51 protein-coding genes and 1 pseudogene (1 of these 52 running past the window's edge) are annotated in these 56,321 nt (G+C 67.3%); 31 read left to right on the top strand and 21 right to left on the bottom strand.

Features of this window, described 5'->3' with window-relative positions; all coding sequences use genetic code 11:
* From xylG to xylA, 3 genes are all read right to left on the bottom strand, one after another.
* Positions 1-1,447, bottom strand: the 5' portion of a protein-coding gene (gene xylG, locus FSV73_RS22040; RefSeq protein WP_145011493.1) for a D-xylose ABC transporter ATP-binding protein. Its footprint begins 110 nt before the window's first position; the window shows 1,447 of its 1,557 coding nt (coding positions 1-1,447); it begins with the start codon at positions 1,445-1,447; its stop codon lies off the left edge, out of view.
* Between the two features lie 63 nt (positions 1,448-1,510).
* Positions 1,511-2,512 carry a D-xylose ABC transporter substrate-binding protein gene (xylF, locus tag FSV73_RS22035; RefSeq protein ID WP_145011490.1) on the bottom strand — a complete coding sequence of 334 codons (1,002 nt, stop codon included), beginning with the start codon at positions 2,510-2,512 and terminating at the stop codon, positions 1,511-1,513.
* A gap of 117 nt (positions 2,513-2,629) precedes the next feature.
* The gene (xylA, locus tag FSV73_RS22030) at positions 2,630-3,946 is read right to left on the bottom strand and encodes a xylose isomerase (protein WP_145011487.1); all 1,317 of its coding nucleotides are present in this window, start codon (positions 3,944-3,946) and stop codon (positions 2,630-2,632) included.
* A gap of 185 nt (positions 3,947-4,131) precedes the next feature.
* Here xylA and FSV73_RS22025 point away from each other — a divergent pair, with 185 nt between their 5' ends.
* Complete coding sequence (locus FSV73_RS22025) at positions 4,132-5,385, top strand: XylR family transcriptional regulator (protein WP_145011484.1); 1,254 nt, start codon at positions 4,132-4,134, stop codon at positions 5,383-5,385.
* Here the strand turns inward: FSV73_RS22025 and FSV73_RS22020 are convergent.
* Positions 5,367-5,897: a Dps family protein gene (locus FSV73_RS22020; RefSeq protein WP_017639603.1), complete on the bottom strand. Its 531-nt coding sequence runs from the start codon at positions 5,895-5,897 to the stop codon at positions 5,367-5,369. The genes FSV73_RS22025 and FSV73_RS22020 overlap by 19 nt on opposite strands.
* A 374-nt stretch (positions 5,898-6,271) precedes the next feature.
* Between FSV73_RS22020 and FSV73_RS22015 the strand changes: the two genes are divergently transcribed.
* The 3 genes from FSV73_RS22015 to FSV73_RS22005 are packed head-to-tail and all read left to right on the top strand — an operon-like array spanning position 6,272 to position 8,369.
* The gene (locus FSV73_RS22015) at positions 6,272-6,985 is read left to right on the top strand and encodes a hypothetical protein (protein WP_260856142.1); all 714 of its coding nucleotides are present in this window, start codon (positions 6,272-6,274) and stop codon (positions 6,983-6,985) included.
* Positions 6,982-7,395: a phage holin family protein gene (locus FSV73_RS22010; RefSeq protein WP_145011481.1), complete on the top strand. Its 414-nt coding sequence runs from the start codon at positions 6,982-6,984 to the stop codon at positions 7,393-7,395. Before FSV73_RS22015 ends, FSV73_RS22010 begins: the two co-directional genes overlap by 4 nt.
* Complete coding sequence (locus tag FSV73_RS22005) at positions 7,392-8,369, top strand: DUF3618 domain-containing protein (RefSeq protein ID WP_145011478.1); 978 nt, start codon at positions 7,392-7,394, stop codon at positions 8,367-8,369. The genes FSV73_RS22010 and FSV73_RS22005 overlap by 4 nt, the downstream gene beginning before the upstream one ends.
* A 71-nt stretch (positions 8,370-8,440) precedes the next feature.
* Here the strand turns inward: FSV73_RS22005 and FSV73_RS25645 are convergent, their stop codons facing one another.
* Complete coding sequence (locus tag FSV73_RS25645) at positions 8,441-8,593, bottom strand: hypothetical protein (protein ID WP_186309316.1); 153 nt, start codon at positions 8,591-8,593, stop codon at positions 8,441-8,443.
* 68 nt (positions 8,594-8,661) lie between these two features.
* Complete coding sequence (locus tag FSV73_RS22000) at positions 8,662-9,642, bottom strand: aldo/keto reductase (RefSeq protein WP_145011475.1); 981 nt, start codon at positions 9,640-9,642, stop codon at positions 8,662-8,664.
* 256 nt (positions 9,643-9,898) lie between these two features.
* On the opposite strand from FSV73_RS22000, the gene FSV73_RS21990 reads away from it, so the two are divergent.
* The 5 genes from FSV73_RS21990 (at position 9,899) to FSV73_RS21970 (ending at position 15,897) form a co-directional block, all read left to right on the top strand.
* Positions 9,899-10,813 carry a LysR family transcriptional regulator gene (locus tag FSV73_RS21990; RefSeq protein WP_145011469.1) on the top strand — a complete coding sequence of 305 codons (915 nt, stop codon included), beginning with the start codon at positions 9,899-9,901 and terminating at the stop codon, positions 10,811-10,813.
* A gap of 73 nt (positions 10,814-10,886) precedes the next feature.
* On the top strand, positions 10,887-12,620 hold the full coding sequence (locus FSV73_RS21985; protein WP_145011466.1) for an OPT/YSL family transporter: 1,734 nt from the start codon (positions 10,887-10,889) through the stop codon (positions 12,618-12,620).
* A gap of 218 nt (positions 12,621-12,838) precedes the next feature.
* Positions 12,839-14,119 carry an MFS transporter gene (locus FSV73_RS21980; RefSeq protein ID WP_145011463.1) on the top strand — a complete coding sequence of 427 codons (1,281 nt, stop codon included), beginning with the start codon at positions 12,839-12,841 and terminating at the stop codon, positions 14,117-14,119.
* A gap of 136 nt (positions 14,120-14,255) precedes the next feature.
* Positions 14,256-15,314, top strand: coding sequence for a haloacid dehalogenase-like hydrolase (locus FSV73_RS21975; protein ID WP_145011460.1), 1,059 nt, complete (start codon positions 14,256-14,258; stop codon positions 15,312-15,314).
* A gap of 58 nt (positions 15,315-15,372) precedes the next feature.
* Positions 15,373-15,897, top strand: a complete 525-nt coding sequence (locus FSV73_RS21970; protein WP_027597442.1) for a glycine cleavage system protein R — start codon at positions 15,373-15,375, stop codon at positions 15,895-15,897.
* 3 nt (positions 15,898-15,900) lie between these two features.
* Here the strand turns inward: FSV73_RS21970 and FSV73_RS21965 are convergent, their stop codons facing one another.
* The 3 genes from FSV73_RS21965 to FSV73_RS21955 all read right to left on the bottom strand — a co-directional run bounded on the left by FSV73_RS21965 (position 15,901) and on the right by FSV73_RS21955 (position 19,037).
* Positions 15,901-16,386 carry a UPF0158 family protein gene (locus tag FSV73_RS21965; protein ID WP_145011457.1) on the bottom strand — a complete coding sequence of 162 codons (486 nt, stop codon included), beginning with the start codon at positions 16,384-16,386 and terminating at the stop codon, positions 15,901-15,903.
* Between the two features lie 82 nt (positions 16,387-16,468).
* Positions 16,469-17,854, bottom strand: coding sequence for a sugar porter family MFS transporter (locus tag FSV73_RS21960; protein ID WP_145011454.1), 1,386 nt, complete (start codon positions 17,852-17,854; stop codon positions 16,469-16,471).
* A 199-nt stretch (positions 17,855-18,053) separates the two neighbouring features.
* A complete protein-coding gene (locus tag FSV73_RS21955; RefSeq protein WP_145011451.1) occupies positions 18,054-19,037 on the bottom strand; it encodes a LysR family transcriptional regulator in 984 nt (327 codons plus the stop codon).
* Between the two features lie 92 nt (positions 19,038-19,129).
* Here FSV73_RS21955 and FSV73_RS21950 point away from each other — a divergent pair, with 92 nt between their 5' ends.
* From FSV73_RS21950 to FSV73_RS26245, 6 genes and pseudogenes are all read left to right on the top strand, one after another.
* On the top strand, positions 19,130-19,768 hold the full coding sequence (locus tag FSV73_RS21950) for an alanyl-tRNA editing protein (RefSeq protein WP_145011449.1): 639 nt from the start codon (positions 19,130-19,132) through the stop codon (positions 19,766-19,768).
* 34 nt (positions 19,769-19,802) lie between these two features.
* Positions 19,803-20,573 carry a 2OG-Fe(II) oxygenase gene (locus tag FSV73_RS21945; protein WP_145011446.1) on the top strand — a complete coding sequence of 257 codons (771 nt, stop codon included), beginning with the start codon at positions 19,803-19,805 and terminating at the stop codon, positions 20,571-20,573.
* 1 nt (position 20,574) lies between these two features.
* Positions 20,575-21,216: a LysE family translocator gene (locus tag FSV73_RS21940; RefSeq protein WP_145011443.1), complete on the top strand. Its 642-nt coding sequence runs from the start codon at positions 20,575-20,577 to the stop codon at positions 21,214-21,216.
* Between the two features lie 34 nt (positions 21,217-21,250).
* The gene (locus tag FSV73_RS21935; RefSeq protein ID WP_145011440.1) at positions 21,251-21,580 is read left to right on the top strand and encodes an Arc family DNA-binding protein; all 330 of its coding nucleotides are present in this window, start codon (positions 21,251-21,253) and stop codon (positions 21,578-21,580) included.
* 102 nt (positions 21,581-21,682) lie between these two features.
* Positions 21,683-22,945, top strand: a pseudogene (locus FSV73_RS26250) (HAMP domain-containing methyl-accepting chemotaxis protein); the annotation flags it as partial.
* Positions 22,931-23,644, top strand: a complete 714-nt coding sequence (locus FSV73_RS26245) for a methyl-accepting chemotaxis protein (protein WP_437179305.1) — start codon at positions 22,931-22,933, stop codon at positions 23,642-23,644. The pseudogene FSV73_RS26250 and the gene FSV73_RS26245, both read left to right, overlap by 15 nt.
* Positions 23,645-23,688: 44 nt before the next feature.
* On the opposite strand, the gene FSV73_RS21925 is transcribed toward FSV73_RS26245, so the two are convergent.
* A complete protein-coding gene (locus FSV73_RS21925) occupies positions 23,689-24,273 on the bottom strand; it encodes a flavin reductase family protein (protein ID WP_145011433.1) in 585 nt (194 codons plus the stop codon).
* 331 nt (positions 24,274-24,604) lie between these two features.
* Between FSV73_RS21925 and FSV73_RS21920 the strand changes: the two genes are divergently transcribed.
* Positions 24,605-25,297, top strand: a complete 693-nt coding sequence (locus FSV73_RS21920; protein ID WP_145011430.1) for a hypothetical protein — start codon at positions 24,605-24,607, stop codon at positions 25,295-25,297.
* Between the two features lie 61 nt (positions 25,298-25,358).
* On the top strand, positions 25,359-27,371 hold the full coding sequence (gene rep, locus FSV73_RS21915; RefSeq protein WP_145011427.1) for a DNA helicase Rep: 2,013 nt from the start codon (positions 25,359-25,361) through the stop codon (positions 27,369-27,371).
* Positions 27,372-28,086: 715 nt separating this feature from the next.
* Here rep and FSV73_RS21910 read toward each other — a convergent pair.
* Positions 28,087-30,633, bottom strand: a complete 2,547-nt coding sequence (locus FSV73_RS21910) for a cellulase family glycosylhydrolase (protein WP_313955127.1) — start codon at positions 30,631-30,633, stop codon at positions 28,087-28,089.
* Between the two features lie 333 nt (positions 30,634-30,966).
* Positions 30,967-31,944: an arabinogalactan endo-1,4-beta-galactosidase gene (locus FSV73_RS21905; protein ID WP_260856141.1), complete on the bottom strand. Its 978-nt coding sequence runs from the start codon at positions 31,942-31,944 to the stop codon at positions 30,967-30,969.
* Between the two features lie 148 nt (positions 31,945-32,092).
* Between FSV73_RS21905 and FSV73_RS21900 the strand changes: the two genes are divergently transcribed.
* Entirely contained in the window at positions 32,093-32,644 is a 552-nt protein-coding gene (locus FSV73_RS21900; RefSeq protein ID WP_145011421.1) for a DinB family protein, read from the top strand.
* 593 nt (positions 32,645-33,237) lie between these two features.
* Here the strand turns inward: FSV73_RS21900 and FSV73_RS21895 are convergent.
* From FSV73_RS21895 to dadA, 4 genes are all read right to left on the bottom strand, one after another.
* Complete coding sequence (locus FSV73_RS21895; RefSeq protein ID WP_145011418.1) at positions 33,238-33,792, bottom strand: cupin domain-containing protein; 555 nt, start codon at positions 33,790-33,792, stop codon at positions 33,238-33,240.
* 180 nt (positions 33,793-33,972) lie between these two features.
* Complete coding sequence (gene alr / locus FSV73_RS21890) at positions 33,973-35,043, bottom strand: alanine racemase (protein WP_145011415.1); 1,071 nt, start codon at positions 35,041-35,043, stop codon at positions 33,973-33,975.
* 86 nt (positions 35,044-35,129) lie between these two features.
* A complete protein-coding gene (locus tag FSV73_RS21885; protein WP_027597427.1) occupies positions 35,130-35,486 on the bottom strand; it encodes a RidA family protein in 357 nt (118 codons plus the stop codon).
* Positions 35,461-36,759 carry a D-amino acid dehydrogenase gene (gene dadA / locus FSV73_RS21880; protein ID WP_145011412.1) on the bottom strand — a complete coding sequence of 433 codons (1,299 nt, stop codon included), beginning with the start codon at positions 36,757-36,759 and terminating at the stop codon, positions 35,461-35,463. The genes FSV73_RS21885 and dadA overlap by 26 nt, the downstream gene beginning before the upstream one ends.
* Before the next feature lie 157 nt (positions 36,760-36,916).
* Between dadA and FSV73_RS21875 the strand changes: the two genes are divergently transcribed.
* From FSV73_RS21875 to FSV73_RS21830, 10 genes are all read left to right on the top strand, one after another.
* On the top strand, positions 36,917-37,405 hold the full coding sequence (locus tag FSV73_RS21875; protein WP_058785672.1) for an Lrp/AsnC ligand binding domain-containing protein: 489 nt from the start codon (positions 36,917-36,919) through the stop codon (positions 37,403-37,405).
* Between the two features lie 59 nt (positions 37,406-37,464).
* Positions 37,465-38,745, top strand: coding sequence for an NAD(P)/FAD-dependent oxidoreductase (locus FSV73_RS21870; RefSeq protein ID WP_145011409.1), 1,281 nt, complete (start codon positions 37,465-37,467; stop codon positions 38,743-38,745).
* Positions 38,742-40,292, top strand: a complete 1,551-nt coding sequence (locus FSV73_RS21865) for a phospholipase D family protein (protein ID WP_145011406.1) — start codon at positions 38,742-38,744, stop codon at positions 40,290-40,292. Before FSV73_RS21870 ends, FSV73_RS21865 begins: the two co-directional genes overlap by 4 nt.
* A gap of 720 nt (positions 40,293-41,012) precedes the next feature.
* A complete protein-coding gene (gene bioB / locus FSV73_RS21860; protein WP_007159868.1) occupies positions 41,013-42,062 on the top strand; it encodes a biotin synthase BioB in 1,050 nt (349 codons plus the stop codon).
* Positions 42,063-42,211: 149 nt separating this feature from the next.
* The gene (gene bioF / locus FSV73_RS21855) at positions 42,212-43,387 is read left to right on the top strand and encodes an 8-amino-7-oxononanoate synthase (RefSeq protein ID WP_145011403.1); all 1,176 of its coding nucleotides are present in this window, start codon (positions 42,212-42,214) and stop codon (positions 43,385-43,387) included.
* 7 nt (positions 43,388-43,394) lie between these two features.
* Positions 43,395-44,120 (top strand): alpha/beta fold hydrolase, encoded by a 726-nt coding sequence (locus FSV73_RS21850; RefSeq protein WP_145011400.1) that lies wholly within the window; start codon positions 43,395-43,397, stop codon positions 44,118-44,120.
* Complete coding sequence (gene bioC, locus FSV73_RS21845; RefSeq protein ID WP_145011397.1) at positions 44,101-44,898, top strand: malonyl-ACP O-methyltransferase BioC; 798 nt, start codon at positions 44,101-44,103, stop codon at positions 44,896-44,898. Before FSV73_RS21850 ends, bioC begins: the two co-directional genes overlap by 20 nt.
* A gap of 5 nt (positions 44,899-44,903) precedes the next feature.
* On the top strand, positions 44,904-45,575 hold the full coding sequence (gene bioD, locus FSV73_RS21840) for a dethiobiotin synthase (RefSeq protein ID WP_145011395.1): 672 nt from the start codon (positions 44,904-44,906) through the stop codon (positions 45,573-45,575).
* Positions 45,576-45,651: 76 nt separating this feature from the next.
* A complete protein-coding gene (locus FSV73_RS21835; protein WP_145011393.1) occupies positions 45,652-46,758 on the top strand; it encodes a curlin in 1,107 nt (368 codons plus the stop codon).
* Positions 46,759-46,848: 90 nt separating this feature from the next.
* The gene (locus FSV73_RS21830; protein WP_145011391.1) at positions 46,849-47,115 is read left to right on the top strand and encodes a hypothetical protein; all 267 of its coding nucleotides are present in this window, start codon (positions 46,849-46,851) and stop codon (positions 47,113-47,115) included.
* A 46-nt stretch (positions 47,116-47,161) separates the two neighbouring features.
* On the opposite strand, the gene FSV73_RS21825 is transcribed toward FSV73_RS21830, so the two are convergent.
* The gene (locus FSV73_RS21825) at positions 47,162-49,219 is read right to left on the bottom strand and encodes a methyl-accepting chemotaxis protein (protein ID WP_145011389.1); all 2,058 of its coding nucleotides are present in this window, start codon (positions 49,217-49,219) and stop codon (positions 47,162-47,164) included.
* A 181-nt stretch (positions 49,220-49,400) separates the two neighbouring features.
* Between FSV73_RS21825 and FSV73_RS21820 the strand changes: the two genes are divergently transcribed.
* Both FSV73_RS21820 and FSV73_RS21815 read left to right on the top strand, forming a co-directional pair.
* Positions 49,401-49,973, top strand: a complete 573-nt coding sequence (locus tag FSV73_RS21820) for a xanthine phosphoribosyltransferase (RefSeq protein WP_145011387.1) — start codon at positions 49,401-49,403, stop codon at positions 49,971-49,973.
* 3 nt (positions 49,974-49,976) lie between these two features.
* Entirely contained in the window at positions 49,977-50,381 is a 405-nt protein-coding gene (locus FSV73_RS21815) for a YkgJ family cysteine cluster protein (RefSeq protein ID WP_027600650.1), read from the top strand.
* Between the two features lie 656 nt (positions 50,382-51,037).
* Here the strand turns inward: FSV73_RS21815 and FSV73_RS21810 are convergent.
* On the bottom strand, positions 51,038-51,352 hold the full coding sequence (locus FSV73_RS21810) for a YkgJ family cysteine cluster protein (protein ID WP_145011681.1): 315 nt from the start codon (positions 51,350-51,352) through the stop codon (positions 51,038-51,040).
* Positions 51,353-51,481: 129 nt separating this feature from the next.
* On the opposite strand from FSV73_RS21810, the gene FSV73_RS21805 reads away from it, so the two are divergent.
* Positions 51,482-53,191 (top strand): peptidoglycan D,D-transpeptidase FtsI family protein, encoded by a 1,710-nt coding sequence (locus FSV73_RS21805; RefSeq protein ID WP_145011385.1) that lies wholly within the window; start codon positions 51,482-51,484, stop codon positions 53,189-53,191.
* 61 nt (positions 53,192-53,252) lie between these two features.
* Here FSV73_RS21805 and FSV73_RS21800 read toward each other — a convergent pair whose 3' ends face one another.
* The 3 genes from FSV73_RS21800 to FSV73_RS21790 form a co-directional block, all read right to left on the bottom strand.
* Entirely contained in the window at positions 53,253-53,705 is a 453-nt protein-coding gene (locus FSV73_RS21800; RefSeq protein WP_145011384.1) for a thioesterase domain-containing protein, read from the bottom strand.
* Positions 53,706-53,766: 61 nt separating this feature from the next.
* Positions 53,767-55,161, bottom strand: a complete 1,395-nt coding sequence (locus FSV73_RS21795) for an ATP-binding protein (RefSeq protein ID WP_186309312.1) — start codon at positions 55,159-55,161, stop codon at positions 53,767-53,769.
* Entirely contained in the window at positions 55,158-55,835 is a 678-nt protein-coding gene (locus FSV73_RS21790) for a response regulator transcription factor (protein ID WP_007159882.1), read from the bottom strand. The genes FSV73_RS21795 and FSV73_RS21790 overlap by 4 nt, the downstream gene beginning before the upstream one ends.
* Between the last annotated feature and the right edge of the window lie 486 nt (positions 55,836-56,321).

Here is a 56,321-nt window from a genome sequence, read left to right as displayed (position 1 = left end):
CTTCGCCGAGCACCAGTACCCGGTCGGAGACGCCGAGCACCTCGGCCAGCTCCGAGGAGACCATGACGATGGCCACGCCCTCGGCGGCCAGCAGGCCGATCAGCCGGTAGATCTCGAACTTGGCGCCGACGTCGACGCCGCGGGTGGGCTCGTCGAGGATCAGCACCTTGGGCCGCGCCAGCAGCATCTTGGAGAGCACCGCCTTCTGCTGGTTACCCCCGGAGAGACCGGTGATGGGCAGGAAGGGGCTGCTGGTCTTGAGCTGCAGCCGGGCGATCTCGGTGTCGATGCAGGACAGTTCCGCCTCGCTGTCGATGCGACTCAGGTGGGCGAATCGGTCCAGCACCGTGAGGGTGATGTTCGACCCCACCCCCAGGTCGGGCACGATGCCCTGCCGCTTGCGATCCTCCGGTACCAGGCACAGCCCGGCACGGATGGACTTCAGCGGGGTACGGGTGTCGATGCGCTGGCCGTTGAGCCAGACCTCGCCCTCGTAGCGGCCGTCGTAGGCGCCGAAGATGGCCGAGACCAGTTCGGTGCGTCCGGCGCCCACCAGCCCGGCGATGCCGAGGATCTCGCCGCGGCGCACGGCGAAGGAGACATCGTCGACGCGCTTGCGCTGGGGATTGTCGACATCCAGGCAGGTGAAGTGGCGCGCCTCGAAGATCACCTCGCCGATCTCATGGGGGATCTGCGGATAGAGGTTGGTCATGGCGCGGCCGACCATCTGGGTGATGATGCGGTCGATGTCCATCTCGGCCATGGGCGTGGTGGCGATGTGCTTGCCGTCGCGGATCACCGTGATGGTGTCACAGATGGCCGCCACCTCGTCGAGCTTGTGCGAGATGTAGACGCAGGCGACGCCTTGCGCCTTGAGGTCGCGGATGATGTCCAGCAGCACGGCGATCTCGGAGGTGGTCAGCGCCGAGGTCGGTTCGTCGAGGATCAACAGCCGGGCGTTCTTGTTCAGCGCCTTGGCGATCTCCACCAGTTGCTGCAGGCCGCCGCCGTATTGGGATACCGGCAGGGCCACGTTCATGTCGGGCACCTTGAGCCGGCGCATCAGCTCCGCCGAGCGCTGCAGCATGGTGGGGTAGTCCAGCCGGCCACCGAAGCGACGCGGCTCGTGGCCCATGAAGATGTTCTCGGCCACCGACAGATCGGGGACCAGGGTCAGTTCCTGGTGGATGATGACGATGCCGGCCGCCTCGGACTCGGCGATGGACTGGGCCTCCAGGGGGCGCCCGTCCCAGCGGATCTCGCCTTCCCAGGTACCGTGGGGATAGACCGCCGAGAGCACCTTCATCAGGGTGGACTTGCCGGCGCCGTTCTCGCCGCACAGTCCGACGCATTCGCCCGGACGCACCTGCAGATCGATGCCATCCAGCGCCCGCACCCCGCCAAAGCTCTTGGCGATGCCGTGCATTTCCAGCAGATAGTCGGCCATGGCCGCTCCTCGCCCAGAAGCCGCCCGACGCCAGGCGTCAGGCGGTCAGCCGGTGGCCAGTGGTTATTTGCCGTCGATCTGGGCCTGGGTGTAGAAGCCGTCTTTGACCAGCAGCTCGACGTTGGCCTTGGTCAGCTCGGTCGGCGTCAGCAGCAGGGTATCGACCTTCTTGGTGCCGTTGTCATAGGCGGAGTTGAAGCCCGGCTTCTCGCCGCGCACCAGCTGCACCGACAACTTGGCCGCCTCGGAGGCGATCAGCTTGAGCGGCTTGTAGACGGTCATGGTCTGGGTGCCGGCGATCACCCGCTTGATGGCGGCGAGGTCGGCGTCCTGGCCGGACACGGCGACCTTGCCGGCCAGCTTCTGCGCCGCCAGGGCCTGGATGGCGCCGCCGGCGGTGGCGTCGTTGGAAGCGACGATGCCATCGATCTTGTTGTCGTTGGCGGTCAGGGCGTTCTCGACGATGGCTAGGGCCTCGGTCGGGTTCCACTCCTTGACCCACTGCTGGCCGACGATCTTGACGTCGCCCTTGTCGATGGCCGGCTGCAGGACCTTCATCTGGCCCTGGCGGAGGATCTTGGCATTGTTGTCGGTGGGGGCGCCGCCGAGCAGGAAGAAGTTACCGGTGGGCTTGGCCTTGAGCACGCCGCCGGCCTGCATTTCGCCGACCTTCTCGTTATCGAAGGAGATGTAGGCGTCGATGTCGGCATTGAGGATCAGGCGGTCGTAGGAGATCACCTTGACCCCGGCCTTCTTGGCCTCGGCCACCACGTTGTTCAGCACCGTGGCGTTGAAGGGCACGATGACGATGGCATCCACCCCACGGGAGATCAGGTTCTCGATCTGCGACAGCTGGCGCTGCTCGTTGGCGTCGGCGGATTGCACATAGACCTTGGCGCCGAGTTGCTCGGCGGCGGCGACGAAGTAGTCGCGGTCACGGGCCCAGCGCTCCAGGCGCAGGTCGTCGATGGAGAAACCGATCTTGGGATGCTGGGCGTCGGCCTGGGCGAAACCGGTGGTGCAGAGGGCGAGCAGCCCCGCGAGCAGGGTGGTCTTGAATGTCATGGTGGCGTCCTTCGTTATTGTTGTTGTGGAGCGATGGAACGGCTCTGAGTGTAACGATTCAGCAGGGTTGTACAAGCGGGCCAGAGCGGCTTTTTTGTGCTGGCCCGCTCAATGGCCTCAGCGGTACAGATAGCGATTGACGATGCCTTCGAGCAACTCCTGGCGACCACTCACCGGCTGGGGCGCCAGGCCCTGGCTGAAGGTGTGCTCGGCGAGTTGTTCGAGGCTCAACTGGCCACCCAGGATGCGCTGACCGAGAGACTGGTCCCAGCCGGCATAGCGCTCGGCCTTGAACTGGCCCAGGGGATCGTCCTGCAACAGCGCCGCGGCGCGTTCCAGCGACAGCGCCAGGGTGTCCATGGCCGCCACGTGGCCGTGGAACAGGTCCACCTCGTCCAGACTCTGGCGGCGCACCTTGGCGTCGAAGTTGAAGCCGCCGCGGGTGAAGCCGCCGCCCTTGAGGATCTCGTAGATCGCCAGGGTCAGTTCTTCCACGCTGTTGGGGAACTGGTCGGTGTCCCAGCCGTTCTGCGGATCGCCGCGGTTGGCGTCGATGCTGCCGAACACGCCCAGGGCCACGGCGCTGGCGATCTCGTGCTGGAAGCTGTGGCCGGCCAAGGTGGCATGGTTGGCCTCGATGTTGACCTTGATCTCCTTTTCCAGCCCGAACTGCTGCAGGAAGCCGAAGACGGTGGCCACGTCGTAGTCGTACTGGTGCTTGGTCGGCTCCTGGGGCTTGGGCTCGATCAGCAGGTCGCCCTGGAAGCCGAGGCGGTGCTTGTGCTCCACCACCATCCGCATGAAGCGACCGAGTTGCTCGCGCTCGCGCGCAAGATCGGTATTGAGCAGGGTCTCGTAGCCTTCACGACCACCCCAGAGCACGTAGTTCTCGCCGCCCAGGCGGTGGGTGGCGTTCATCGCCGTGCAGACCTGGGTGGCGGCGCAGGCGAAGACCTCGGGATCGGGGTTGCTGGCGGCGCCGGCGGCATAGCGCGGGTGGCTGAAGCAGTTGGCGGTGCCCCATAGCAGCTTGACGCCCGTCTCGCTCTGGTGGCGTTCCAGCTCGTCGACCAGGCGGGCGAAGTTCTCGCGGTACTCGGCGAAGCTGGCACCCTCGGGGGCGACGTCGGTGTCATGGAAGCAATAGTAGTCGACGCCCAGCTTGCTGAAGAATTCAAAGGCCGCCGCGGCCTTGGCCCGGGCCTGCTCCATCGGCGAGCCGGCGGCCTGCCAGGGCCGCTGGAAGGTGCCCTGGCCGAAGACATCGCTGCCTGGCCAGACGAAGGTGTGCCAGTAGCAGACGGCCATGCGCAGATGTTCGCGCATGGGCTTGCCCAGTACCAGGCGGTCGGCCTCGTAGTGGCGGAAGGCGAGCGGGGAATCGCTGTCGGGACCGGCGTAGCGGACCTTGTCGACATTCGGGAAGTGAGCCATCGCGTTGTCCTTGTTCTTATCGTTCGCACCCGGCACGGCGTGCCGGCTTGCCCTGATGGTAACGCCGCCACCCGGGCTGCCTATTGTGAAAATCACCAGGGCCGAGTGCGATTTTGCCGCTTGAGAGGCCGGCGCCGGGGTCGTAGTCTGGACGCCCGCCCCGCGCGTCCCGCCGGAAGCCCGCCATGCCCAGCCAGCCGCCCGTCCATCGCGTCGCCCTGCTGTTCAACGGCAGCAAGATCTATGACCGCGGCATCCTCGCGGGCATCGGCAACTACCTGAGCGGTACCCGGGCGCGCTGGGACCTGTTCCTCGAAGAGGACTTCCTCTGCCGGCTGAAGGGCATCGAGCGCTGGCAGGGTGACGGCATCATCGCCGACTTCGACGACCCGGCGGTGAGCGCCGCCCTGGCCCACAGCGCCCTGCCAGTGGTGGCCGTCGGCGGTTCCTATGCGACCCCGACCGACTATCCGCCCGGCATCCCCTATGTCGCCACCGACAATGCCGCCCTGGTGCGGCTGGCCTACGACCACCTGATCGAGTCGGGGCTGACCCGCTTCGCCTGCTTCAGCCTGCCGGCCGCCGACACCAATCGCTGGGCCAGCGAACGCGAGGCCGCCTTCGCCGCCCTGCTGCGCCGCGACGGCCTGCCGGTGGAGATTTATCGCGGCCTGGAGACCAGCGCGCCACTATGGGACACCGCCGTGGACCAGCTGATCGCCTGGTTGCAGGCACTGCCCAAGCCGGTGGGTATCCTCGCCGTCACCGACGCCCGGGCCCGACAACTCCTGCAGGCCTGCCTCACCGCCGGCATCCCGGTGCCGGAGCAGGTGGCGCTGGTGGGCATCGACAACGACCCCCTGGCACGGACCCTGACCCGGGTGCCCCTGACCTCGGTGATCCAGGGGACCGAAGCCATCGGCCGCGAGGCGGCGCGGCTGCTGCATCAGCGGCTGCATGGGGTGGAACTGGGCGCGCCGCGGGTGCTGATCCCGCCGGAGGGCATCAACGTCCAGGCCTCCAGCCGCCACCAGGCGGTCCGTCACCCCCAGGTGATGCGCGCCCTGCACTTCATCCGCCAGTACGCCTGCCAGGGCATCAAGACCGCCCAGGTGGCCAGCTACGTGGGGATCTCCCGCTCGGCGCTGGAACTGTCCTTTCGCCGCGAGCTGGGCCGCAGCCTGCACGACGAGATCCTCGGCTTCAAACTGGCCGCGGCGGCCAAGGCCCTGCAGGAAGGTGCGCCCAGCCTGGCGGACGTCGCCCGGCGTTGCGGCTTCACCTCGGCGCAGTACCTGCACGCCGTGTTCCGCCGGGAATTCGGCTGTACGCCGCGGCAATACCAGCTAAATCCCAGGCCGCTGGCGAGCGTCCATGAAAAAGCCCGTCCGGAGACGGGCTTTCAGGCAACGACCGCGGCTTATTTGCCGACGGTCTGACCCAGGAACCAGGCACGCTCTTCGGCCTGGTCGATCCACTCTTCCAGCAGGCTGGTGGTGGAGACGTCGTTGGCGTCGTCGGTCAGAGTGTGGGTGGTGCGCATGTAGGCGGCCAGCGACTGGTTGTCGTCATGCAGCTCGGTCAGCATCTGGTCGGCCGACAGGTCGGTGGCATCGCTGCTGGCCAGGCGCTTGAGCTGCACCATCTGCTCCAGGGAGCGTACGGTAGGCTGGCCGATCTTGCGGGCGCGCTCGGCGATCAGGTCGGTGATGCCATACAGCTGGGTGGCTTGTTCTTCCAGCAGCAGGTGATAGTCGCGGAAGTGCGAGCCCTTCATGTGCCAGTGGTAGTTCTTAGTCTTGATGTACAGCGCGAAGACGTCGGACAGCAGCACGGCCAGGGCTTCGCCCACCGCCTGCTGGTTCTGCAGGGTGGCGTCTTCGCCCTGGTGGGCCTTCTGCTTGACGCTGGAAACGGTCTTGAGTTCTTGCTTGGCATTGGCAACGGCCATGAGAGATCTCCTGTCATCGGACGTAAGGGAAAGGGAGGTTCGCCAGGGAGCAGCGAACGTCAACGTCTGTAGAAATCGACCGCACTGGGCGAAAAAACGTTCATCGAATCTGCATATCGCCATCATGGGCAAGACGAATGGTCGCCAGCGTTGCGATTGCGTTTCATTGCCCGCCCTAGAGGCCGCGCGGACCCTAGGGCGCTTCGCTTGTAGCTATCCTTGTAGGTAAAACCGTTTGTCAGTTACGGCGGCAAACAGATGCCGTGGCAGAACCGTCGCTCGCCCCCCTCGGTCACCTAAGAGGCAAGGCACACGAACGGTCGCCCAGAGTTCTCTGCCGGCCACGACAAGGTTCTGCACACAGGTAAAAGCGTATGACGACGCCCCTCGATCCCGCCCAGGGACACCCCTCGCAGACCAAGGACGGTTCCACGGCAGAAGCCCATCTGCACGACCTGAAGGAGGTCGCGCGGGATACCGTGCAAGACGCCAAGCAAGAAGGCGCGGCGCACTATGAACACTACCGCGACACCGCCGCCGACCAGCTCGGCGCCATCGCCCAGAGCGCCCAGGCGGCCGCCGACGAACTGGAAGACAAGGACACCCTGGGGCTGGCGCACTATGTCAGCGACATGGCGCAGAGCCTGACCGGCCTGGCCGAGGACCTGCGCGGCAAGAGCGCCGAACAGCTGTTGCACCAGGCCGGCACCCTGGCGCGGGACAATCCTGCGCTGTTCCTCACCGGCAGCATCGCCATCGGCTTCGGCCTGTCGCGCTTCCTCAAGGCCTCGAGCCAACCGGAGTCTGATAGCACCTCGCGCACCAGCGGCGCGGACCAGGTGCCCTCGCTGACCACGCCCTCGGTGGCGGCGGAAAACGAATTGGCGGAGCCGGCGGCCGGTGCCGACGTCATTCACACCAACGCCATCCCCAAGGGCGCCGACGTCCACACGCCGACCACAACCCAGAGCGGCGATCCCATCGGTGGCGCGGCGATCAATCCCGCGCGCAGCGACGACCGCCTGACCACCGGCACCGCCTCCAGTCACCTGGATCGACCCACCCTGAGCGGAGGAAACCAGCCATGATCAACGAGAATCCCACCCCGCGTCCCGGCGACGCCGATACCTCCGTCGTCGGTCTGGTCAAGCAACTGGTCCAGGAAGTCCCGGCGCTGTTCACCAAGGAGCTGGCCCTGGCCAAGGCCGAGCTGGGCGAGTCCCTGCGCACCACCAAGGCCGGCGTCGCCGGTGTGGCGGCCGGTGCCATCGTGCTGCTGGCCGGCTTCATCGTGCTGCTGATGGGCATCGTCTATTTTCTCTCCCAGTACCTGACGCCCTGGGCCGCCGCCCTGCTGGTGGGCGCCGTGGTCATGGTGATCGGCTTCATCATGCTGCAGTCGGGCAAGAAGCAGTTCGAGCCGTCCCACTTCACGCCCGACCGCACCGTCAACAGCCTGCAGAAGGACAAGGACGCCGTACGGAGAGCCGCACAATGAGCATCACCGATCAGATCGATGTGGAATCCCGCAAGAATCCCGAAGAACTCGAGCGCGAAATCGACCAGAAGCGCGAGCGCATCGAAGACCTGGTGGGCGCGCTGGAAAGCCGCCTGTCTCCCGGCCAGCTGTTCGACCAGGCGCTCTCCTATACCAAGGGCCACAGTGGTGAATTCGCCCACAACCTCGGCAATACCCTAAAGGCCAATCCGGTGCCCGCGGTGCTGACCTCGGTCGGCCTGCTGTGGCTGGCGCTCGGGCAGAATCGCACCCCGGCTCCGGCCACCACGGGCACCCCGCTCAAGGACAAGCTGTCCGGTGCGCTGGACTCGGTCGCCAATAGCGCAGGCCAGACCCGCGACTCCCTGAACCGGGGCAGCCACGACGTGCGTGACAAGGTGACCGGCCTGGGCGACACCGTCTCGGCCAAGGCCTCCCAGACCGGCGAGCGGCTGAGCGATACCGCGGCACAAGCCAAGGACACCCTGGCTGACCAGGCGCAACAGCTCAAGGGCAGTTTCGACACCCTGCTGCGCGAGCAGCCCCTGGTGGTCGGCGCCCTGGGCATCGCCCTCGGTGCCCTGCTCGGCGCCGCGTTGCCACGGACCCAGGCCGAGGATCGCACCCTCGGCAAGCACAGCGACAAGCTCACCGCCAAGGCAAAGAAAGTAGCCAGCAGCGGCTACGAGCAGGTCAGCGCCGCGGGCCGCGACGTGGTGGATAAGGCGCGTACGGGTAGCGCCGCCAAGGCCCAGGGGCCATCGACCGCCACCGGCGCGCCCGCCCGCGACCTGGGTAACGATCCCGATGCCGGCGTGGAATCCATGGCCGGTTCGCCGCGGCCCGGCACCGCCAGCACCCTGGGCGCGACCCAGGGCACGGCGGGACTCAACGTCGGGCGTACGGCGGCGGTGGGTGGCACACCCGGTGCGGTGGGCGACGAGAGTGGCCTGGCGACCCCACGCAGCCGCTGACGGCCACCGGCCCACTAAAAAGGCGCAGCGGTCCAGACCGCTGCGCCTTTTTCATCCCGCTTGCGCAGGTATTAATAACCCGGGTCCGGATTCTCCTTGGGGTGTTCCGGTCGCTTGTCGTTCTGCGGACGCTGCTCTTCACCGCCCTGGTTGAGTTCCTTGTGGGTCTCACCGACCTTGCCGGCATTTTCCGGCTTGTGGTCGAGATCTTCGCGCTTGGCCATGATCCTCACCTCTTGTGGCTGAATCCGTTAGGCAACGGGGCGGGGCCAGGGTGCCCCGCCCGCATGGATCAACGGGTGGGCGGGGCCATGAACTCGGGCCCCACCGGGTCCTTGACGTGTTCGGCGAGGATGGCATCGATGGCCGCCAGATCCTCGCCGCTCAGCCGCCAGCCGAAGGCCTCGTCGAGGCCTTGCAACTGCTCGGGCTTGCGTGCGCCCCAGAGAGCGATGGTCGGCCCCCGGTCGAGAATCCAGCGGATGGCCAGGGCCAGCATCGACTTGCCGTGGCGTTCGCGGGCGAAGGTGGTCAGGGCCTCGACCGCGGCCAGGTACTGGGCGAAGCGTGGCGCTTGGAACTTGGGATCGCCCTGGCGCAGGTCATCGCCCTCGAAGCGGGTGGTGGCGGTCATGCGTCCGGACAGCAGGCCACGGCACAGCGCGCCATAGGCCAGCACCACCAGGCCGTGGCGCTGGGCATAGGGCAGCACATCGGCCTCGATGGCGCGTTCGAAGAGGTTATAGGGCGGCTGCACGGTGGAAGGATTGGCGAATTGCCGGAAGGCCTCCAGTTGCTCGGGTGAATAGTTGCTCACGCCGATGGCGAGGATCTTGCCCTCCTGCCGCAGCCGCTCCAGTTCCCCGGCGGTTTCTTCGTGGGGCACCCGGGGATCCGGCCAATGCACCTGATAGAGATCGATGCGATCGGTGCGCAGGCGCCGCAGCGAGTCCTCCACCTCCTGGCGGATGCGCGCGGCGCTGGCGTTGCGGCGCACCTGTTCGTCCGGCCATTCCAGGGCGACCTTAGTGGCGATCACCGCCTGGTCGCGGAGGCCTTCCAGGGCCTTGCCGACGAGCTCCTCGGAACGCCCGAAGCCATAGACCGGCGCGGTGTCGATGAGGTTGATGCCGGCCTCCACGGCGCCGCGGATGGTCTCGATGGAGCGGGCTTCGTCGGTACCGCCCCACATCCAGCCACCGATGGCCCAGGTGCCGAGGCCGATACGGGAAACGGGGGTATCGATACCCGGGATGCGCAGGGTTTCACTCATGGGGGTCTCCAGGCGAAGGCGCCAGTCGAAAGGGTTAGCCTTGTGAGGCTAATTCAAAAGGCGTTGAATGGGGCTCAACGAACTCTTGATCCTTAGAGCCTGTTCAAAGGCTCGCGAGCTAGAGACAAACAAGGCGAAAAGGCCTGAGGAAGCGGAGTTTACGAATGGTAAATGAGCATTCCGAAGGCATTTTCAACGCCGTTTGGCCGACGCGCAGCAGACTTTGGACAGGCTCTTTATCGCGCGAGGACTGCGCATGCCCACCCTGAATCGCGGCGAGCTGGCCGACCTCAACGTCTTCGTCGCCCTGGTCCGCCGGCGCAGCTTTCGCCAGGCCGCCATCGAATTGGGCGTCACCACCTCGGCGCTGAGCCATGCCTTGCGCCAACTGGAGACCCGCCTGGGGGTCAAGCTGCTCAACCGCACCAGCCGCTCGGTGGTGCCGACCCTGGCCGGCGCCGCGCTGGCGGAAAAGCTCGAACAGGGCTTCGCCCTGATCGGCGAGGCCCTGGGCGAACTGGATCTGCACCGCGACGCCCCGGTGGGCCGCCTGCGCCTGAGCGTACCGCGGGATGCGGCGCGGCTGCTGGTGACCCCGACCCTGCCACGCCTGCTGGCCGCCTATCCGCAGCTGCAACTGGACATCAGCGTCGAGGACCGGCCGGTGGACATCGTCGCCGACGGCCTCGACGCCGGCATCCGCTACGGCGATACCGTGCCCCAGGACATGGTCGCCCTGCCGCTCACCGACGAGTTGCGCTGGATCGTGGTAGGCGCCCCTGCCTACCTGGCGCGCCACGGTCGTCCCGAACAACCGGAAGACCTGGCCCGGCACCACTGCGTGCGCCTGCGCCTGGGCAGCGGCGCCCTCTATCGTTGGGAACTGGGCAGTGGCGCCACGACCCGGGTGGTGGACGTACCCGGTCCGCTCACCGTCAACGAGACCGAGACCTCGATCCAGGCCGCCCTGGATGGCCTGGGACTGGCCTATTGCCTGGAATGGCGGGTGGCCGGGGAACTGCGCGACGGTCGCCTGGAACAGGTCCTGCCGGCCTGGGCATCACCCGGGGCGCCGCTGTGCATCTACTACCCGAGTCGGCGCCAGCCGCCACCGGGGCTGCGCCAGCTGATCGAGGCGCTGCGCCAGACCTGGACGCACCGGCAGCCCTGATGGGTGCGAACCAACCGGCGTAGCCGCGGGTCCCCTGACGACGCCCGTCGTTTCCGTGACCGAGGAGCTGCCCTTGCCCGACGCCACCATCGCCCCGTCCGACCTGCCGCTACCGGTGGAGCGCGAACTCAGCCCTCGGGCCCTGCTCACCGGTGCGCTGCTGGGCATCCTGCTGACTCCGGCCAACGTCTATGCCGGTCTCAAGATCGGCTGGTCGTTCAACATGTCGATCATCGCCCTGCTGGTGAGCTACGGCCTCTGGCACCGCCTGGGCCGGCGCCTGCAGCAACCGGGCTGGACGCTGCACGAGAGCAACATCAACCAGACCGTCGCCTCGGCGGCGGCCAGCATCGTCTCCGGCGGCCTGGTGGCGCCCATCCCGGCCTACACCCTGCTGACCGGCCAGGAATTGCCGACCCTGCCGCTGATGGCGTGGGTATTCGCCGTGAGCTTTCTCGGCATCTGGGTGGCCTGGTATCTGCGGCCCCTGCTGCTGGCCGATGCCAGTCTGAAATTCCCCGAGGGCCTGGCCACCCTGGAAGCGCTGCGCCAGGTCTATGCCAGCGGTGCCGAAGCCCTGGCCCGGCTAAGGGTGCTGCTGGGCGCCCTGGCGCTGTCGGCGGCGGTCAAGCTGGTGGATACCTTCGCCTGGACGCTGCCGCGGGTGGCGCCCTCGCCCGCCCTGGAGCGGCTGACCTTCAGCTTCGATCCCTCGCTGCTGCTGCTCGGTTTCGGCGGCATCATCGGCCTGCGGGTCGGCCTCTCCCTGCTGCTCGGCACCCTGCTGGCCTGGGGCGGTGTCGCGCCCTGGCTGCTGGGCAGCGGTATCGCCACGCTGCCAACGGAGGCCAGCGGTCCGCAATACGCCTTCCTGGTGCAGTGGCTGCTCTGGCCGGGGGTAAGCCTGATGGTCTGCGCCACCCTGGCTTCGCTGGCCGTGCGCCTGCTCACCCTGCCCCGCGCCGAACGCCGTCGCCAGGGCTGGCGGCGGCCCCGCGCCTGGCCATTGGCGCTGCTGCTGATGGCTAGCCTGCTGGTGGTGCTGCTGCAGGTGCGGCTGTTCGGCATCGATCCCTGGCTCGCCCTGCTGGCCCTGCCCCTGGCGCTGTTTCTCGCCGCCATGGCCGCGCGGGTGGTCGGCGCCACCGGCATTCCCCCCATCGGCGCCATCGGCCAGCTGTCGCAGCTGACCTTCGGCCTGGCCGCCCCCGGCCAGGTCAACATCAACCTGATGGGCGCCAACACCGCCGGCGGCGCGGCGGGCCAGAGCACCGACCTGATGAACGACTTCAAGGTCGGCAAGGCCATCGGCGCCACCCCGGCCAAGCAGGTGGTCGCCCAGTGCCTGGGCATCGCCCTGGGCGCGGTGACCGGGGTGCTCACCTACCGGCTGCTGATCCCCGATCCCCAGGCGCTGCTGCTCAGCGCCGCCTGGCCGGCGCCGGCGGTGGCCCAGTGGAAGGCGGTGGCGGAAACCCTGACCCAGGGCCTCGGCGCGCTGGACGCGGCGATGCGCCTGGGCATCCTGCTCGGCGCCCTGGCCGGCTTGCTGCTGGGCCTGGCGGAGGCGCTGCTGGCCCCGCGCCGGGCGCTCTGGCTGCCCAGTTCGGCGGCGCTGGGGCTGGCCTTCATCCTGCCGGCCTCGGTGTCCCTGATGATGACCCTGGGCGCCCTGCTCACTGCCCTGGTGCGCTGGCGGGCACCGGGCCTGGCCGAGCGCTTCGCCTTGGCCGCCGCTGCCGGCCTGATCGCCGGGGAAAGCCTGGCGGGAGTCGGCGCCGCCTTCTGGCAGATGCTCACCACTTGAAGTGCGACATCTTGTCAACTGGACAATAATTTCCAGGCGTAATGACTCGAACCTTTCATTAACCTTTCAAATCCAGTAATTTCGCGGAGTTCGGTCCGATTAAGCTTGCCAGCACTGTTTTGCAACACATAAGGTTACAAACAGTGCGACCCACCCTCAGAGGTCCGGGCGCCTCGCGCGAGCTGTCTCCATAACAAACCCAATCCGAGCTAGCAGTCATGGCCACCACGTCGAAAGCCAAATCCGTGTTCCGCGTCGTCAGCGGAAACTTCCTCGAAATGTACGACTTCATGGTGTATGGCTTCTACGCCACGGCCATTGCCAAGACGTTCTTCCCCGGCGACAACGAACTCGCCTCCCTGATGCTGTCGCTGGCCACCTTCGGTGCCGGCTTCCTGATGCGTCCGCTGGGCGCGATCTTCCTCGGCGCCTACATCGACAGGCACGGTCGTCGTCACGGCCTGATCGTTACCCTGGCGCTGATGGCCCTGGGTACCCTGCTGATCGCCGTGGTCCCGGGCTATGCCACCCTGGGCGCCGCCGCGCCGCTGCTGGTCCTGGTCGGCCGGCTGCTGCAGGGCTTCTCCGCTGGCGTCGAGCTGGGCGGCGTGTCCGTCTACCTGTCGGAAATCGCCACCCCCGGGCGCAAGGGCTTCTTCGTCTCCTGGCAGTCCGCCAGCCAGCAGGTGGCGGTGGTCTTCGCCGGCGTGCTGGGTGCCCTGCTCAACCACTGGCTGTCGCCCGCCGAAATGGGTGAATGGGGCTGGCGCATCCCCTTCCTGATCGGCTGCCTGATCGTGCCCTTCCTGTTCATCATCCGTCGTTCCCTGGAAGAGAGCCCGGAGTTCGAGGCGCGCAAGCATCGCCCGTCCTTCGGCGAGACCATGACCTCCATCGGCCAGAACTTCGGCGTGGTGCTGGCGGGCGTGGCCATGGTCTCCATGACCACCGCCTCCTTCTACCTGATCACCGCCTATACCCCGACCTTCGGCAAGCACGAGCTGCACCTGACCGACCTGGACAGCCTGATCGTCACCGCCTGCGTGGGTATCTCCAACTTCATCTGGCTGCCGGTGATGGGCGCCCTGAGTGACCGCGTCGGCCGGCGTCCGCTGCTGATCTTCGCCACCGTGCTGGCCATCCTCACCGCCTACCCGGCGATGATCTGGCTGACCAACGCCCCGGGCTTCTCCCGGCTGCTGATGGTCGAGCTGTGGCTGTCCTTCCTCTATGGCACCTACAACGGTGGCATGGTGGTGGCCCTGACCGAGGTGATGCCGGCCCATGTGCGCACCACCGGTTTCTCCCTGGCCTACAGCCTGGCCACCGCGACCTTCGGCGGCTTCACCCCGATGGTCTGCACCTGGCTGATCCAGGAAACCGGCAACAAGGCCGCCCCCGGCATGTGGCTGACCCTGGCCGCCGTGCTCGGCCTGGTCGCGACCCTGACCCTGTTCAAGGGCAACGCCGAGCCGCGCTTCAAGACCGTCTCCGCCTGAACCCGGTGTCGCGGAGCGGCAGGTCCTGCCGCTCTCGCGCCTACCCAGGTCGCTCCTCGCATCGAACTGTCATGACCTTTTGTTATGGTCTAGACCAGTTGACCGCATACCGCGGTCGCCGTGCCGGAGCCCGCCGATGCCCCTCCTTCCCCGCCTTCTCGCCGGCCTGGCCGGTGGCCTGCTCAGCCTCACCGCGACCGCCACCGAGCTGACCCACTGGCCGGCCGATGCCGCCCGCCAGCTCGACGCCCTGATCGCCGCCAATGCCAACCAGGGCAACTACGCGGTGTTCGACATGGACAACACCAGCTATCGCTACGACCTGGAAGAGGCCCTGCTGCCCTTCCTGGAGATGAAGGGCGTGCTGACCCGCGAGACCCTCGATCCCTCGCTCAAGCTGATTCCCTTCAAGGATGTCGGCGAGCACAAGGAAAGCCTCAACAGCTACTACTACCGCCTCTGCGAGGTCGACGACCTGGTCTGCTATCCCTGGGTCGCCCAGGTGTTTTCCGGCTTCACCCTGCAGCAGCTCAAGGGCTACGTCGACGAGCTGATGGCCTACGGCAAGCCGATCCCCGCCACCTACTACGGCAAGGACGACAAGGTGGAGACGGTGGAAATCAATCCGCCCAAGCCCTTCACCGGCCAGCAGGAGCTCTATCACAAGCTGATGGAGAACGGCATCGAGGTCTATGTGATCAGCGCCGCCCACGAGGAGCTGGTACGCATGGTGGCGTCCGACCCGCGCTACGGCTATGGCGTGAAGCCGGAGAACGTCATCGGCGTCACCACCCTGCTCAAGGATCCCGCCAGCGGCGCCCTGACCACCGCCCGCAAGCAGATCGCCGAGGGCAAGTACGATCCCCAGGCCAACCTGAAGCTGCAGGTCACGCCCTATCTCTGGACCCCGGCCACCTGGTTCGCCGGCAAGTACGCCGCCATCCTCACCTACATAGATCCCTGGAAGAAACCCATCCTGGTCGGCGGCGACACCCCGGTCAGCGACGGCCCCATGCTGTTCCAGGGCGTGGACGCCGCCAAGAACGGCATCCACCTGTGGATCGACCGCAAGGCCAAGTACCGCACCCAGATCGAGGCGATGATGAAGAGCAACGCCGAGGGTCAGGCCAAGGCCGGGGTGGCGGTGAACGCGGACAAGCACTGGGTGATCGTCAAACCCGAGGACATCCAGTAGGCCAGCGCCCTGGGGCGGGCTAGACTGCAGGCACCCCTTGTCTGCCTTGGAGCCCGCCATGGAACACCTGGTCCTGACCGTCATCGCCCCCGATCGCCCCGGTCTGGTGGAAGCCCTGGCCGACTGCGTGGCCGCCCAGGGCGGCAACTGGCTGGAGAGCCGCATGGCCCATCTGGCCGGCCAGTTCGCCGGCATCCTCTCGGTGGAAGTCGAGCCGGAATTGCGCAACGGCCTGGTGGAGACCCTGCAGCAACTGGCCATTCCCGGCCTGCGTATCCTGGTCGGCGAACCCGGCCAGCCGGCGCCGGTGGGCGCGCCGCTGGTGCAGCTCGACCTGCTGGGCAACGACCGCGTCGGCATCGTCCGCGACATCACCCGCGCCCTGCACCAGGTCGGCGTCAACGTCGAACGCCTGTCGACCGAGACCCGCCCGGCGCCCATGAGCAGCGAGGTGTTGTTCCACGCCACCGCCCTGCTGGCGCTCCCGGCCGATCTCGAACTCGAGGCCCTGCAGGCCCACCTGGAAACCCTCACCGATGACCTGATGGTTGAGCTCAAGCTCTATCGGCATGGGCATGATTAGGCCCTAGCCCCGCCCCTTCTCCAGCCGCCGGCGGATCCCTTCGGGCACATCGTCCGGCAGCGGCAGCCGCCCGTCCACCGGCAGGGCCTCCAGACCGGCTTCGTCCAGCAGCACCAGCAATTCTTCCTTGAGCCGGTTCAGGGCGAAGGCCCGCCAGGCCTCGCGTACCGAGGGGAAGAGCTCCAGTTCGTAGTCGAAGGTGCGGATCGGCCGCCGGCTCTCCAGAGCGGCGCGCAAGAGCGGCTGGGCGTGGGGATGGCGCAGCTGGTGCAGGAAGGCTTCGCGCAGCTCCAGGCGATCGTCCTGGGTCAGGCGTGGCAGCGGCAGGTAGCGCTCGGGATCTTCCAGTTCCTCGCGCTCCTCCAGACTGAGATCGTCCGGATCGAGCAGGCGCAGGGCGCCGCTGTCGAGGTCGAGGAAGTGGGTACCTCGCTCCCGACTGTCGAGGGCGGCAGCCAGCAGATCGAGGTCGAGGGTGAGGGGGCGCATGGCAGGACTCCGGCACAGGCGAACAGGGGTGAAGACAACCACGTCCTCACCCCTGTTGCGACCCTGGCAGTGGAGCCAGCGTTCAGCCCTTCCGCTGATAGGGGAAGAAGCGCCGCTCGCGCAGGTCGTGCTCGATCTGTTCCAGGCTCTTGCCCTTGGTCTCCGGCACCAGGCGCCAGATGAACAGCAGCGCCACCAGGGAAATCCCGGCATAGAGCCAGAAGGTATGGGCGGCGCCCAGCTTGGTCACCAGACTCAGGGTGGTGAGGGTCACCAGCAGGTCGAAGCCCCAGTGGCTGAAGGCGCCGACGCTGGCGCCCTTGCCGCGCACGAACAGCGGATAGACCTCGGCGTTGATCAGCCAGATGCAGACGCCGAAGCCGCCGCAGTTGAGCATCAGGTAGGCGGCCAGGCAGGCCACCACCGTCCAGCGCTCGACGTCGGTCTGGGGACCGGCGCCCTGGAACAGGTAGCCCATGATGGCCAGGGCGATGATGGAGCCGGGAATCAGGGTCAGCAGGTAGCGACGACGACCGATGCGGTCCACCAGGAAGCTGCCGACCACGGTCATGATCACCACCAGGATGGTGCTGCAGCCGGTGGCCAGCACCGCGGTCTGGTCGGAGAAGCCGGCCTGGGTGAGGATGGTCGGTGCGTAGTAGATCAGGGCGTTGTTGCCGGTGATCTGCGAGAACATGGCGATACCAGCGCCCACCAGCAGCGCCGGACGCACCCAGGGCGAGAACAGGTCGCTCCAGTTGCCTTCCGGGGCATTGCTCACGGTCTTGATCTCGGCCAGCTCGGCCTGGGCCGCCGCCGCGCCGCCGCGCACCCGCTCCAGCACCGCCAGGGCGTCTTTTTCGCGGCCCTTGACCAGTAGCCAGCGCGGACTCTCGGGGAGCACCGCCATGCCGGCCAGCAGGATCAGCGCCGGCACCAGGCCGAGGCCGAACATCCAGCGCCAGTGCTCGTCGAGGGCGAAGCCGGTGAAATAGGCCACGGTGATGCCGAACACCACCATGAACTGGAACAGCACCACCAGCTTGCCGCGATGCTCCGGCGGCGCCACCTCGGCGATGTACACCGGGATGATCTGGGTGGAGCTGCCGGCCGACAGGCCGAGCAGGAAGCGCGACAGGATCAGCAGGGTGACGTTGGGCGACAACGCCGAGAGCACCGAGCCCAGGGCGAACACCAGGGCCACGCCGATGATGGTCTTGCGCCGGCCGAGGCGATCGGAGATCGGCCCGGTGCCGAGGCAGCCGAACAGGGCGCCGAAGATGATGGCACCGGTCACCAGCTGCTTGACGGTGTCGTCCATGGCGAATTCGCGGCCGAGGCCGAGCAGGGCGACGCCGATGATGCCGGTGTCGTAGCCGAACAGCAGGCCGCCCAGGGCGGCGATCACGGCGATGAGCACGACCAGCCCCTTGCGCGGGGTGGCGAGCGAGGGTGATGAAGCGAGCATGGGGAAATCCTTTCTTGTTTTGCCAGGGCAAGGATCGCGACGGCGACCCGGTCCACCGGCACGGGCGGGCCGTGGCCAGGATGACCCAGGAAAAACGCCGGTGTCCTCGGGAGAGAAACGTTAGGTGAATCGTTTCACCTAACGATACCCGTGGTGACGTTAGTTGCGAGCTGCATCACGAACCGGATGTCCTGGCCACTCAGCTGCCGATGGTCAGCTCCTGGAAGCGCCGTTCCGGCAAGGCGGCCGCGCCCTGCCCCTGGCGCAGCGCCTGGTCGCTCAGGCGCTCGACGAGAAAGTCGATGAACACCTTCAGCTTCGGCGGCAGATGGCGGGTCGCCGGATAGAGCAGCCAGGCGCCTCCGTAGTAGTGCGGCAGGAAGGTCCACTCCGGCAGGACCTGGATGACCTCGCCGCGGGCCAGCGCCGCCTGGGCGGTGAAGAACGGCAGGCTGCCGATGCCGATATGGTTGAGCACCGCGTCCAGCCGCACGCCCGTGTGATTGGCGGCGTAGCGGCCGCGCACCGTGACATGGACCACCTTGCTGCCCTGGCGGAATTTCCAGCGCGAATCGGACGGCTCCTCGGCCAGGTAGATGCAGCTGTGCTGCGCCAGATCGCGGGGGTGCGTGGGCTGGCCGTGCTCGGCCAGGTACTGGGGCGTGGCACACAGCAGGTGCTCGATGGTGAGCAGCTGGCGGCCGACCAGGCCGGGCGGCGGTCGATCGGTGATGCGGATCGCCAGGTCGACGTTCTCGTCGATCAGGTCGACGTAGCGGTCTTCCAGCAGCAGCTGCACGTCCACCGCCGGGTAACGGCGCAGGAAGTCGGCCATGTGCGGATGGATCACCGTGCTGCCCACCGCCTTGGGCACCGACAGCCGCACGATACCGGCGGGCGCCTGGTTGAACTGGCCACTGACCTCCAGCACCGCCCGCGCGGCGCCGACCATGTCGCTGCAGCGGCGATAGACCTCCTCGCCCGCTTCCGACAGGCGCAGCTTGCGGGTGCTGCGATTGAGCAGGCGAGTGCCCAGAGCCTTCTCCAGGCGCGCCACGCTGCGGCTGGTGGACGAGGGGGTCAGGCCCAGCTGACGGGCCGCCGCAGAGAAGCTGCCGCTCTCCACGACCCGCACGAAGATGGCCATCTCGCTGAGCAGCGGCAGGGGAAGACTTATGCTCACAGCGCAAAATTCCTTTGGAGGGTGGGTGGATTATCACCCTGTCGTACGATCTTTAGAATGAGGTCGTTTTTCGTTTTCTAGGTAGTAGACGTATGACCGAGCGCCTGTATTTCCTGAGCGACAGCCTGATCGCCGAGGTCGAGGTCCACGCCTGCAGCGCTGCGGAGGACGGCTACGTCATCGAATTGCGCGCCACGCCCTTCCATCCCCAGGGCGGTGGCCAACCCAGCGATACCGGCTGGATCGGCACGGCCGAGGTCACCCGGGTGATCCAGGATGGCGAGCGCATCCTGCATTTCGCCAACCGTCCCCTCGCCCCCGGTCGCGTGCTGGCGCGGGTCGACGAGGGCCGCCGCCAGTTGCACTCGCGGCTGCATTCCGCCGGGCACCTGCTTGGCCATATCGGCGAGACCTATGGCTGGAAGCCGGTGAAGGCCCATCACTGGCCAGGCGAAGGCAAGATCGAATTCGTACCGGGCCTGGAGCCGCGCCCCCTGGATACCCAGGACCTGCAGGCGCACTTCGATGCCCTGGTGGAAGAAGACCTGCCGCTGCGGATCGAGCTGCACCCCGATGGCCAACGCCAGGTGAGCTTCGGCGAAGGCGTCGCGCGCTATGCCTGCGGCGGCACCCACGTGCGCTCCTCCCGCGGCGTCGGCGCGCTGAGCGTCCTGGGCCTCAAGGAAAAGAAGGGGCGCCTGCTGGTGAGCTACGACATGGCTGGCGCCTGATCAACCGCCCACCTCACCGCAGAAAGGAAGCGCCATGCTGCTCGAACTCGACGCTCTCGACACCGAGAGCCTGCTCCGTCTCACCGCTGAACGCCTGCTGGCCATTCGCGTCCGGCGCTTCGTGCCCCGTCCCCTGGCCGACGACCTCGGCCAGCAGATCCTCGGCAACGGCTTCGCCACCTACACCAACGCGCCCAGCATCGGTCGCATCGGCATGGCCTTCTACGAGGCGGAAAACCAGCGCGCGCAGATGGACGACTACTTCGCCAGCGTCGCCAACAACCTGGAGGAGTTGCGCCGGCGCTGTCGTCCCTACCTCAACCCCATCGACTTGGTGCGTTGCACCCTCGACGAGGTCTGGCCCGCCGGTGCCCGGCTGCAGACCCTCTGGGGCCGCAAGATGTACGTCGGCCTGTCGCGGGTGGTGAAGCCGGGCGTGCGCTTTCTCGCCCACCACGACATCTTCGCCAAGGACGCGCCGGGCAGCGAAGAGGCCGAGAGCCTGACGACGCAACTGGCCTGCAACGTCTACCTGACCATGCCCAGCGTCGGCGGCGAGTTGCAGCTATGGTCGGAGGAGCTGTCCCCGGACGCCTTCGACGCCCTGCGCGGCGACAGCTACGGCATCGAGCCGGACCGGCTCGGGCCGCCCTGCCTGACCATCCGCCCCGAACCGGGCGACCTGATCCTGTTCAATTCCCGCCGCATGCACGCCGTGACCCCCGGCAACGACCAGCCACGCCTGTCGCTGTCGTGTTTCGTCGGTTATCGCGGGGTCGCCGAACCCCTGACGTACTGGAGCTGACATGTCCCCCTACCTGAGCGAATTCCTCGCCTTGGCGACCATCCATTTCCTCGCCGTGCTGGCACCCGGTCCGGACTTCGCCGTGACCGTGCGCCAGAGCGTGAGATTCGGCCGGCTGATCGGGCTGTGCACCGCCCTGGGCATCGGCGCCGGCATCTCGGTGCACGTGCTCTATACCCTGCTCGGCATCGGCGCCCTGATGCATACCACGCCCTGGCTGCTGGACGCCGCCAAGGTACTGGGCGGCGCCTACATCCTCTGGCTGGGTTTCAACCTGATCCGCAGCAAGCCCACCGCCGCCCCGCTGGACGACAGCCAGTGGCAGGCCGCCGACCTGGAACGCCAGGCGCCGGGCAAGGCCTTCCTCACCGGTTTCCTGACCAACGCCACCAATCCCAAGGCCACCCTGTTCTTCCTGGCCATCTTCACCACCGTGGTCAGCGCCGAGACGCCGCTGGCCGTGCAGGGCCTCTATGGCCTGTGGATGTGCGCGGTCAACGCCGGCTGGTTCGCCCTGGTCAGCCTGCTGTTCTCCAGCCCCCGCGTGCGCCAGACCTTCCTGCGCCTGGGCCACTGGTTCGAGCGAACCATGGGCCTGGTGCTGGTTTTCTTCGCCGGTCGACTGCTGTTGTCGGCGCTTTGACGTCAGCTAACCCTGTTATTCCTGGAGGTTCGCCATGCCTTACGTCCACCGCGCTCCCGCTGGTATTCCCACGGAAAAGTTCGTCGTCCGCCTGCCCGATGGCATGCGTGAACGCATCGCCGCCGTGGCCCGTACCCATCGCCACAGCATGAACACCGAGATCGTCGCCTGGCTGGAACGCAGCCTGGTACAGGACGGTGTCCTGGAGCAGGGGCACGTCGATCAGGACGACGACCTGCTCAACGCCAGCGAGCAGCTCTTGCTGCAGCGCTTTCGCCAGCTCAACGAGCGGCAGCAGAAGGCGCTGATCTCGGTACTCGAGCTGGAGCTGCCCGTGCCGCTGGCCAACCGGGAAACCGCCTGATCTGCAGCGGTTCTCTCCTAGCAAGGAGCCGATCGTCGGGTCGGGGCTGCCCCTCAGGGGCGGCTCTGACGTGCGGCTTTCAAGTATCGAGCGGGACGGCCGATGAAGGGAGACTCAGAATTTCCCCCCGGTACTCCCATGTCTGTTTCCAAAGCGTCCTGGCTGAGCAATCTCGGCATTTCCAAGAAGCTCGCCCTGGGCTTCGGCGCCCTGCTGGTCATGGTGACGGTGGTGGCCCTGTTCGGCTACCTCACCGCCAATACCCTGATCGAGCGTATCAACAAGACGCGCTATAGCGGTCAGCTCAAGGCGGACGTCCTCAACGTCAGGATCGACGAGAAGGCCTACCTGCTCGATCCCAGCGCCGCCACGGTCGCCAAGCAGCAAGCCACCCTGGCCACCGTGACGGACGACATCGGCAAGGGCTTCACCCTGCTGACCAACCCGGCCAACGTCGCCATCCTGACCAACGTCCAGCAGGAGATGAAGACCTACCAGGAGCGCTTCGCCGCCCTGCAGAAGGCCAACCAGACCAGCGCCGAGGCGCAGAAGGAGCTGACCCGGGTTTCCGACAACGTCACCGAGACCTTCGACAAGCTGTTCGACCTGGTCTTCACGCCGGGCGGTGGCTACAGCACCGCCGACCTCAAGGCGGTGGCCCAGATGAAGGTACAGATGGTCGGGATCCGCCTGGCCATCCGCCGTTACCTAGGCACTCCCGACGAGAGCAAGACCCAGGCGGCGCTCAAGGTCATCGATGACCTGCTCGCCACCCTGGCCGCCACCCAGAAGCAGATCGACGGCGATACCGCCGCGCGGCTCTACAGCGCGACCCAGGACGTGACCCGCTATCGCGCCTTCTTCGAGTCCATCACCGCCCAGGGTCGCCAGGCCCAGGCCGCCGTCGGCAGCCTGCAGGAACAGGGCAACAAGCTGGTGCAGCTGCTCGACCAGCTGAGCGAGGGCCAGATCAAGGCGGCTGCCGCCGAGCGTCAGACCGCGCTGCTGAAGCTCCTGCTGAGCAGTGTGATCGCCCTGCTGATCGGCATCGCCGCCGCCTGGCTGATCACCCGCCAGATCACCCAGCCGCTGGCCACCGCCATGGGCATGCTCAAGCGTGTCGCCGCCGGCGACCTGACCCTGCGCAGCGAGGTGCACCGGCGCGACGAGCTGGGCGAGTTGCAGCGCACCACCCAGGCCATGGCCGACGACCTGCGCCAGCTGGTCGGTGGCATCGCCAGCGGCGTCGGCCAGCTCAGCAGCGCGGCCGACGAACTCTCGGCCTTCGGCGTCCAGACCAGTCGCGGCGTCACCCAGCAGCGTGACGAGATGCACCAGGTGGCCACCGCCATGAACGAGATGGCGGCCACGGTGCATAACGTGGCGCAGAACACTGCCAACGCCTCGAGCGCCGCCCAGACCGCCGACGGCATGGCCCGCGAGGGTAGCCGCACGGTCAAGCGTGCGGCCCAGGAGATCACCCTGGCCGCGGAAGAGGTCCAGAGCCTCGGCGTCGCCATGGAGCGCCTGGATGCCGCCAGCGGCCGCATCGGCAGCGTCATCGACGTGATCAAGGGGATCGCCGAGCAGACCAACCTGCTGGCGCTCAATGCCGCCATCGAAGCCGCCCGCGCCGGTGAGCAGGGCCGCGGCTTCGCCGTGGTGGCCGACGAGGTGCGTTCCCTGGCGCAGCGGACCCAGGAGTCCACCCAGGAGATCGGCCAGCTCATCGCCACCCTGCAACAGGGCACCACCGAAGCCAGCGAGCGGATGCAGGCCAGCCGCGACCGGACCCTGGGCACCGTGACCCTGGCGCAGGACGCCGAACGCGCCCTGGACGCCATCTACCAGACGGTGGCGGACATCCAGAGCCTCAACCAGCAGATCGCCACCGCCGTGGAAGAGCAGAGCCTGGTGGCCGAGGAGATCAACGGCAACGTGGTCAAGGTCAGTGGGCTCGCCGAGGAATCGGCCAACGCCAATGCCCATGCCGCGGCCTCGGTCAACGAACTGGCACGCCTGGGCGGCGACCTCCAGCAGATGGTCGCGCGCTTCCGCGTCTGAGCCGGACCCCCGCGGCTACGCCAGGGACTCTGGCGTAGCCGGAGTCAGGCGCGAGGCTCCAGCAGGTGCCCCTGGATACCGTCGCCGATCACCAGGAAATGGCCGCCGGCCACATGGTGCAGGGTGCGCAGGCGGTCCTGGCCGGCGAAGTCCCAGTGGCCGTCACGGAACACGCGGGTGTCGGCCCGGGCGGCGACCACCTCGCCGAGGAAGAGATCGTAGCCCTGCTGGTTGTGCGCCTCCGGCAGCAACCGGCATTCCAGCCAGGCCACGCAGCCGGCGATCAGCGGCGCGCTGACCCGTTCACTGGCCAGGGTCTCGATGCCATAGGCGGCGAACTTGTCCACGTCGCGCCCGGTGGTGTTGCCCACCGTCTGCACCAGATCCACCTGGGCGGCGCAGGGCACGTTGAGCACGAAGCTGCCCTCGGCTTCCAGCAATTCGCGGGTCCAGGTCTGCTTGTCTAGCACCACCGCCACCTTGCACGGCTCGAAATCCACTGCCATGGCCCAGGCGGCCGCCATGACATTGCGTTGGCCACCCTGGGCGGCGCTGACCAGCACCGTGGGGCCGTGGTTGAGCAGGCGATAGGCCTTGGCCAGGGGGACGGGGGCGAGGGTGGCGGACATGTTGGACTCCTAGGCTCTGTACGAAAAATGCCTGCGCTCGGTGATGCTTCGTTGAAAAAGGCTTCGGAATGCTCATTTACCACTCGTAAACTCGTTCGCGAGCCCGGTCCGCTTCCTCAGCCTTTTTCGCCTCGCCTGACCTTCGCTCGGCGACTTTTCGTACAAAGCCTAGCAAAAGGGGCAGCAGACTAGCCTAATGACTGCCATTCGACGCCAACTGGACAAAAAGTTGCCGCTTTTTACCCAGGGCGGCAAACGCACCGGGCCATCCAGGGTCTATCGCCCACGCCCTGCCCGGGACCGACAAGAAAATCGTGTTAAGGAAGACCTCATGCGCTCTCGCCAAGCCTTCTTCGCCCTGCTGCTGTCCGCCTGCTGTCTCGGTCTACCGCCGGCCCAGGCCCAGCCTGCCCCGGCGGCGGCGGCCCATCCCGGCGCCCAGCCGCTGCTCTCCAGCTCCATCAACGACTTCAGCAACGAAGACTGGGATCGCGGGGTCATGCGCCGGGTCGCCGGCCTGACCATTCCGGCGACGCCGGCCAATGTCGAGGGCTTCATCAGCGGCCGCCAGGTGCAGCTGGGCGACGGCCAGTGGCGCGCCATCACCGAGGTGCAGCGGGTCGGCGACAACCTGGCGGTGTTCGTCGAGGGCCAGCCGCTGGACGCCGAGGCCGTCGGCTATCCGCGGCGCCTGGCGGTGGACGACGCGCCGGGAACCGGGCGTCACCTGGAGCGCCTGCCGGGGCGCTTCAACACCCCGATCAACGACTTCACCAACCAGGACTGGCTCAAGGGCATCTACCGCAAGGCCGCCGGCATCTCCATCCCGGTCACCGAGCGCAACCGCGAGGAATTCAAGCCCGGCGCCATCGTCCGCCTGGCCGATGGCCAGGACTACGCGGTCACCCACGTCAGCGAATTCGGCCGCAGCATGGGCGTGTTTCTCGACAGCCCCGTGCTGCCCGGCGAGAAGTACGGCTATCCGCGCCAGCTGACCTTCGTCGCTCCCGCACCCAAGCCCTGAGACCGAGGCGGGGCGCGCTGGTAGAATCCCCTGCCCAGCGTCGTCACCCCCTCGGTCCGCCATGTCCAAGCTCAATCCCCGCCAGGCCGAAGCCGTGGCCTACATCAGCGGCCCCCTGCTGGTGCTGGCCGGTGCCGGCTCCGGCAAGACCAGCGTCATCACCCGCAAGATCGCCTACCTGGTGCAGCAGTGCGGCATCCGCGCCCAGTACATCTGCGCCGTGACCTTCACCAACAAGGCGGCGCGGGAGATGAAGGCGCGGGTCGCCAGCCTGCTCAAGGCCGGCGAAGGCCGCGGCCTGACCGTCTCCACCTTCCACAACCTCGGGCTGAACATCATCCGCCGCGAGTACGTGCACCTGGGCTACAAGCCGGGCTTCTCCATCTTCGACGAGGGCGACATCAAGGCGCTGCTCACCGACATCATGCAGAAGGAGTACCAGGGCGACGACGGCCTGGACGAGATCAAGAACTACATCGGCAACTGGAAGAACGACCTCATCCTGCCGGAAGAGGCCCTGGAAAAGGCGCGCACGCCCAAGGAACAGACCGCCGCGGTGGTCTACCTGCACTACCAGCGCACCCTCAAGGCCTACAATGCGGTCGACTTCGACGATCTCATCCTGATGCCGGTGAAGCTGTTCCAGGATCACCCCGAGGTGCTGGAGCGCTGGCGCAATCGCATCCGCTACATGCTGGTGGACGAATACCAGGACACCAACACCAGCCAGTACCTCCTGGTGAAGATGCTGGTGCAGGAGCGCGCCCAGTTCACCGTGGTGGGCGACGACGACCAGTCGATCTACGCCTGGCGCGGCGCGCGGCCGGAAAACCTGATGCAGCTCAAGGACGACTTCCCCTCCTTGAAGGTGGTGATGCTGGAGCAGAACTACCGCTCCACCAGCCGCATCCTCAAGTGCGCCAACGTGCTCATCGCCAACAACCCCCATGTATTCGAGAAGCAGCTGTGGAGCGAGATGGGCCACGGCGATCCGATCCGGGTATTGCGCTGCAAGAATGAGGATGGCGAGGCCGAGCGCATCGCCCTGGAGATTCTCACCCTGCACCTCAAGACCCAGCGGCCCTACGCGGACTTCGCCATCCTCTATCGCGGCAACCACCAGGCCAAGCTGATGGAGCTCAAGCTCCAGCACTACCAGATCCCCTACCGGCTCTCCGGCGGCACCAGCTTCTTCGCCCGCCAGGAGGTCAAGGACGTGATGTCCTACCTGCGCTTGCTGGTCAATCCGGACGACGACAACGCCTTCCTGCGGGTGATCAACGTGCCGCGCCGAGAGATCGGCTCCACCACCCTGGAAAAGCTCGGCAACTACGCCGGCAGCCGGGATCTGTCGATGTACGCCGCCGCCGACGAGATCGGCCTGGGCGAACACCTGGACGCCCGCTTCACCGAGCGCCTCGGGCGCTTCAAGCGCTGGATGGACGGAGTGCGCCAGAATTGCGCGGGCGAAGATCCCATCGGCGCTCTGCGCAGCATGGTGATGGACATCGACTACGAGAACTGGATTCGGCAGAACGCCAGCTCGGACAAGGTCGCCGACTTCCGCATGGGCAACGTCTGGTTCCTCATGGATGCGCTGAAGAACATCCTGGAGAAGGACGAGGACGGCGAGATGACCATCGAGGACGCCATCGCCAAGCTGGTGCTGCGCGACATGCTCGAACGCCAGCAGGAGGAAGAGGAAGGCGCCGACGGGGTACAGATGATGACCCTGCACGCCTCCAAGGGCCTGGAATTCCCCTATGTGTTCATCATGGGCATGGAGGAGGAAATCCTGCCGCACCGCTCCAGCATCGAGGCCGACACCATCGAGGAAGAGCGCCGCCTGGCCTATGTGGGCATCACCCGCGCCCGCCAGACGCTGGCCTTCACCTACGCCACCCGGCGCAAGCAGTATGGCGAACTGATCGACTGTACCCCCAGCCGCTTCCTCGACGAACTGCCGCCCGAGGACCTGCAGTGGGAAGGCCTGGAGGAAGCTCCCCAAGAACAGAAGGCCGCCCGCGGCAACGACGCCCTGGCGGCGATGCGGGCGCTGTTGAAGCGGGGGTAACGACCTCCGCCGGCGCTTACCCTCACCCCAACCCTCTCCTGAGGGAGAGGGGGCTAGCGCGTGCCGCCGCGAGCCGCCGCGAGCCGCCGCGAGCCGAGGCATCTCGCCTTAAACTTCGTCGTAAAGCCACTGGCTACGCGACCAACCCACCACACCGCTCAGTCCCCTCTCCCTCCGGGAGAGGGCTAGGGTGAGGGCCCGCTTCACGCCGGACTAGCCTCTGCTTGGCACTCCCCCCTCACCCCCAGACCCTCTCCCCAAGGGAGAGGGGAGCATCAGCAGCGCCTGCCACATCGCAGCGCCAGGTGACTGCCAATGCCCACTCCCATGCCGATCCGCCTCCGCTTCCCTAGGAAATAGGAGCGAAAAGCGGCGTCTGCTACCTCCAGCTTCAAGGACCTGCCAACACCCGCCCCACGCCAATCCACCCCCCTCTCGCCTGGAAGTACGGCGCCTGCTACTTCCCGCCTCAAGGCCCTGCCAACGCCCACCCCCATGCCGATCCCCCCCTCCCCTAGGAAGTACGGCTCCTACTACCTCCCGCTTCAGGGACCTGCCAACACCCACCCCCACGCCGATCCACCCCCTCTCCCTCCGGGAGAGGGCTGGGGTGAGGGCAAACCCCGCTCCAGACCAGCCAGACACAAGCCCCAAAACGGCACCGCCCCCGCTGCCTGTCAGGCAACGGGGGCGGTGCAAGGGCCGCGCTCAGGGTTTACTTGGCGAAGCTGGTCACCATGTCGAAGATCGGCTTGGGACGCTTGAGGTCATACATCATCCCGAAGTGCCGCTCGTGGACCACCGGGTTGTTCGGCTCGTCGAGCAATTCGTAGACGTTGATCTCGGCCACCACGTCCTTGTAGCTGGTGTTGAGCACCGTGAGCATCTGCTTGACGCTGTCGTAGCAGGCCTGGTCGCCGGCGCGACCGCCGTCGGTGTTGCCCTGGTAGACATTGCCGCAGTTCATCTCGTTGAAGAACACCTTGGTCTTGTACTTGGTGGCCATGGCGCGCATCTGCCCCAGGTACATGTCCATCCAGTAACCCTTGTCGTCGAAGTAGGGGTAGTAGTGGAAGCTCACGTAGTCGAAGTTGAAGCCCGACGCCTTGGCCTGGTCGAGGAACCACATGGCGCCGTTGCGATCACCCGGGCAGCGTGAGGTGGCGGTCTTGTCGTCCGAGTTGCAGGCCATCACGTTGATGGTGGTCTTGAGGTTGGCGCCCAACTCGTCCGAGGCCTGCTTGATGCCGCGGTAGATGCCGACCAGGACGTTGATACGGTCCTGCGCACCGGCCTTGGCATAGTCCTGCTCGTTGCCGATCTCCCAGATCTTGATGTCGTTGGCGTAGCGCTTGGCCAGGGTATAGGCCTGTGCCTGGCTCAGCTTGTGGGTGATCACCGGTCGCAGGGTGATGTTGTACTTGCGTGCCAGGGTCACCAGCCGATCCAGCCGGTCGAAGTTGGTCACCAGGTACTCGCCGGAACGATAGGTGCGCAGGTTGCGCGCCACCAGCAACTGCAGACGGGCTTCCATCTCCGCATCCGGATAGGCGTCGCTGTTGTCGTGGCCGACCACGCCCAGGGGGATGTTGGCATAGCCGGTCAGGGGCGCCGAGGAGACGGTACCGGACTGCACCGGCTGGACCACGTTCTGCACCGGTTGCACGCTGGCCGCCGGGGTCGTGCTGGTGCTGCTGCCCTGGGCCAGGGCCGTGCTCACCTTCTTGTCGAAGGCGGTCTTGTCGTCACCGGCGCTGCTGCGCATGATCTCCAGCGGCAGGTTGGCGCGCGAGGTCACGCCATTAGCCAGGCGGCTGCTCCAGTAGGCGCTGCCACTGCTGTCGGCGCTCCGCCCGAAGAGGGTCTGGTAGACCTGGTTGACCAGGGCCGCGCCACTCAGGGAGCCATAGAGGGCGGTCGATTCGCTGTTGGCGGCGAAGGTGGCCGCCAGCTGCTCGACGCTCATGTCGCTGGCCAGGCGCGAGGCCCAGTAGTTCAGCCCGCTGGCATCGGCTGCCCGGCCGTAGTAGGCCAGGTAGAGCTGTTCGACGGTGGTCAGCTTGGTCGAGGTCGCGGCGTTGGCGGTGGTCCCGGTGGTGCCAGTGGTCGCCCCCGAGCTGGCGCCGGTCCCTGTGGTCCCCCCGGTAGTACCGGTGCCGGTCGCACGCGTGGCGCCGGTGGTGGTACCCGTGGTGGTGCCGGTAGTACCCGTGCCGCCGGTAGTGCCCGCGGTCGCGCCGCCGGTGGCGGTCTCGGTCTTGGCCGGGGTGGTGGCGGTCGGGGTCACCTGCGGGCCGATGCCACTGCAGCTGTCCTTGTCGAGGTACTTGGCGAGCACCGCCCACTGCGGACGGTCCTTGCCATTGATGGGCTCGACCGCCTGGTTGTAGGTACCCCAGCCCGGGCCGGCGGCCCAGTAGGTGGCCGGAATGCAGTTCTGCTTCAGGTAGGCCAGCATGGCGTCGAGGATCGGCAACCAGCGCGCATCTGTGTCCGGTACGCCGAAGCCGCCGATGAAGCCACGCTTGTTGTTGGTCTTGAGCCAGGAGACGAAGGGCTTGAGGCGGTCGACGCCATAGCTCGATGCCAGGCTCGCCACGTTCAGGTTGGTATCGAAGAAGGCCTGGGCCATGAAGACCAGGTTATTGGCCGGGTCGGTCAGCTTGAGCAGGGCATCGTTCCACTGCGGCCAGCGGGTGGTATCGGCCCAGCCGTTGCCCTCGATGAAGATCGGATGGGTCGAATCGGCCACGCGCACGCCGTTGATGCCGTACTGGGCGGCGGTCGGCCAGTTGCTCACGGCGTCGTGGGGCTCGTTCATGATGTCGTAGCCGTACAGCGCGGCATGGGTGCCCCAGCGCTGCGCGACGCGGGTCATGAGATTCTGGAAGGCCTCGTAGGGCACCTCGCCCGCACCGATGACCTTGCCCTGGTAGCGGGCGTAGTTGTGCAGATCGAGGATGACCTTGACGCCGTACTTCTGGGCATAGCCCAGGGTGCGATCGATCAGGCCGGCATAGGTGGGATCGAGATTGACCCCCATGGAGGGTTGCAGGCGCTCCCAGAGGATGGGGAAGCGCACCAGCTTCACGCCCTTGGCGCTCCACTGCTGGAAATGGCTTTCGGCCGGGAAGATGAAGTTGCGGTCGTTGACACCGGGCAGTACCTGGGCGGCGAAGGTGGCGCCGGAGAAGTTGAGACCGACCAGGTCAACGGCCTGGGCGGAGGTGGCGAGCGAAGCGGTGGCGAACAGGGCAGGCAAGAGCAGCGCCTGACGCGGCAGGCGGCGAGAGATAGAGCTAAGGATTGTCATGCAAAGGAACCAGATAGGCCGAGGTGCGCGATTCGATCCGTGCATCCCACCTCGGTACAGCAGGAAAACTGCCGGAAAAGATCGTTTCTCCGACACCTGCAAAGCCTAGTGCAAGCGGTAGACCAATAAGAACCCGTGCCATCATCGAGTGGGGGTGAACGCAGCGTTTTGCCAGATGTACGGTGCCGATGATGGCACTTTAGCTACCGTCTATCGGTGACCATAGGGTCACGCACGAGACCGATCGGCGCCCAACGTCAGACTTGCCCGCTTTCTGGCGCCTCAGGGCGCTCCGGCATAGCGCCGGATCAGCGCCATGACTGGTTTCGGGCGATCCAGGTCGTACATCAGGCCGAAGTGCCGCTCATGGGCAATCGGATGGGTCGGTTCGTCGAGCAATTCGTAGACGTTGATCTCACGGACGATGTCGCGATAGCGCCCATTGAGTTCGGACAGGATCGCCTCGAGGCCGTCGTGGCAACCGCGGTCACCGGGCCGGCCGCCATCGGTGACGCCGGTGTAGATCTCGCCGCAGTTGACCTCGTTGAAGAAGATCCGCGTCCGGTACTTTTCCGCCATGGCGCGCATCTGCCCCAGGTAGAGATCCATCCAGCGGCCACGGTCGTGGTAGTGCGGGTAGTAGTGGAAGCTGATGTGGTCGAAGTCGAAGCCGGCGGCCTTGGCCTGATCGAGAAACCACATGGAGCCCAGGCGATCGCCTGGGCAACGGGCCTTGGCGCCCCGGTCATCGGGATTGCAGGACATCACGTTGATGGTGGTCTCGAGTCCGGCGCCCAGTTCGTCGGACGCCCGGCGGATGCCGCGATAGATATCTACCAGCCGACTGATACGAATGCCGGCGCCGACCCGCGAATAGTCCTGCTCGTTGCCGATCTCCCAGATCTTGATGTCCTTCGCATAGCGCTTGGCCAGGGCGTAGGCCTGGGCCTGGGTCAGCTGCTGGGTGATCACCGGTCGCAGGGTAATGCGGTACTGGCGGGCCAGGGTCACCAGGCGATCCAGCCGGGGCAGGTCGAGCAGCAGGAATTCGCCGGAGCGGTAGGTGCGCAGGTTGTAGCGGTCGAGCAGTTGCAGCCGCCGCTCCATCTGCGCATCGGGATAGGCGGCGTTGTTGTCGTGGCCGACCACGCCCAGGGGGATGTAGGGCAGGTCGGGCAGGGAGACGGATTCGGCGGCCCGGACCGGGGCAGCCAGGCACAGGGCGGCGACCAGGCCCAACCAGGGCGACATTCTCGGCATCGGGCGCATCCTTGCAGGTAAAGAGCAGAGCGGCGGAGCATGGCAAAGTGCCGGCAGCGGCTCAATGCCAAGGGTGCCCAGGCTGCGACCTCCGCCACACCACCGCAGGTTACAGTAGGTGTCCGCGTGCCCTGCAGAGGACTTGCTCATGACCACCACCCTGCTGCTGGCCCAGGCCTGCAACAATCGCTGGTCGAACCATCGCCTGCTGGCAGCCTGCGCCCTGCTGCCGGTCCATGCCCTGCGGGCGCCCCAACCCGCGGCCTTCTTCGGCTCGCTCTGGGCCCTGCTCGGCCATCTGCTCGACGTGGATCGCTTCTATCTCGACGCCCTGCATGACCAGCCCCGGCCTTACCAGGACACGGACTGGCCCGACCTGGCGACGCTGGGTGCGGCCCAGATCGCCAGCGACCAGCGCCTGATCGCCCTGTGCCGCCGCCTCGCTCCCCAGCAACTGACCCAGCTCATCACCCTGCCCCGCGTCAGCGGCCCGGTACGGGAACAGCGACTGCGCACCCTGCAGCACCTCTTCGTGCACCAGCTGCACCACCGCGGCCAGGCCCACGCCCTGCTGCTGGCCAGCGGCGTGGCACCGCCGCAGCTGGACGAATTCTTTCTCGAACAGGACGAACCGTTACGCCGGGCGGAGCTGGCAGCCTTGGGGATCGATGAAGGGGCATTGTGGGGAATCGCCCCTTAGGTCGGGTTGCGCGCAGCGAAGCCCAACAGCCCTTGCCTCAGCGGGGCGGCAATGTTGGGCTTCGACGATGGAGCTGTCTCAGCCCAACCTACGGTCTCGAGCGCCCACTCGAACCGCCCCCTCTCCCCCGGGAGAGGGTTGGAGTGAGGGCTGCACCCGGCACCGGCCTCCAGGCGGAAAAGGCTGCGCCGTTTTCCACCCTGCCACTGAGCAGACGAAATCTACGCCTACTCGGACAGCACCCTCTCCCCCCGGGAGAGGGTTGGAGTGAGGGCTGCACCCGGCACCGGCCTCCCGGTGGAAAAGGCTGCGCCGTTTTCCACCCTACCACTGAGTAGACGAAATCCAGCCCGCTCGGAAAGCCCCCTCTCCCCGGGGAGAGGGTTGGGGTGAGGGCCGCCCCAGGCACCGGCCTCCAGGCGGAAAAGGCTGCGCCGTTTTCCACCCTACGCGGACAGATGAACTCGTGCGCCCGCTCGGACAGCCCCCTCTCCCTCTGGGAGAGGGCTGGGGTGAGGGCCGCCCCAGACACCGACTTCAACGTGGAAAAGACTGCGCCGCTTTCCACCCTACGACCACCGTGCTGCGGGTGGTCAGAAATTCGCCGGGGTGGTCGCGCTGATCAGCCGGGCCGGGGCCTCGAAGGGATTGCGGAAGCGGTGCGGGCGGCTGCTCTCGAAGTAGTAGCTGTCACCCGGTTCGAGGATGTGCACCTCGCCGCCCACGGTCAGCTCCAGGCGGCCTTCCACCACCAGGCCGGCTTCCTCGCCCTCGTGGGCGTACATCTCGTCACCGGTGTCGGCGCCCGGCGGATAGGTCTCGTCGAGGAAGGCCAGGGCGCGACTGGGATGGGCACGGCCGACCAGGCGCATGCGCACGGTCTGGGCGCCGCTGGCGATGTCGATGAGCTCGTTGGCGCGATAGACCACCTGGGTAGGGGCATCCTGCTCCAGGTCCAGCGAGAAGAATTCCACCAGGGACATGGGAATGCCGGCCAGTACCTTCTTCAGCGAGCTGATGGAGGGGCTGACGCTGTTCTTCTCGATCATCGAGATGGTGCTGTTGGTCACCCCGGCACGCTTGGCGAGTTCGCGCTGGGACAGGCCCTTGAGGGTACGGATGGTTTGCAGGCGGGCACCGACGTCCAAGGTGGAAAAGACTCCTCGAGCAGGCGGGTGAGACGTGGCCAGGCCACGCGCTGAAGGCGTGCCGTGGCACGGTGTTCGGCATCATGGCAACGCTGTTCGAGATTTACAACACCGCGGCGGACGTGCGGAGTCCAGGCCCCGCCCGCCTACGCGCAGCCGCTGGCGCGCCCCCTGCGGGGCTCAGTCGCGATAAGCGCGCGCCACCCGCTTGAGGTTGCACAGCAACTGGTAGGGAATGGTGTCGCAGCGTTCGGCCAGGGCAGCGACGGAGACCTGCTTCCCCCAAAATTCGACCTCGCTGCCCACCCCGGCCTGGGGATGGTCGCTGAGGTCGACGGTGAGCATGTCCATGGAGACGCGGCCGATCAACTGGCCGGGGCGGCCCTCGATGGCCACCGGGGTGCCATTGGGCGCCTGGCGCGGATAGCCATCGGCATAGCCCAGGGCAACCACCCCGACCCGGGTCGGCCCGGCGGTGACGAAGCGGGCGCCATAGCCCACCGGCTCGCCGGCCGGCAATTCGCGTACGGCGATCACCCGCGAGGTCAGGGTCATCACCGGTTGCAAGCGTTCGGCAGCGGCCTGGGGCGCAGTGAAGGGCGAGACGCCATAGAGCATCAGCCCCGGGCGTACCCAATCGCCGGCCGCCTGGGGCCAGCCCAGGGTCGCCGGCGAATTGCGCAGGCTGGTGGGGCCCGGCAGGCCCTCGGTGGCGGCGCGGAAGGTGGCGATCTGCGCCGCGGTAGCCGGGCTGTCCGGTTCGTCGGCGCGGGCGAAGTGGGTCAGCTTGACGATACCGCTGACCTTGCCGCTAGCCAGCAGGCGCCGGTAGGCGGCGGCGTAGTCCTGGGGAAAGAAGCCGACCCGGTGCATGCCGGAATCCAGCTTCAACCAGACCTGCAGCGGCCGCGCCAGGGCGGCGCGTTCCAGGGCTTCGAGCTGCCAGTCGGCATGGATCACCGTCCACAGGTCGTGCTCGGCGATCAGCGGCAACTCGTCGGCGGTGAAGAAGCCTTCCAGCAGCAGGATGGGCGCACGGATCCCGGCGGCGCGCAGCTCCAGCGCCTCTTCAATGCAGGCCACGGCGAAGCCGTCGGCCTCCTTGGCCAGGGCGCTGGCCACCGCTAACGCGCCGTGGCCATAGGCATCGGCCTTGATCACCGCCAGGGCGCGGGCATCGGAAAGTTCACGGGCCAGGCGGTAGTTGTGGCGCAGGGCGGCGAGTTCGATGACGGCTTGGGCGGGACGCATGGGAGGTCTCGGTAGAGAGAGAAAGTTTGGGGGCGTTGAAACACCCTCACCCTAGCCCTCTCCCGGAGGGAGAGGGAACAAAGACACTACGCCTTGACGGCGGCGATGACGTTCATCTCCACCAGGATGTCCGGCTTGGCCAGCTTGGCTTCCACGGTGGTGCGACCCGGCGTGGCGCCCTGGGCGGCCCATTCATCCCAGGCGCGATTCATGCCCTCGAAATGCAGGGCGATGTCGCGCAGGAAGATGGTCACCACCAGGATGTGCTGCTTGTCGCTGCCGGCCTCGGCGAGGAATTTGTCGACGTTGGCCAGGGTTTCGCGGGTCTGCTGATAGATGTCGCCGGAAAAGTCGTCGGCCAGCTGGCCGGCGAGGTAGACGGTGCCATTGTGGATGTTGATCTCGCTCAGGCGGCGATCAGTGTGCAGACGCTGTACGGGCATTGCGCGGGGACTCCTGGTGGGCGGAATAACGGGAGATGTCGAGACCCTCGGCGCTGATCTGCGGACGCTTGCGGGCGATCAGGTCGGCCAGCAGGCGACCGGAGCCGCAGGCCATGGTCCAGCCCAGCGTCCCGTGCCCGGTATTGAGGAACAGGTTGCGATAGCGGGTGGCACCGACGATGGGGGTCCCGTCCGGGGTGGTGGGTCGCAGGCCGGTCCAGAAGCTGGCCCGGGCGAGGTCACCGCCGCGAGGATAGAGATCCCCGGTGATCATTTCCAGGGTCGCGCGGCGCCGCGGATCCAGCTTCAGGTCGAAGCCGCAGATCTCGGCCATGCCGCCGACGCGGATGCGATCGTCGAAGCGGGTGATGGCGACCTTGTAGGTCTCGTCGAGGATGGTCGAGGTCGGCGCCATGGCCGCATCGACGATGGGTACGGTCAGCGAATAGCCCTTGAGCGGATAGACCGGGGCGCTGATGCCCAGGGGTGCCAGCAGTTGGGGCGTGTAGCTGCCCAGGGCCAGCACATAGTGGTCGGCGGTGAGCAGTTCGCCGTCGACCTTGACGCCGTCGATCCGGTCGCCATTGGCGCTGAGTTGCTCGATCTGCGCGCCGAAGCGGAATTCCACGCCCAGGCGGCGGGCTTCCTCGGCCAGGCGATTGGTGAACAGGAAGCAGTCGCCGGTCTGGTCGTTGGGCAGGCGCAGGCCGCCGGCCAGCTTGTGCTTGACCGCCGCCAGCGCCGGTTCGGCCCGGGCCACGCCATCGCGGTCGAGCAGCTCGAAGGGCACGCCGGAGCGCTGCAGTACGGCGGTGTCCTTGACCGCGGCGTCCACCTGCTGCTGGGTACGGAAGATCTGGGTGGTGCCCAGCTGGCGGCCTTCGTAGGCGATGCCGGTGTCCTGGCGCAGTTCGTCGAGGCAATCGCGGCTGTATTCGGACAGCCGCACCATGCGCTCCTTGTTCACCGCATAGCGGGCCGCGGTGCAATTGCGCAGCATCTGCGCCATCCACAGGTACTGGTTGGCATCGCCGGTCAGGCGAATGGCCAGGGGCGCATGCTGCTGGAACAGCCACTTCAGCGCCTTGAGCGGCACGCCGGGCGCGGCCCAGGGCGAGGCATAGCCAGGCGACACCTGACCGGCGTTGGCATGGCTGGTCTCCAGCGCGGGACCGGCCTGGCGATCAACCACGACCACCTCGAACCCCTGGCGGGCCAGATAGTAGGCGCTGGTGGTGCCGATGACGCCGCTTCCCAAAACCAGTACACGCATCGCTAGCTCCTGGCCGGCGAGAGGATTTCGCCGGCTTTGGTCGGAATGAAGGCAGATACGGCAAGTATAGAAAGGCGCTCACAGTGCTAATCACTGAAGAATTGCCTATATTCGGAGTAATTTTCCGGCAAAGCCTCCTTCGGCAGAGATCCCCGCGATGCGTACCCATCACCAGGCTCGACGCGAGCTCGACAAGATCGACCGCAATATCCTGCGCATCCTCCAGGAAGATGGGCGCATCTCCTTCACCGAGCTGGGCGAGCGGGTGGGCCTGTCCACCACTCCCTGCACCGAGCGGGTCCGCCGGCTGGAACGCGAGGGCATCATCCAGGGCTACAACGCCCGGCTGAATCCGCAGCACCTCAAGGCCGGGCTGCTGGTGTTCGTCGAGTTGAGCCTGGACTACAAGTCCGGCGACACCTTCGAAGAATTCCGCCGCGCCGTGCTCAAGCTGCCCCAGGTGCTGGAATGCCACCTGGTTTCGGGTGAGTTCGACTACCTGGTCAAGGCGCGCATCTCGGAAATGGCCTCCTACCGCAAGCTGCTCGGCGACATCCTGCTCAAGCTGCCCCATGTACGGGAATCCAAGAGCTACATCGTGATGGAAGAGATCAAGGAGACCTTGAGCCTGCCGGTGCCGGATTGAGGCTTTTCGCCGCGCGCCCGACGCGGTAGGGTCCCGCATCGCCCGAAGTGAAGCCGTTCATGTCCGTCCACGCCCCCTCCTACTACGCTGCCACCGCCAACCGGACCCTGAGCTTCCCGCCCCTGGAAGGCGAGGTCCAGGCCGATGTCTGCGTGGTCGGCGGGGGCTTCTCCGGGCTCAACACCGCCCTGGAACTGGCCGAGCGCGGCGCCCGCGTGGTGCTGCTGGAGGCGCGGCGCATCGGCTGGGGGGCCAGCGGCCGCAATGGCGGTCAGCTGATCCGCGGGGTCGGGCATGACGTCGAGCAATTCGAATCGGTGATCGGCGCCGAGGGCGTGCGCGAACTCAAGCGCCTGGGCTTCGAGGCGGTGGAGCTGGTGCGCCAGCGCATCGCCCGCCACGGCATCGCCTGTGACCTCACCTGGGGCTTCGCCGACCTGGCCAACAAGCCGCGCCACTGGCAGCACCTGCAGGAGGAACACGCCGCCCTCCAGGCCCTGGGCTATCCCCATCCGCTGCGCCTGGTACCCAAGCCCCAACTGGCCGAGGTGGTCGGTTCCACGCGCTACGCAGGGGCGCTGGTGGACCAAGGCTCCGGCCACCTGCATCCGCTCAACCTGGCGCTGGGCGAGGCTGCCGCCGCGCAGGCGCTGGGCGTGCAACTGCATGAAGACAGCCCCGTCACCCGCCTGGAATACGGCCCCCGGGTGCGAGTGCACACCGCCCGCGGCCGGGTCAGCGCCGAGACCCTGGTGCTCTGCTGCAACGCCTATCTCGAGGACCTGCAACCCGAGCTGTCCGCGCAGATATTGCCGGCGGGCAGCTATGTGATCGCCACCGAGCCGCTGTCCGCCGAGCGCGCCGCGCGGCTGCTGCCGGGCAACCGGGCGGTCTGCGACCAGAACGTGGCGGTGGACTACTTCCGCCTTTCCGCCGATCGCCGCCTGCTGTTCGGCGGCGCCTGCCACTATTCCGGGCGGGACCCCAAGGACATCGCCGGCTACATGAGGCCGAAGATGCTGGAGGTCTTCCCGGAGCTGGCCGATGTCCGGGTCGACTATGCCTGGGGCGGCATGATCGGCATCGGCGCCAATCGCCTGCCGCAGATCGGCCGGCTGCGCGAGCATCCCAACGTCTTCCATGCCCAGGCCTATGCCGGCCACGGGGTCAACGCCACCCACCTGGCCGGCCACCTGCTGGCCGAGGCCATCCTGGCCCAGTCGGCCGGCTTCGACCTCTTCGCCCGGGTGCCCCATGCGCGCTTCCCCGGCGGTCGCCACCTGCGCTCGCCGCTGCTGGCCCTGGGCATGCTCTGGTACCGCCTCAAGGACCGCCTGTGATCCGCCTGGTCGTTCCCCTGCTGCTGGCACTGCTGGCCGGCTGCGCCACGCCGATCCCGCGCACCGCCTCCCAGGTACTGCCGGCCGCCGGTACCGCCCTGGACGGCCAGGTGCGCCAGGCCGGCGCCGCCCACCCGGGCCTGTCGGGCCTGCGCCTGCTGGAAACCAGCACCGACGCCTTCACCGCCCGCGCCGAGCTGATCCGCAAGGCCCAGCGCAGCCTGGACATCCAGTACTACATCGTCCACGACGGCCTGACCACGCGGCTGCTGGTCAACGAGCTGCTCAAGGCGGCGGATCGCGGCGTGCGCATCCGCTTCCTCATCGACGACACCAGCAGCGACGGCAACGACTACCAGATCGCCGTGCTGGCGGCCCATCCCAACGTGCAGATCCGCGTCTTCAATCCGCTGCACCTGGGCCGCAGCACCGGTCCGACCCGGGCGCTGGGCCGGCTGGTGGATCTCAACCACCAGCACCGGCGCATGCACAACAAGCTGTGGCTGGCCGACGACAGCGTGGCCATCGTCGGCGGACGCAACCTGGGCGACGAGTACTTCGATGCCCGCCCGGAGATGAATTTTACCGATCTCGACCTGCTCGCCGCCGGGCCGGTGGCGCGGCAACTGGGCACCAGCTTCGACCAGTACTGGAACAGCCCGCTGAGCCAGCCGGCCCGGCGCCTGCGCTGGTTCGCGCCCTCGGCCGCGGCCCTGGTGCGGCTGCGCGCGCGCCTGCACCACTACCTCGACAGCGAGCGCACCCAGGACCTGGCGCTGTACAACCGCCTGCGCCGCTACGCCACCGCCCCCCAGCTCGACGGCTGGCTGCAGGAACTGACCTGGGCCCATGCCCAGGCGCTCTGGGACGCACCACGCAAGGTGCTGGCCGACGACGAGCCGGACTGGCAGCTGCTGCTCACCCACCAGCTGCAACCTACCCTGGACGGTGCCGAGCACGAACTGCTGCTGGTCTCCTCCTACTTCGTGCCGATGAACCAGGGGGTCGCCTACCTGGGCGGCCTGGCCGCCCGCGGGGTGGACGTCCGGGTGCTGACCAACGCCCTGGAAGCCACCGACGTGCCCGCCGTGCATGCCGGCTACGCCCCCTACCGCGCCGCGCTGCTGGCCGAGGGCGTCCGGCTCTATGAGCTGCGCGCCCGACCGGACCAGAAGAGATCCGCCTTGCCCTACAGCTTCGGCGCCTCCGAATCGAGCCTGCACACCAAGGCCATGGCCATCGACGGGCGCTGGTCCTTCATCGGCTCCTTCAACTTCGATCCGCGTTCGGTGCTGTGGAACACCGAGGTCGGCATCCTGGTGGACAGCCCCGCGCTCACCGGTCGCCTGCGCCAGCTGATGCTGCAGGGCATGGACCCCAGCGTCTCCTATGCGGTCAAGCGCGTCGAAGACCGCGGCCAGGTGCACCTGGAGTGGCTCACCGAGCGCGACGGCCAACCCCGGGTGCTGCATCACGAACCGGGCAGCGCCTGGCGCCGCTTCAACGCCTGGGTGGTCAAGGCGGTGGGGCTGGAGCGAATGCTCTGACAGGCCGCCCTCACCCCAACCCTCTCCCGGAGGGAGAGGGGGCAACACCGTAGGTTGGGTTGAGACGGCCCCACCGGCGAAACCCAACAACCGGTGCCGTGCCAATTCCGTTGGGCTTCGCTGACGCTCAGCCCTGCCTAATGCACCGGAGCTTCGCCCTCACCCCAACCCTCTCCCGGAGGGAGAGGGGGCAACACCGTAGGTTGGGTTGAGACGACTCCACCGTCGAAGCCCAACAACCGGCGCCGTGCCAACTCCGCTGGGCTTCGCTGGCGCTCAGCCCAGCCTACGGCACCGGAGCTTCGCCCTCACCCCAACCCTCTCCCGGAGGGAGAGGGGGCAACACCGTAGGTTGGGTTGAGACGGCTCCACCGTCGAAGCCCAACAACTGGCGCCGTGCCAATTCTGTTGGGCTTCGCTGACGCTCAGCCCAACCTACTGCACCGGAGCTTCGCCCTCACCCCAACCCTCTCCCAGAGGGAGAGGGGGCAACACCGTAGGTTGGGTTGAGACGGCTCCACCGTCGAAGCCCAACAAGCGAGACATCGCCTTGCCTGTTGGGCTTCGCGTGCGCTCAACCCACGATTCTGCCAAACCCCTGCAAAAAATCCGGCAATTGTTCATTTTATGAACAGTAGTCAACCAAGACTTCCGTTAAGGTCGACCGCATTCGAAGGCCCCGCTCCGGCACCCGGCCGTTTTCCGTATCGAGGATTTCCCATGAGCGCTACCGCCCTGCGTCACGACTGGACTCTCGCCGAGGTCCGCGCCCTGTTCCAGCAGCCCTTCAACGACCTGCTGTTCCAGGCCCAGGGCGTGCATCGCCAGCACTTCGATCCCAATCGCGTACAGGTCTCCACCCTGCTGTCGATCAAGACCGGCGCCTGCCCGGAAGACTGCAAGTACTGCCCCCAGTCCGGCCACTACAACACCGGCCTGGAAAAGGAAAAGCTGATGGAGGTGCAGAAGGTGCTGGAGGCCGCCGCCGAGGCCAAGGCCATCGGCTCCACCCGCTTCTGCATGGGCGCCGCCTGGAAGCATCCCTCGGCCAAGGACATGCCCTATGTGCTGCAGATGGTGCAGGGCGTGAAGGCCCTGGGTCTGGAGACCTGCATGACCCTCGGTCGCCTGGACCAGGAGCAGACCCGCGCCCTGGCCGATGCCGGCCTGGACTACTACAACCACAACCTGGACACCTCGCCGGAGTTCTACGGCAACATCATCACCACCCGCACCTACGGCGAGCGCCTGCAGACCCTGGCCTACGTTCGCGAAGCCGGGATGAAGATCTGCTCCGGTGGCATCCTCGGCATGGGCGAATCGGTGGACGACCGCGCCGGCCTGCTGATCCAGCTGGCCAACCTGCCCGAGCACCCCGAGTCGGTGCCGATCAACATGCTGGTCAAGGTGCAGGGCACCCCGCTGGCCGAGGAGAAGGACGTCGATCCCTTCGACTTCATCCGCACCCTGGCGGTGGCACGCATCCTCATGCCCAAGTCCCATGTGCGCCTGTCCGCCGGCCGCGAGCAGATGAACGAGCAGATGCAGTCCCTGGCCTTCCTGGCCGGTGCCAACTCCATCTTCTACGGCGAGAAGCTGCTGACCACCGGCAACCCCCAGGCTGACAAGGACATGCAGCTGTTCGCCCGCCTCGGCATCCAGCCCGAAGCCCGCGAAGAGCACGCCGACGAGGTGCACCAGGCCGCCATCGAGCAGGCCCTGGTGGAACAGCGCAACAGCGAACTCTTCTACGACGCCGCCACTGCTTAACTCGGCGCTCCGCTCCGCTCTGCCCCCTCTCCCCCTGGCAGAGGGCCGGGGTGAGGGAACGCCCTGCCGCCAACCCGCGCTCCAGACCCCCCCTCTCTCCTCGGGAGAGGGCTGGGGTGAGGGGCCTTCCAACGCTACCGAGACTCCCCATGGCCTTCGACCTCGCCGCCCGCCTGGCCCAGCGTCACGCCGAGCACCTCTATCGGCGCCGCCCGTTGCTGGAGGCGCCCCAGGGCCCCGAGGTGGTGGTGGATGGCGAAGCCCTGCTGGCCTTCTGCAGCAACGACTACCTGGGCCTGGCCAATCACCCCCAGGTGATCGCCGCCCTGCGCGCGGGCGCCGAGCGCTGGGGCGTGGGCGGCGGCGCCTCGCACCTGGTGATCGGCCATAGCGGTCCGCACCACCAGGTCGAAGAAGCCCTGGCCGACCTCACCGGGCGGCCACGCGCCCTGCTGTTCTCCACCGGCTACATGGCCAACCTGGCAGCGGTCACCGCCCTGGTCGGGCGTGGCGACACCGTGCTGGAAGACCGCCTCAACCACGCCTCCCTGCTCGACGCCGGCCTGCTCAGCGGCGCGCGCTTCGGCCGCTACCTGCACAACGATACGGCCAGCCTGGCCTCGCGCCTGGCCAAGGCCGAGGGCGACACCCTGGTGGTCACCGACGGGGTCTTCAGCATGGACGGCGATCTGGCCGCCCTGCCCGAGCTCTGCGAGGTCGCCCAGCGCCACGGCGCCTGGACCCTGGTGGACGATGCCCATGGTATCGGCACCCTGGGCGCCAGCGGCGGCGGCATCGTCGAGCACTTCGGCCTGGACCAGGGCCAGGTCCCGGTGCTGGTCGGCACCCTGGGCAAGGCCTGCGGCACCGCCGGGGCCTTCGTCGCCGGCAGCGAAGAACTGATCGAGACGCTGATCCAGTTCGCCCGCCCCTATATCTACACCACCAGCCAGCCGCCGGCGGTGGCCTGCGCCACCCTCGCCGCCCTGCAGCTCGTCCGCGAGGAAGGCTGGCGCCGTGAGCTCCTGCACACTTTGATCCAGAGATTCCGCAGGGGCGCGACGGCCCTCGGCCTGGACCTTATGCTCAGCGCCACGCCGATCCAGCCCATCCTGGTCGGCGACAGCGCGCGCGCCCTCGCACTCTCCGCCGCCCTGCGCCGCCGCGGGATCCTGGTCACCGCCATCCGACCGCCCACCGTACCGGCCGGCAGTGCCCGCCTGCGGGTGACCCTGACGGCGGCCCATCGCGAAGCGCACGTGGACCTCTTGCTCGACGCTCTGGCCCAGGCCATGGCCGAATTACCGCCCGACGCGGATAAGTGACCGACCAATGCGCGATACCCTGATCTTGCTGCCCGGCTGGGGCCTGGGCAGTGCTCCGCTGGAGCCCCTGCGTGACGAACTCGCCGAGCAGGCGCCCTTCCTCGACGTGCTGATCGAGCCGCTGCCAGCGCAGGTCGATACCCAGGAGTGGTTCACCGACCTGGAAGCCCGCATCGCCGAGGGCGTCTGGCTGGCCGGCTGGTCACTGGGCGGCATGCTCGCCAGCGAATTCACCCTGCGCCGCCCGGAAGGCGTGCATGGCCTCGTCACCCTGGCCAGCAACCCCTGCTTCGTCGCCCGTCCCGGCTGGCAGACCGCCATGGCGCGCAGCGTCTTCACCGACTTCTTCGAAGCCTGCTCGCTGGACGCCGACCAGACTCTCAGGCGCTTCACCCTGCTGGTGGCCCAGGGCGCGCGCGACAGCCGTACCCTCGCCCGCCAGTTGCAGGTGACCCTGCCCGAGGTCGAGCCCGAGGTGGTCCTCGCCGGCCTGGAATTGCTGGCCCGGCTGGATACCCGCGCCGCCCTGCAGGCCTTCGCCGGACCCCAGCTGCACCTGTTCGGCGCCCACGACGCCCTGGCCCCGGCCACGGCCGCCCAGGCGCTGCGCGACGAGCTGCCGACCGCCCAGGTGGAGGTCCTGGAGCACGCTAGCCATGGCCTGCCCCTGGAACGCCCGGACGAGGTGGCTACCCGTATCCGTGAATTCATCTATGCAGGACGCGATGGCTGACGTATTGCCCGACAAGCGCCAGGTGGCGCTGTCCTTTTCCCGCGCCGCCGCGCAGTACGACGGCGCCGCCCTGCTGCAACGCCGGGTCGCCGATTGCCTCCTCGCCCGGCTACCTGACCAGCATCCCCAGCGCTGGCTGGACCTGGGCAGCGGCACCGGCTATTGCAGCCGGGCCCTGGCCCGACGTCATCCTGCGAGCGAAGGCCTGGCCCTGGACCTGGCCGACGGCATGCTCCGTCATGCCCGCCAGCAGGGGACCGGCGCCCGTTACCATGTGGCCGCCGACGCCGAGCGCCTGCCACTGCGCGACGATTGCTGCGACCTCATCCTCTCCAGCCTGGCCCTGCAGTGGTGCGCCGAGCTGCCCACCGTCCTCGCCGAGGCGCGGCGCGTCCTGCGACCGGGCGGGGTACTGGCCTTCAGCAGCCTGGTCGAGGGCACCCTCGCCGAGTTGCGCCAGAGCTGGGCCCGGGTGGACGACCAGGTGCACGTCAATCGCTTCCGCACCCAAGCGGCCTATGCCGAAGCCGCCGCGGCCAGCGGCCTGCGGGTCCTGGCGCTGGAGATCGAACCCGAGCGGCTGCATTTCCCGGACCTGCGTGCCCTGACCCGGCACCTCAAGGCCATCGGCGCCCACAACCTCAACCAGGGCCGCCCCCAGGGCCTCACCGGACGCCAACGTCTGGCCGCCTTCACCCAGGCCTACGAGGGCCTGCGCGAGCCCGCCGGGCTGCCCGCCACCTACCAGGTGATCCACGTCCTGCTGCGCAAGGAATGAACCCCATGCCCGCCTATTTCGTCACCGGCACCGACACCGAGATCGGCAAGACCACCATCGCCGCCGGCCTGCTGCACCGGGCGCGCCAGCAAGGCCTCGCCACCGCCGGGGTCAAGCCGGTGGCCTCCGGTTGCGAGCGCACCGCCGAGGGTCTGCGCAATGGCGACGCCCTGGCCTTGCTGGGCGAGACCTCGCTGCCGCTCGCCTATGCCGACATCAATCCCATCGCCCTGGAACCGGCCATCGCCCCGCACCTGGCGGCCCGCGAGGCCGGTATCGACCTCAGTGTGGCCGCCCTGGCCGCGCCGGTGCGGCGGATCCTCGCCCTGGACGCCGACTTCACCCTGGTGGAAGGCGCCGGCGGCTGGCGCGTGCCCCTGGCCGGGCGCGAGTCGCTGTCCGATCTCGCGCAGGAGCTGCAGCTTCCGGTGATCCTGGTGGTGGGCGTGCGCCTGGGGTGCATCAACCATGCCCTGCTCAGCGCCGAGGCCATCCTCGCCGACGGCCTGCCGCTGGCCGGCTGGGTGGCAAACCTGGTGGCCCCGGCCACCCTGCGCCTGGACGACAACCTGGCCACCCTGCACGAGCGCCTGCCGGCGCCCTGCCTGGGCACGGTGCCGCACCTGGCCGCCGCCACCCCGGCCGCCGTCGCCGCACACCTGCGCCTGCCTGGCTGATATCAGTCTTTCGGGCGATGGCCGCTCGACCGGGGCGACGGCAGACTGCCCTGGCCGCCACTGCCGGATCGCCGCTGTGCCTACCTTCAAGTTCCTGACCTGCCTGGGCCTGCTCGGCCTGACCGGCACCGCCACAGCCTTCGACAACCGGACCCTGGTGGACCAGCGCGGCGAACGCCTGGGCGCCTTCCTGACCCAGGAGCCTGGCACCCGCCAGGGCAACCTGGAGCTGATCCAGACCGGCCGCGCCAGCCAGGCCTATCTCACCCAGAGCGCCTCGCAAGGCGACAGCACCCGCGTCGAGCAAGGCGGCCTCGGCAACTTCGCCAATGTCACCCAGGCCGCCGGCGGCGCCCGCGAGGTCGCCATCGACCAGCGCGAGGCCAGCCAGAGCCACGCCTATGTCTACCAGGGCCATGGCCAGCGCAACGCAGTGGAGATCCTCCAGCGCGGCCTGCGCAACGAAGCCCTGGTGCGCCAGGGCGGTGATGACCAGCGCCTGCGCATCGAGCAACAGGGTGAGCGTAACGGGCTGAATCTCTTCCAGGACGGTCGCGACAGCGCGGCGCGACTCAGGCAGGTGGGTGACGAGCATGTCCAGGACGTGCTGAGCCTGGGCGCGCGCAACGAGGTGGAGCTGCTGCAGGGCGGCGCTGCCAACCGCGCGGTGGTCGAGCAGCGCGGCGACGATAACCGCGCAGGCGCTCGCCAGGGCGGGCGACAGCAGGACGTCCAGCTGATCCAGATCGGCAATCGCAACCAGGCGGCAGTGCAGCAGAACGGCCGCGACGCTAGCGTCCAGAGCGTCAGCGCGCGGCAGCTTGGTGACGACAATACCGTCCAGGTAAACGTGACCGGCAAGGGTAACCAGCTCGATCTGCAGCAAGCGGGCAGGCGCAACGACACCAGCGTGCTGATCGGCGGCGACGATTCCCGCCTGACCCTGGCCGCCCAGGGCAACGACAACGAGGTGAGCGCGCTGTGGATCGGTGACCACGTCGAACTCGGCGTCGAGCAACTGGGCGACGGCCATGTCTTGCACGCAGGGCTGGGCAGCGAAGCCCGGGTCAGCGCTAGTCAGCAGGGCGGCGGCCAGTATACCGCCATCAGCCAGACCAGTACGGGCAACAACCTGAGCCTGCGCCAGAGCGGCCAGGGCAACAGTGCGACGATCCAGCAATAGCCGGGATACAGACGGTCACATTGCTTGCTGGTTTGTTGGCGTCAAAGCTGCTTCAATAGCCCTTTGACATCACCGTCGAGGACCTCGTCCATGAACGTGACCTCAAGCAGTACCCTCTATGCCGGGGTACAGGCCTTCCAGAACGGCAGCCGCACGGTGGAAAAGGCTGGTAGCGCCATCGCCGCCCAGGCCGCGCGCAACCAGGACGAAGCCCCGAGCGCGAATACAAACAGCCAGGCCGATCTGGCCAGTCAGCTGGTCAACCTGGACATCGGCAAATACCAGGCCCTGGCCGGCAGCAAGGTCATGCAGACCGCCCAGGAGACCCTGGGCACCCTGATCGACACCAAGGCCTGATCGTCCTCTTGCCGGACCAGGGGCGCCACGGCGCCCCTTCGTTCGTTCAGCTCAGGCGGAAGCGCGTGGTGTTGGCCGCCAGGGTACGGCTGCCGGCATCCAGGCCGACCGCCGTCGACTGCACGGTACGGGCGTTGCTCAGCAGGTCGGCCGCGGCGCCATCGATCTGCTGGATGTTGCCACTGACCTGATCGGCCGTGACCGCCTGCTGTTCGGCGGCGGTGGCGATCTGCACCAGGGTGTCCGACACCCCCTGCACCGACTCGGCGATCTCTTCCAGCCGCTGCCCCAGCCCGGTGATGGACTGGGCATCGCTGGCCGCCTGGCCACAGGCCTCCTGCATCAGGGACACGGCCTGGGCCACGGTGCCGCTCAGGCTGCCGACGGTCCCGGCGATCTGCGCCGTGGACGCCTGGGTGCGCTGCGACAGCGAGCGCACCTCGTCGGCCACCACGGCGAACCCCCGCCCCTGGTCGCCCGCACGCGCGGCCTCGATGGCGGCATTGAGCGCCAGCAGGTTGGTCTGCTCGGCGATGCCGCGGATGACGTCCACCACCTGCTGGATCTGGCCGGCCTGGGTGTTGACCTGGGCCATGGCCGCGGCCGTCTCGTCCAGTCGCTGATTGAGCCGCTGGATGCTGGCGGTGGTCTGCCGGCTGTCGTCCTGGCTGGCCTGGGCGATGCCACGCATCTGCGCGGCGCGCCCGGCAGCCTCCTCGCAACTCTGGGCTACGCCCTGGGCGGTGGCGGCCAATTCGGTGGCGGCGGTGGCGATCTGGGTGATCTGCTGCCGCTGGGCCTCCACGGCGCTCAGCGCCGCCTCGGCCTGCTCGCCCAGGGCGCCCGAGGCTGTCCCCACCTGGCGGCTCTCCTGCTCGACCGCCTGCAGGCTGCCGCGCAGCTGGACCACCGCCAGATCCAACGCCCGCCCGATCTGTGCCAGTTCGTCCTGGCCGGCGACCTCGGCCTTGTGGGTCAGGTCACCGTCGCGCAGGCCTTCGGCCAGGGTGGTGATGCGCCGTGCACTGCCGCGGATGGCGGTCTGCATGCACAGCAGCAGATAGCCGGTCACCACCAGCAGCAGACCGAAGCCGCCGGCGATGAAGGCGAAACTGCGAATGGCATCGGCAGCGTAGTACTGCAGCCGTAGGTCGAGACTCGTGAGGGTCTGCTGGCGGAAGCTCTGCAGGCCGTGCAGGACGCCATCGAGGGTCGCCTCGAATTGCTCCGGCTTGAGGGTGATCTCGCCGCCGAACAGCCCCTGGTCGAGGGTCTTGAGGCTGGCGTCCAGCTGGCCGTTCACCTGCTGGTAGGCGTCCTTCCAGTTCGCCAGGTCGGCGGGCAGCTTGCTGCCGAGCAACGTCGCGACCTTGGCCAGGCTGTCGGTGGAATCGCCGACCCGGGCACGCAGGTCGCGCAGCTGCAGGCGACTCTGCAGGCTGAACTGGCCGGAGGCGACGCTGGCCTGGCCGACGCTGGCCAGGCGCCCGAGGCGCTCGTACAGCTCGGCCGACTGGCTCGTGCTGATCTGCATCATCAGGTAGGTTTCCAGCCAGGGATCGAGGATCAGGCCGCTGTCGAGGGCGATCTGTTCGCGCAGTGCCTGGACCGCGCCCAGGGCGGCGGTGAATCTGTCATAGCCGTCCGGCCACCAGCCCAGGCTGCGCAGATCCTTGAGTTCGAGACCGGCGACCGCCTGCTGGAGAGCCTGGAAGCGCTTCTCGACATCGCTGCCGAGGGCTTCGGCAGTCACCTGCTGCTGCAGCGCGGCCAGGCGCTCGCGCCGGCTGTCGCCGCGCTTTTCCAGCGCCGCGATGGCGGCCTCCACGGCCGGGGTCTGCTGCCGACTGGTGTCGACCGCCTTCCAGCGGGCGGTGAGGTTGCGCTGGGCATTGAGTTCGGCCTCCAGGGCATCCAGGCGCTGCAGCAGCCGGACGCCACTGCGCTCGCCACTGACGGTGGCGAGCTTGGCCTGGAAGTCCGCACCCAGTAGCCAGAGGCTGACCACCAGCGGCAGGATGAACAGCACGAGTAGCAGCATGAATTTGCGGGCGAAGCCGAAACGGCCCAGCGCGCGAATGCCTGGTGACAATAAAACGCCCATCTTCGACCGCTCCTCTGACCAACCACCGGCACGTGCCGTCCACCCTTTCCGGGTGCTCATAAGACGACTTGTCGGCAAACTAACGACTTTCTTGAAAGATAGGGCACAATCGCCGCCCTTCCGTATTCCCAGACCCGGTCCTGCCCTCAGGCCCGGGCGTTGCCGTTAAAGGACCGTCCGCGTGGAACGCCTCAAAGCCAAGATTCGCAGCGAAGGCCAGGTACTCTCCGAGCAGGTGCTCAAGGTTGATGCCTTCCTCAACCACCAGATCGATCCGGCGCTGATGCAGGCCATCGGTCAGGAATTCGCCCGCCGCTTCGCCGACGCCGGCATCACCAAGATCGTGACCATCGAGGCCTCGGGCATCGCCCCGGCGGTGATGACCGGACTGGAGCTGGGCGTACCGGTGATCTTCGCCCGCAAGCACCAGTCGCTGACGCTGACCGACAATCTACTGGTGGCCAGTGTCTATTCCTTTACCAAGCAGACGGAAAGTACGATCGCGGTCTCCACCATGCACCTCGCGGCCGACGACCGGGTGCTGATCATCGACGACTTCCTCGCCAACGGTAAGGCGGCCAAGGCGCTGATCTCGATCATCGGCCAGGCCGGTGCCGAGGTGGTAGGGCTGGGCATCGTCATCGAGAAGTCGTTCCAGGTCGGTCGTGCCGAACTGGACGCCCAGGGTTATCGCGTCGAATCCCTGGCCCGCGTCGCCTCCCTGGCCGATGGCCAGGTCACCTTCGCCGAGTAAGCCATGGCCCAGATACTGCGCATCCTCGGCGCCGACCTCGATCGCACCGAGACCTGGATCCGCTACGACAAGGCGATGTGCCTGGACTGCGTCTCCAGCTGCTGCACCCTGCCGGTGGAAGCCCGCCTGTCCGACCTGATCCGCATGGGCGTGGTGGATGAATTCGAGAAGGGCGAGCCGCTCAAGGATATCGCCAAGCGGCTGAAGAAAGACGGCGTGGTCGAGCGCCTGAACGCCAAGACCGGGCTGTTCACCCTGGTACGGCTGTCCAACAACGACTGCGTCTACCTGCACCCCAAGACGCGGCTGTGCACCATCTATGACCAGCGCCCGGAAACCTGCCGCAACCACCCGCGGGTCGGCCCACGGCCGGGCTATTGCGCCTACAAGCCGCAGAAGCTGCGTTAGACAGTTACGTCAGCTTTTATCGCGGCCATGGGCCGCTCCTACAGGCACGGACGTTACCGTAGGAGCGGCCCATGGCCGCGATCAGCCCACAGCCCCCCTCGCCAATACCAGCTGAATAAGGCTGGCGCCGTTAGCCACCCTACGCACTGGAGGCGTAGGTTGGGTCGAGCGCCAGCGAAGCCCAACAGGCCTTGCCTCGGCGTATCGGCAACGTTGGGCTTCGACGATGCACCCGTCTCAACCCAACCTACGAGCCAGCCCCCCTCTCCCTCGGGTGAGGGCTGGGGTGAGGGTGAACCTCAGGTGCCGTAGGTTGGGTTGAGCGCAGCGAAGCCCAACAGGCCTTGCCTCGGCGTGTCGGCAACGTTGGGCTTCGACGATGGAGCCGTCGCAACCCAACCTGCGAGCCAACCCCCTCTCCCGCCGGGAGAGGGCTGGGGTGAGGGTGAACCTCAGGTGCCGTAGGTTGGGTTGAGCACAGCGAAGCCCAACAGGACGTGCCCGGCATGCCTGTATTGTTGGGCTTCGACGATGGAGCCGTCTCAACCCAACCTACGAGTTAACCCCCTCTCCCGCCGGGAGAGGGCTGGGGTGAGGGTGAACCTCAGGTGCCGTAGCTTGGGTCGAGCGCCAGCGAAGCCCAGCAGGGCCGGCGCTCAGAGTTCGCCACTCTCCATCGCCCGCCGCATTTCCGCCCGCTCTTCCAGGCATTCCGGGCCGGCCATGTCGAAGATCCGGCAGACCCAGGGGCGCACCTCGTAGATGCTGCAATTCATCTGCTGGCGATCCAAGGCCGCGCACCAGCCGTCGTCGAGGCGCTTCATGCGAGTGCCGGTCCAGTCTTCCTCGATGAACCGCGCGGGTACCCCCAGGTCGTCGAACAGCAGCACTTCCTGGCGGCAGCACCAGGCCTGACAGCTGTCGCAGGTCACGGTAGGGGCGGAAAGATCGTGCAGGGGAATGTCGCTCATCCGCCCAGTGTAACGTCCCAGGGCGCCCAGCGGTTCCCGGCCGATGGCTGGAGCAGTTACCATGCGCGCTCCCGATGATTGTAACCTCTTGTGACCATGCCCAAGCCCCCTCCCCGCGCAGGAGCCGCCATGACGGCCGCACCCCGCTATCGCTTCTATGCCGTGGTCATCGTGCTGGTCCTGCTGACCTGCGTGGTCGCCGGACGCATCACCTACCTCAAGCTGTTCGACGCCGAATTCCTCGGTGACCAGGGCGACCGCCGCTCGGTACGCCATATTCCCATCCCGGTCACCCGCGGCATGATCACCGACCGCAACGGCGCCCCCCTGGCGGTTTCCACCGAGGTGGTGACCATCTGGTGCAACCCGGCGGAGATGCAGGACAGCGCCGACCAGCTGGGGCGCCTGGCCCAGGCCATCCACAAGCCCGAGGCTGAGCTGCGCAACCTGATCCTCGGTCATCCGGAAAAGCACTTCCTCTACCTGGCCCGCGCCCTGTCGCCCATCGACGGCGAGAACATCATGGCGCTGGGCGTGCCGGGCGTGCGGCAGATCAAGGAATACAAGCGCTACTACCCGAGTTCCGACCTGGTGGCCCAGGTGATCGGCATGGTCAACATCGACGGCCACGGCCAGGAGGGCCTGGAGCTGGGCTTCGAGGACTGGCTGGCCGGTCGCGGCGGGGTGCGCGAGGTGCTGATCAACCCGCGCGGCTCGGTGGTCAAGAACCTGCGCGTGGTGCGCCAGCCGCAACCGAGCAAGGACGTGGCCCTGTCCATCGACCTGCGCCTGCAGTTCATCGCCTATCGCGCGCTGCAGACGGCGGTGGAGAAGTTCGGTGCCCAGTCCGGCTCCGCGGTGCTGGTCAATCCCAAGACCGGGCAGATCCTGGCGATGACCAACTTCCCGTCCTACAACCCCAACAACCGCGCCACCCTGCAGATCCCCAACATGAGGAACCGCACCCTGACCGACGCCTTCGAGCCCGGCTCGGTGATCAAGCCGTTCAGCATGTCGGTGGCCCTGGCCACGGGCAAGTTCAACGAGAACAGCACCGTGGACGTGGCGCCCGGCTGGATGACCATCGACGGTCACACCATCCACGACGTCGCCAAGCGCGGCGTGCTGACCATGACCGGGGTGCTGCTCAACTCCTCCAACATCGGCATGAGCAAGGTGGCGCTGCAGATCGGCCCGCTGCCCATCTACGAACAGCTCAGCCGGGTCGGCTTCGGCAACCCCATGGCGCTGGGCTTCCCCGGTGAGAACGCCGGCTACCTGCCCGGCCACACCAAGTGGTCGCAGATCGCCACCGCCAGTATGTCCTTCGGCTACAGCCTGGCGGTCAATGTCGCCGAGCTGGCCCAGGCCTATTCGGTGATCGCCAACGATGGCCAGCTCACCCCCCTGACCCTGCTCAAGGACCAGAAGCAGCAAAGCGTCCAGGCCATGGACCCGACCATCGCCCGGCGCATCCGCATGATGCTCAACCACGTGGTGGAAGACGAGGGCGGCGTGATCCGCGCCCGGGTGCCCGGCTATCACGTGGCGGGCAAGTCGGGTACCGCGCGCAAGGCCGGCGCCGGCAGCTACACCGAGCACGCCTATCGCTCGCTGTTCGTCGGCATGGCCCCGGCCGCCGATCCCAAGCTGGTACTGGCGGTGATGCTGGATACTCCGACCAAGGAAGGCTACTTCGGCGGCCTGGTCTCGGCGCCGACCTTCAGCGAGATCATGTCCGGCGCCCTGCGCGCCCTGGCCGTGCCGCCGGACAACCTGCCCAAGACCGAGACCGCGGAACGCCCTGCCGAGTCACCGGCATCCCGCACGCACGGCTGAGTGGGGACGACAAACGAAAAAGGGCGACCTCGGGGTCGCCCTTTTTCGCCCGCGCGAGCCGTCAGCGGTGCAGCACGTACTGGCCGGTAAAGCGCACGCCGTCTTCGCCATTGTCGGCGAGGATGCGCGACTGCAGGGTGATGCGGGCGCGACCGCGACGGCGGAAGGTGGTCTCGAAGCGTTCCCAGGCGCGTGCCTCGGCCGGCTCGCCGAAGGCGGTGGCATCGGCGGTGATCGGCCGCGGATAGCTGATCTGGCCTTCCTGGATCAGGATGTGGCCTTCCTCGATGCCCGCCTCGCGCAAGCGCAGGTACAGCCAGCCCCAGCCGGCCAGGACCGCCACGCAATAAAGGCTGCCGCCGAACATGGTGCTGGCGTGGTTGATGTTGGCATCCAGCGGGGCATGCAGCTGCAGGCGCTGCTCGCTCCAGTCGCGGACTTCCAGGCCCAGGGCCTTGGTGATGGGAATATCGTGGTGCAACAGGGATTCGAGGTGACGGCAGTCGCGGCTCATGCCGGGGTCCTTACAGACAGAATTTCACTATCAGGAGCAGACGCACCCCATGACCCATGGGTCACGTCCTGGCCCCATTGTGCACCAAGGAAGGCCGCTCGGGGGAAATCGCCGCGGGCAGGCGGAAGCGGAAGCGCGCGCCGCCCAGGCTCGACTCGTCGATGGACAGGCTGCTGCGGTAGCCCTCGAGGATGTCCTGCACCACGGCCAGGCCGATGCCCTGCCCGGGATGCCGGCTGTCCATGCGCATGCCGCGGCGCAACACGCTTTCGCGGCGCTCGGCCGGGATGCCGGGGCCATCGTCCTCGATGTCGAGGATCCAATGCTCGGTGTGGCGCCGCGCGCTGACCCGCACCTGGGTCAGGCAGAGGCGATAGGCGTTCTCCAGCAGGTTGCCGAACACCTCCAGCATGGCGGCCTCCTCGGCCTGCACCCGCAGGTTGGGCGGCAGGTCCAGCTCGGCCTGGACCCGCTTCTCGGCATAGACCTTGTCCAGGGTACTGAACAGCGATTCCACCAGGGGCGCCAGCTCCAGCGGCCGGCTGAGCACCGCCCCGCCCTGGCGCGTGGCCCGTTGCAGCTGGTACATCACCTGCTGGTTCATCCGCTCGATCTGGGTCTGCAGGGTACCGACCTCCTGGTCCAGCTGCGGCCGCCGGCGCAATTCCTCGGTCACCCCCTGCAACACCGCCAGCGGCGTCTTCAGGCTGTGGGCCAGATCGCCCAGGGTGTCGCGATAGCGTTCGCGCTGCAGGCGCTCGTGGTCGAGCAGGCGGTTCAGCGAGCGGATCAGGCGGCTGATCTCGCTGGGTACGTTCTTCTCGTCGAGCAGGTCGCGCTGATCGGTTTCCACCGCGTCCAGCTGCCGGCTCAGCCGCCGCAGCGGCCGCAGGCTCCACTGCATGACCAGCGCCAGCAGCAGCAACAGGGCGCCGAGCACCCCCACCAGCCAGAGGATCACCTGATGGACGAAGGTGGCGCGCAGCCGTTCGTATTCCTCGGCCGGTTGCATGGTGACCACGCTGAAGCCCGCTACCGGTGGATTGCCCAGCAGCACCTCGCGATCGAAGACGAAGAAGCCCTGGCCCTGGTCGTCGGTGGCCTTGACCAGCTTGACCCCGCCGCCGTCGAAGGTCGGCTTGTAGTTGGGCCGCTCCTTGATCGCCGAGCGCGAACGCCAGAGCAGGCGGCCGTTCTGGTCGTAGACATAGCCCAGGATGGGCGAGCCGGGGCGGTCGAAGACCTCCTCGGCGATCATCTCGGGCATCGCCAGCCGCCCATCGATGGCCCGCGCCGCACCGATCAGGGTGTTGGCGTTGGCTTCGAGGCGCGCGGCGACGAAGTTTTCCACGGTGCGGTCGAAGGCGTTGCGGATCGCCGGCACCATCAGGGCCAGGCAGACGCTCACCAGCAGGGCCGCGCTGAGCAGCAGCCGCACGCGAAAGGAACGGATCACTGGCAGCGCTCGGTGAACAGGTAGCCGCGACCGCGCACCGTCTCGATGGGCTGCATCTGGCAGCTGGCCTCCAGCTTGCGTCGCAGGCGGCCCACCAGCACCTCGATGACGTTGCTGTCGTGCTCGCCGTCGTCGTCATAGAGCTGCTCCATGAGCCGCTCCTTGGTGATCACCTGCTGGTGGTTGCGCATCAGGTATTCCAGCAACCGGTATTCGTAGGCGGTGAGCTGCAGCGGCTGCTCCTCGTTGAAGGCCTGCTGGCGACCCAAGTCCAGCTTCAGCGAGCCGGCGCGGATACTGGGCTGGACGAAACCCGCCGAGCGCCGCAACAGCACGTTCAGGCGTGCCTCCAGCTCCTCGAACTGGAAGGGCTTGACCACGTAGTCGTCCGCCCCGGCGCCGAGGCCCTCCACCTTGTCCTGCCAGCTGCCGCGGGCGGTGAGGATGAGGATCGGCAGGGTGGCGCCCTGGTTGCGCAGCTGGCGGATCAGGTCGAGCCCGCTCATGCCGGGCAGGCCCAGATCGATGATGGCGAGGTCGTGATGGAATTCGCGGGCGCTGTAGAGCGCTTCTTCCGCATCGGCCACGGCATTGACGACATGACCGGCTTCACCCAGACGCACCTTGAGGTGGTGGCGCAGCAGGTTTTCGTCTTCGACGACGAGGATCTTCATGCAGACTCCTGAACAGCTAACGAGACTTTCTCCGGCCGCGACTGCCCGTGTCGCGAGCTTCGCGCAGCGGCGTCCTGACGCCGATTATGGCGCCTGAAGCCGGCCGGCGGCGAGAGTGGGGAAGGGATGAATGGGGTCACGGGCGTTCGCGAAAATAAAGTTCCGGGCAAAAAAAACCTCTCCAGTAGGAGAGGTAAGGAGCACTTCATGGGGATCGGAAACTGCCGTTGGGGGACGGCTCCGTCGCGAGACGGTTACAGGGGACCAGAGCTGACTTGGTGACCCTGCAATGGAGTTACAAGGATGAACATCGCCAGGTCGGGTCGAAGTGTCCGGACGATCTGCCGTAGCGGGAGCTGCGCTAGGGTGAACATGTCCGGGCGACCTCGGCGTTGCTGATCTGACAGTTGCAGATTAGGCCAATGGCCCTGAACGCTGCCTGAACTCGTCCTGAACGCCAGCTGAACGATGCTAAGGGCGGGTCAA

The sequence above is a fragment of the Pseudomonas oryzihabitans genome (assembly GCF_007665395.1).
In the GTDB taxonomy this organism is placed as follows: domain Bacteria; phylum Pseudomonadota; class Gammaproteobacteria; order Pseudomonadales; family Pseudomonadaceae; genus Chryseomonas; species Chryseomonas psychrotolerans_C.
This window is presented reverse-complemented; position numbering and strand designations above follow the sequence as displayed.

Excerpts from the sequence above, each read along its gene's own strand:
- xylF (WP_145011490.1), bottom strand. The coding sequence starts at position 2,512 with ATGACATTCAAGACCACCCTGCTCGCGGGGCTGCTCGCCCTCTGCACC.
- xylA (WP_145011487.1), bottom strand. The coding sequence starts at position 3,946 with ATGGCTCACTTCCCGAATGTCGACAAGGTCCGCTACGCCGGTCCCGAC.
- FSV73_RS22025 (WP_145011484.1), top strand. The coding sequence starts at position 4,132 with ATGCCCAGCCAGCCGCCCGTCCATCGCGTCGCCCTGCTGTTCAACGGC.
- FSV73_RS22020 (WP_017639603.1), bottom strand. The coding sequence starts at position 5,897 with ATGGCCGTTGCCAATGCCAAGCAAGAACTCAAGACCGTTTCCAGCGTC.
- FSV73_RS22015 (WP_260856142.1), top strand. The coding sequence starts at position 6,272 with ATGACGACGCCCCTCGATCCCGCCCAGGGACACCCCTCGCAGACCAAG.
- FSV73_RS22010 (WP_145011481.1), top strand. The coding sequence starts at position 6,982 with ATGATCAACGAGAATCCCACCCCGCGTCCCGGCGACGCCGATACCTCC.
- FSV73_RS22005 (WP_145011478.1), top strand. The coding sequence starts at position 7,392 with ATGAGCATCACCGATCAGATCGATGTGGAATCCCGCAAGAATCCCGAA.
- FSV73_RS25645 (WP_186309316.1), bottom strand. The coding sequence starts at position 8,593 with ATGGCCAAGCGCGAAGATCTCGACCACAAGCCGGAAAATGCCGGCAAG.
- FSV73_RS22000 (WP_145011475.1), bottom strand. The coding sequence starts at position 9,642 with ATGAGTGAAACCCTGCGCATCCCGGGTATCGATACCCCCGTTTCCCGT.
- FSV73_RS21990 (WP_145011469.1), top strand. The coding sequence starts at position 9,899 with ATGCCCACCCTGAATCGCGGCGAGCTGGCCGACCTCAACGTCTTCGTC.
- FSV73_RS21980 (WP_145011463.1), top strand. The coding sequence starts at position 12,839 with ATGGCCACCACGTCGAAAGCCAAATCCGTGTTCCGCGTCGTCAGCGGA.
- FSV73_RS21975 (WP_145011460.1), top strand. The coding sequence starts at position 14,256 with ATGCCCCTCCTTCCCCGCCTTCTCGCCGGCCTGGCCGGTGGCCTGCTC.
- FSV73_RS21970 (WP_027597442.1), top strand. The coding sequence starts at position 15,373 with ATGGAACACCTGGTCCTGACCGTCATCGCCCCCGATCGCCCCGGTCTG.
- FSV73_RS21965 (WP_145011457.1), bottom strand. The coding sequence starts at position 16,386 with ATGCGCCCCCTCACCCTCGACCTCGATCTGCTGGCTGCCGCCCTCGAC.
- FSV73_RS21960 (WP_145011454.1), bottom strand. The coding sequence starts at position 17,854 with ATGCTCGCTTCATCACCCTCGCTCGCCACCCCGCGCAAGGGGCTGGTC.
- FSV73_RS21950 (WP_145011449.1), top strand. The coding sequence starts at position 19,130 with ATGACCGAGCGCCTGTATTTCCTGAGCGACAGCCTGATCGCCGAGGTC.
- FSV73_RS21945 (WP_145011446.1), top strand. The coding sequence starts at position 19,803 with ATGCTGCTCGAACTCGACGCTCTCGACACCGAGAGCCTGCTCCGTCTC.
- FSV73_RS21940 (WP_145011443.1), top strand. The coding sequence starts at position 20,575 with ATGTCCCCCTACCTGAGCGAATTCCTCGCCTTGGCGACCATCCATTTC.
- FSV73_RS21935 (WP_145011440.1), top strand. The coding sequence starts at position 21,251 with ATGCCTTACGTCCACCGCGCTCCCGCTGGTATTCCCACGGAAAAGTTC.
- FSV73_RS26245 (WP_437179305.1), top strand. The coding sequence starts at position 22,931 with ATGAACGAGATGGCGGCCACGGTGCATAACGTGGCGCAGAACACTGCC.
- FSV73_RS21925 (WP_145011433.1), bottom strand. The coding sequence starts at position 24,273 with ATGTCCGCCACCCTCGCCCCCGTCCCCCTGGCCAAGGCCTATCGCCTG.
- FSV73_RS21920 (WP_145011430.1), top strand. The coding sequence starts at position 24,605 with ATGCGCTCTCGCCAAGCCTTCTTCGCCCTGCTGCTGTCCGCCTGCTGT.
- rep (WP_145011427.1), top strand. The coding sequence starts at position 25,359 with ATGTCCAAGCTCAATCCCCGCCAGGCCGAAGCCGTGGCCTACATCAGC.
- FSV73_RS21905 (WP_260856141.1), bottom strand. The coding sequence starts at position 31,944 with ATGCCGAGAATGTCGCCCTGGTTGGGCCTGGTCGCCGCCCTGTGCCTG.
- FSV73_RS21900 (WP_145011421.1), top strand. The coding sequence starts at position 32,093 with ATGACCACCACCCTGCTGCTGGCCCAGGCCTGCAACAATCGCTGGTCG.
- alr (WP_145011415.1), bottom strand. The coding sequence starts at position 35,043 with ATGCGTCCCGCCCAAGCCGTCATCGAACTCGCCGCCCTGCGCCACAAC.
- FSV73_RS21885 (WP_027597427.1), bottom strand. The coding sequence starts at position 35,486 with ATGCCCGTACAGCGTCTGCACACTGATCGCCGCCTGAGCGAGATCAAC.
- dadA (WP_145011412.1), bottom strand. The coding sequence starts at position 36,759 with ATGCGTGTACTGGTTTTGGGAAGCGGCGTCATCGGCACCACCAGCGCC.
- FSV73_RS21875 (WP_058785672.1), top strand. The coding sequence starts at position 36,917 with ATGCGTACCCATCACCAGGCTCGACGCGAGCTCGACAAGATCGACCGC.
- FSV73_RS21870 (WP_145011409.1), top strand. The coding sequence starts at position 37,465 with ATGTCCGTCCACGCCCCCTCCTACTACGCTGCCACCGCCAACCGGACC.
- bioB (WP_007159868.1), top strand. The coding sequence starts at position 41,013 with ATGAGCGCTACCGCCCTGCGTCACGACTGGACTCTCGCCGAGGTCCGC.
- bioF (WP_145011403.1), top strand. The coding sequence starts at position 42,212 with ATGGCCTTCGACCTCGCCGCCCGCCTGGCCCAGCGTCACGCCGAGCAC.
- FSV73_RS21850 (WP_145011400.1), top strand. The coding sequence starts at position 43,395 with ATGCGCGATACCCTGATCTTGCTGCCCGGCTGGGGCCTGGGCAGTGCT.
- bioC (WP_145011397.1), top strand. The coding sequence starts at position 44,101 with ATGCAGGACGCGATGGCTGACGTATTGCCCGACAAGCGCCAGGTGGCG.
- bioD (WP_145011395.1), top strand. The coding sequence starts at position 44,904 with ATGCCCGCCTATTTCGTCACCGGCACCGACACCGAGATCGGCAAGACC.
- FSV73_RS21830 (WP_145011391.1), top strand. The coding sequence starts at position 46,849 with ATGAACGTGACCTCAAGCAGTACCCTCTATGCCGGGGTACAGGCCTTC.
- FSV73_RS21825 (WP_145011389.1), bottom strand. The coding sequence starts at position 49,219 with ATGGGCGTTTTATTGTCACCAGGCATTCGCGCGCTGGGCCGTTTCGGC.
- FSV73_RS21815 (WP_027600650.1), top strand. The coding sequence starts at position 49,977 with ATGGCCCAGATACTGCGCATCCTCGGCGCCGACCTCGATCGCACCGAG.
- FSV73_RS21810 (WP_145011681.1), bottom strand. The coding sequence starts at position 51,352 with ATGAGCGACATTCCCCTGCACGATCTTTCCGCCCCTACCGTGACCTGC.
- FSV73_RS21805 (WP_145011385.1), top strand. The coding sequence starts at position 51,482 with ATGACGGCCGCACCCCGCTATCGCTTCTATGCCGTGGTCATCGTGCTG.
- FSV73_RS21800 (WP_145011384.1), bottom strand. The coding sequence starts at position 53,705 with ATGAGCCGCGACTGCCGTCACCTCGAATCCCTGTTGCACCACGATATT.
- FSV73_RS21790 (WP_007159882.1), bottom strand. The coding sequence starts at position 55,835 with ATGAAGATCCTCGTCGTCGAAGACGAAAACCTGCTGCGCCACCACCTC.